This is a genomic window from Mycobacterium sp. NGS64 (genome assembly GCF_059812245.1).
On the sequence record NZ_JCALCI010000007.1, the window covers coordinates 1 to 57,671 of the forward strand.

General features: G+C 67.5%; 46 protein-coding genes and 2 tRNA genes (1 of these 48 running past the window's edge). 31 read left to right on the plus strand and 17 right to left on the minus strand.

What is annotated here, in order from left to right:
- Window positions 1-8: 8 nt before the first annotated feature.
- The 9 genes from AC5Y4S_RS24465 to dnaA all read right to left on the minus strand — a co-directional run bounded on the left by AC5Y4S_RS24465 (window position 9) and on the right by dnaA (window position 12,427).
- A tRNA-Ala gene (locus AC5Y4S_RS24465) sits at window positions 9-81 on the minus strand.
- 151 nt (window positions 82-232) lie between these two features.
- Window positions 233-306: transfer RNA gene (locus tag AC5Y4S_RS24470), tRNA-Ile, on the minus strand.
- Window positions 307-376: 70 nt separating this feature from the next.
- The gene (locus AC5Y4S_RS24475) at window positions 377-1,267 is read right to left on the minus strand and encodes a DUF3566 domain-containing protein (RefSeq protein ID WP_500035191.1); all 891 of its coding nucleotides are present in this window, start codon (window positions 1,265-1,267) and stop codon (window positions 377-379) included.
- A 121-nt stretch (window positions 1,268-1,388) separates the two neighbouring features.
- Complete coding sequence (gyrA, locus tag AC5Y4S_RS24480) at window positions 1,389-5,165, minus strand: intein-containing DNA gyrase subunit A (RefSeq protein WP_500035192.1); 3,777 nt, start codon at window positions 5,163-5,165, stop codon at window positions 1,389-1,391.
- A gap of 39 nt (window positions 5,166-5,204) precedes the next feature.
- Window positions 5,205-7,238 (minus strand): DNA topoisomerase (ATP-hydrolyzing) subunit B, encoded by a 2,034-nt coding sequence (gyrB, locus tag AC5Y4S_RS24485; RefSeq protein ID WP_068111523.1) that lies wholly within the window; start codon window positions 7,236-7,238, stop codon window positions 5,205-5,207.
- A gap of 254 nt (window positions 7,239-7,492) precedes the next feature.
- On the minus strand, window positions 7,493-8,050 hold the full coding sequence (locus AC5Y4S_RS24490; protein ID WP_500035193.1) for a DUF721 family protein: 558 nt from the start codon (window positions 8,048-8,050) through the stop codon (window positions 7,493-7,495).
- Complete coding sequence (gene recF / locus AC5Y4S_RS24495; RefSeq protein WP_500035194.1) at window positions 8,047-9,189, minus strand: DNA replication/repair protein RecF; 1,143 nt, start codon at window positions 9,187-9,189, stop codon at window positions 8,047-8,049. Before recF ends, AC5Y4S_RS24490 begins: the two co-directional genes overlap by 4 nt.
- Window positions 9,190-10,389 carry a DNA polymerase III subunit beta gene (gene dnaN, locus AC5Y4S_RS24500; protein WP_068111533.1) on the minus strand — a complete coding sequence of 400 codons (1,200 nt, stop codon included), beginning with the start codon at window positions 10,387-10,389 and terminating at the stop codon, window positions 9,190-9,192. It lies immediately after the preceding gene.
- A 481-nt stretch (window positions 10,390-10,870) separates the two neighbouring features.
- Entirely contained in the window at window positions 10,871-12,427 is a 1,557-nt protein-coding gene (dnaA, locus tag AC5Y4S_RS24505) for a chromosomal replication initiator protein DnaA (RefSeq protein ID WP_500035195.1), read from the minus strand.
- A gap of 590 nt (window positions 12,428-13,017) precedes the next feature.
- On the opposite strand from dnaA, the gene rpmH reads away from it, so the two are divergent.
- The 9 genes from rpmH (at window position 13,018) to AC5Y4S_RS24550 (ending at window position 19,484) form a co-directional block, all read left to right on the plus strand.
- Entirely contained in the window at window positions 13,018-13,161 is a 144-nt protein-coding gene (rpmH, locus tag AC5Y4S_RS24510) for a 50S ribosomal protein L34 (RefSeq protein WP_068111553.1), read from the plus strand.
- Window positions 13,162-13,183: 22 nt separating this feature from the next.
- Window positions 13,184-13,540 (plus strand): ribonuclease P protein component, encoded by a 357-nt coding sequence (rnpA, locus tag AC5Y4S_RS24515; RefSeq protein ID WP_500035196.1) that lies wholly within the window; start codon window positions 13,184-13,186, stop codon window positions 13,538-13,540.
- 14 nt (window positions 13,541-13,554) lie between these two features.
- Window positions 13,555-13,893, plus strand: a complete 339-nt coding sequence (yidD, locus tag AC5Y4S_RS24520; RefSeq protein WP_500035197.1) for a membrane protein insertion efficiency factor YidD — start codon at window positions 13,555-13,557, stop codon at window positions 13,891-13,893.
- The gene (yidC, locus tag AC5Y4S_RS24525; RefSeq protein ID WP_500035198.1) at window positions 13,874-15,007 is read left to right on the plus strand and encodes a membrane protein insertase YidC; all 1,134 of its coding nucleotides are present in this window, start codon (window positions 13,874-13,876) and stop codon (window positions 15,005-15,007) included. The genes yidD and yidC overlap by 20 nt, the downstream gene beginning before the upstream one ends.
- A gap of 81 nt (window positions 15,008-15,088) precedes the next feature.
- Window positions 15,089-15,664, plus strand: coding sequence for a Jag family protein (locus tag AC5Y4S_RS24530; protein WP_068111558.1), 576 nt, complete (start codon window positions 15,089-15,091; stop codon window positions 15,662-15,664).
- 181 nt (window positions 15,665-15,845) lie between these two features.
- Complete coding sequence (gene rsmG / locus AC5Y4S_RS24535; RefSeq protein ID WP_500035274.1) at window positions 15,846-16,469, plus strand: 16S rRNA (guanine(527)-N(7))-methyltransferase RsmG; 624 nt, start codon at window positions 15,846-15,848, stop codon at window positions 16,467-16,469.
- On the plus strand, window positions 16,466-17,446 hold the full coding sequence (locus AC5Y4S_RS24540; protein ID WP_500035199.1) for a ParA family protein: 981 nt from the start codon (window positions 16,466-16,468) through the stop codon (window positions 17,444-17,446). The genes rsmG and AC5Y4S_RS24540 overlap by 4 nt, the downstream gene beginning before the upstream one ends.
- A 23-nt stretch (window positions 17,447-17,469) precedes the next feature.
- Window positions 17,470-18,453 (plus strand): ParB/RepB/Spo0J family partition protein, encoded by a 984-nt coding sequence (locus tag AC5Y4S_RS24545; RefSeq protein WP_068111564.1) that lies wholly within the window; start codon window positions 17,470-17,472, stop codon window positions 18,451-18,453.
- Between the two features lie 272 nt (window positions 18,454-18,725).
- Window positions 18,726-19,484, plus strand: coding sequence for an acetyltransferase (locus AC5Y4S_RS24550; RefSeq protein ID WP_500035200.1), 759 nt, complete (start codon window positions 18,726-18,728; stop codon window positions 19,482-19,484).
- Here AC5Y4S_RS24550 and AC5Y4S_RS24555 read toward each other — a convergent pair.
- The 6 genes from AC5Y4S_RS24555 to AC5Y4S_RS24580 all read right to left on the minus strand — a co-directional run bounded on the left by AC5Y4S_RS24555 (window position 19,481) and on the right by AC5Y4S_RS24580 (window position 27,374).
- Window positions 19,481-20,701 (minus strand): N-acetylmuramoyl-L-alanine amidase, encoded by a 1,221-nt coding sequence (locus AC5Y4S_RS24555; protein ID WP_500035201.1) that lies wholly within the window; start codon window positions 20,699-20,701, stop codon window positions 19,481-19,483. The two genes, AC5Y4S_RS24550 and AC5Y4S_RS24555, sit on opposite strands and share 4 nt — an antisense overlap.
- 132 nt (window positions 20,702-20,833) lie before the next feature.
- Window positions 20,834-21,187, minus strand: coding sequence for a thioredoxin (gene trxA / locus AC5Y4S_RS24560; RefSeq protein ID WP_068111571.1), 354 nt, complete (start codon window positions 21,185-21,187; stop codon window positions 20,834-20,836).
- Window positions 21,184-22,191 carry a thioredoxin-disulfide reductase gene (gene trxB, locus AC5Y4S_RS24565; protein ID WP_500035202.1) on the minus strand — a complete coding sequence of 336 codons (1,008 nt, stop codon included), beginning with the start codon at window positions 22,189-22,191 and terminating at the stop codon, window positions 21,184-21,186. The genes trxA and trxB overlap by 4 nt, the downstream gene beginning before the upstream one ends.
- Before the next feature lie 164 nt (window positions 22,192-22,355).
- Window positions 22,356-23,087 (minus strand): RsmA family anti-sigma factor, encoded by a 732-nt coding sequence (locus AC5Y4S_RS24570; RefSeq protein ID WP_500035203.1) that lies wholly within the window; start codon window positions 23,085-23,087, stop codon window positions 22,356-22,358.
- The gene (sigM, locus tag AC5Y4S_RS24575) at window positions 23,048-23,692 is read right to left on the minus strand and encodes an RNA polymerase sigma factor SigM (RefSeq protein WP_500035204.1); all 645 of its coding nucleotides are present in this window, start codon (window positions 23,690-23,692) and stop codon (window positions 23,048-23,050) included. The genes AC5Y4S_RS24570 and sigM overlap by 40 nt, the downstream gene beginning before the upstream one ends.
- 73 nt (window positions 23,693-23,765) lie before the next feature.
- Window positions 23,766-27,374, minus strand: a complete 3,609-nt coding sequence (locus AC5Y4S_RS24580; protein WP_500035205.1) for a lipid II flippase MurJ — start codon at window positions 27,372-27,374, stop codon at window positions 23,766-23,768.
- 98 nt (window positions 27,375-27,472) lie between these two features.
- On the opposite strand from AC5Y4S_RS24580, the gene AC5Y4S_RS24585 reads away from it, so the two are divergent.
- Window positions 27,473-28,657, plus strand: a complete 1,185-nt coding sequence (locus AC5Y4S_RS24585; RefSeq protein WP_500035206.1) for an RNA-guided endonuclease InsQ/TnpB family protein — start codon at window positions 27,473-27,475, stop codon at window positions 28,655-28,657.
- A gap of 50 nt (window positions 28,658-28,707) precedes the next feature.
- Here AC5Y4S_RS24585 and AC5Y4S_RS24590 read toward each other — a convergent pair whose 3' ends face one another.
- Window positions 28,708-31,095, minus strand: coding sequence for a hypothetical protein (locus AC5Y4S_RS24590; RefSeq protein WP_500035207.1), 2,388 nt, complete (start codon window positions 31,093-31,095; stop codon window positions 28,708-28,710).
- On the minus strand, window positions 31,092-31,826 hold the full coding sequence (locus AC5Y4S_RS24595; RefSeq protein WP_500035208.1) for an NUDIX hydrolase: 735 nt from the start codon (window positions 31,824-31,826) through the stop codon (window positions 31,092-31,094). Before AC5Y4S_RS24595 ends, AC5Y4S_RS24590 begins: the two co-directional genes overlap by 4 nt.
- A 111-nt stretch (window positions 31,827-31,937) precedes the next feature.
- On the opposite strand from AC5Y4S_RS24595, the gene AC5Y4S_RS24600 reads away from it, so the two are divergent.
- The 21 genes from AC5Y4S_RS24600 to mycP all read left to right on the plus strand — a co-directional run.
- Window positions 31,938-33,380 (plus strand): CCA tRNA nucleotidyltransferase, encoded by a 1,443-nt coding sequence (locus AC5Y4S_RS24600; protein ID WP_500035209.1) that lies wholly within the window; start codon window positions 31,938-31,940, stop codon window positions 33,378-33,380.
- 71 nt (window positions 33,381-33,451) lie between these two features.
- Window positions 33,452-34,900, plus strand: a complete 1,449-nt coding sequence (locus AC5Y4S_RS24605; protein ID WP_500035210.1) for a MinD/ParA family ATP-binding protein — start codon at window positions 33,452-33,454, stop codon at window positions 34,898-34,900.
- Between the two features lie 121 nt (window positions 34,901-35,021).
- Entirely contained in the window at window positions 35,022-35,669 is a 648-nt protein-coding gene (locus AC5Y4S_RS24610; RefSeq protein WP_500035211.1) for a hypothetical protein, read from the plus strand.
- A 137-nt stretch (window positions 35,670-35,806) separates the two neighbouring features.
- Window positions 35,807-37,372: a coiled-coil domain-containing protein gene (locus AC5Y4S_RS24615; RefSeq protein WP_500035212.1), complete on the plus strand. Its 1,566-nt coding sequence runs from the start codon at window positions 35,807-35,809 to the stop codon at window positions 37,370-37,372.
- A 62-nt stretch (window positions 37,373-37,434) separates the two neighbouring features.
- Window positions 37,435-37,944 carry a pullulanase gene (locus tag AC5Y4S_RS24620; protein ID WP_500035275.1) on the plus strand — a complete coding sequence of 170 codons (510 nt, stop codon included), beginning with the start codon at window positions 37,435-37,437 and terminating at the stop codon, window positions 37,942-37,944.
- Window positions 37,945-38,020: 76 nt separating this feature from the next.
- Window positions 38,021-38,350: a DUF2563 family protein gene (locus AC5Y4S_RS24625; RefSeq protein ID WP_500035213.1), complete on the plus strand. Its 330-nt coding sequence runs from the start codon at window positions 38,021-38,023 to the stop codon at window positions 38,348-38,350.
- Window positions 38,317-40,170 (plus strand): putative alpha/beta hydrolase, encoded by a 1,854-nt coding sequence (locus AC5Y4S_RS24630; protein ID WP_500035214.1) that lies wholly within the window; start codon window positions 38,317-38,319, stop codon window positions 40,168-40,170. The genes AC5Y4S_RS24625 and AC5Y4S_RS24630 overlap by 34 nt, the downstream gene beginning before the upstream one ends.
- Before the next feature lie 713 nt (window positions 40,171-40,883).
- Window positions 40,884-42,977, plus strand: coding sequence for a DUF5631 domain-containing protein (locus AC5Y4S_RS24635; RefSeq protein WP_500035215.1), 2,094 nt, complete (start codon window positions 40,884-40,886; stop codon window positions 42,975-42,977).
- 86 nt (window positions 42,978-43,063) lie between these two features.
- Window positions 43,064-43,981, plus strand: coding sequence for a hypothetical protein (locus AC5Y4S_RS24640; protein WP_500035216.1), 918 nt, complete (start codon window positions 43,064-43,066; stop codon window positions 43,979-43,981).
- 248 nt (window positions 43,982-44,229) lie between these two features.
- The gene (locus AC5Y4S_RS24645) at window positions 44,230-44,565 is read left to right on the plus strand and encodes a DUF2710 family protein (RefSeq protein ID WP_500035217.1); all 336 of its coding nucleotides are present in this window, start codon (window positions 44,230-44,232) and stop codon (window positions 44,563-44,565) included.
- Between the two features lie 7 nt (window positions 44,566-44,572).
- A complete protein-coding gene (locus AC5Y4S_RS24650; RefSeq protein WP_500035218.1) occupies window positions 44,573-45,382 on the plus strand; it encodes a transglycosylase SLT domain-containing protein in 810 nt (269 codons plus the stop codon).
- Window positions 45,383-45,385: 3 nt separating this feature from the next.
- Window positions 45,386-46,870 (plus strand): type VII secretion protein EccB, encoded by a 1,485-nt coding sequence (eccB, locus tag AC5Y4S_RS24655; RefSeq protein WP_500035219.1) that lies wholly within the window; start codon window positions 45,386-45,388, stop codon window positions 46,868-46,870.
- A 3-nt stretch (window positions 46,871-46,873) separates the two neighbouring features.
- Window positions 46,874-51,079, plus strand: a complete 4,206-nt coding sequence (gene eccCa, locus AC5Y4S_RS24660) for a type VII secretion protein EccCa (protein WP_500035220.1) — start codon at window positions 46,874-46,876, stop codon at window positions 51,077-51,079.
- A 309-nt stretch (window positions 51,080-51,388) separates the two neighbouring features.
- The gene (locus tag AC5Y4S_RS24665) at window positions 51,389-51,688 is read left to right on the plus strand and encodes a PE domain-containing protein (RefSeq protein WP_068109327.1); all 300 of its coding nucleotides are present in this window, start codon (window positions 51,389-51,391) and stop codon (window positions 51,686-51,688) included.
- 9 nt (window positions 51,689-51,697) lie between these two features.
- A complete protein-coding gene (locus tag AC5Y4S_RS24670) occupies window positions 51,698-52,894 on the plus strand; it encodes a PPE domain-containing protein (RefSeq protein ID WP_500035221.1) in 1,197 nt (398 codons plus the stop codon).
- A 117-nt stretch (window positions 52,895-53,011) separates the two neighbouring features.
- Entirely contained in the window at window positions 53,012-53,338 is a 327-nt protein-coding gene (locus AC5Y4S_RS24675) for a WXG100 family type VII secretion target (RefSeq protein WP_142282202.1), read from the plus strand.
- Between the two features lie 39 nt (window positions 53,339-53,377).
- Window positions 53,378-53,665 (plus strand): WXG100 family type VII secretion target, encoded by a 288-nt coding sequence (locus AC5Y4S_RS24680; RefSeq protein WP_066941074.1) that lies wholly within the window; start codon window positions 53,378-53,380, stop codon window positions 53,663-53,665.
- A gap of 105 nt (window positions 53,666-53,770) precedes the next feature.
- A complete protein-coding gene (locus tag AC5Y4S_RS24685; RefSeq protein ID WP_500035222.1) occupies window positions 53,771-54,601 on the plus strand; it encodes an ESX secretion-associated protein EspG in 831 nt (276 codons plus the stop codon).
- A 122-nt stretch (window positions 54,602-54,723) separates the two neighbouring features.
- Window positions 54,724-55,752 (plus strand): MinD/ParA family ATP-binding protein, encoded by a 1,029-nt coding sequence (locus AC5Y4S_RS24690; RefSeq protein ID WP_142282201.1) that lies wholly within the window; start codon window positions 54,724-54,726, stop codon window positions 55,750-55,752.
- Entirely contained in the window at window positions 55,749-57,278 is a 1,530-nt protein-coding gene (gene eccD, locus AC5Y4S_RS24695) for a type VII secretion integral membrane protein EccD (RefSeq protein ID WP_500035223.1), read from the plus strand. Before AC5Y4S_RS24690 ends, eccD begins: the two co-directional genes overlap by 4 nt.
- On the plus strand, window positions 57,263-57,671 hold the 5' end (the start) of the coding sequence (gene mycP / locus AC5Y4S_RS24700; RefSeq protein WP_500035224.1) for a type VII secretion-associated serine protease mycosin. 1,268 nt of this gene lie beyond the right edge of the window; the window shows 409 of its 1,677 coding nt (coding positions 1-409); the start codon lies at window positions 57,263-57,265; its stop codon lies off the right edge, out of view. Before eccD ends, mycP begins: the two co-directional genes overlap by 16 nt.

Here is a 57,671-nt window from a genome sequence, read left to right on the forward strand (position 1 = left end):
CACCGCGGTGGAGCCTAGGGGAATCGAACCCCTGACACCCGCCTTGCAAAGGCGGTGCTCTACCAACTGAGCTAAGGCCCCTCATCGTGGCTCGGTGGATGATCGGGTGGATCGGCCACCGCCACGTGCCAGACCTCGACTCCGCGTCGTGACCGCACCACCGCCGCCGCTACCGCGGCCAGTGCCAGTGGCAATGCAAGCCTCACGCAACGTCTGGACGGGCACATGGTTGTGGGCCTGGGAGGACTCGAACCTCCGACCTCTTCGTTATCAGCGAAGCGCTCTAACCGCCTGAGCTACAGGCCCGCACTCGCGTACGGCCGAGCGACGAGATTACCGCAATCGTCGCCGGACCCCCAAAACCGCGTGATCGACGCTAGTCGCGGTCCGCCAATGTGACTTCGATGCCGCCGATCAGATCGGTGGCCAGGTTGTAGACGAACGCGGCGATGGTGGCCATCGCGGTCAGCAGGACGATGTTGACCAAGCCGATGAGCACGGCCCCGCCGAAGATCGTGCCGCTGGATACCAATTCGCCGCTGCTGCCGCTGGTGTTGTTCAACAGGTCGCCGACGTTGCTGTTCAGCTTGGCCCACACGCCCATGCCGCCGAGTACGAGGTACAGGAAGGCCACCGCGATCATCCACACGAAGAACAGCGCCACCGACAGCAGCAGCGACACCTTCAGCGTGCTCCAGGGATCGATCCGCCGGATCTGCATGCTGGCCCGAACGGGACCGCGGGTCCGCCGCGACACCTGGACGCGGTTTTCGCGGCCTTCGTTGGTATCGGCATTCGTGGACCTGGCCGAAACCGATGGGCTGGGCGCCTCCGCGCTGCGCTCCGGCGGGGGCTTGCGTTGCGGGGACCGGGGAAGGGGCCCGGACAGGTCGGGCAGCTCGCTGGCGTAGGCCTCGGCGGGCGGACCGTCGCCGCGGGGCGGCGCGGGGTCGTACTCATACGGGTTCTTGGCGCGAGCGGACGCGCCGGCCCCGGGCGCGGTCGTGCCCGAGACGAAGCGGTTGAGCCGGGCATCGGCACTGGTGGGAGCGGTGACCGGTCGCGGCTCGCCGTGCGGTTCGGGCTCGCGATGCGTCGGGACGGCCGCCCGGGCGGCGCCGCGCTGCCGGGACGGGGGATCGCCAGCTTCGGGTGCCCGGCCGGTCTGCGCGGGCGCCGCGCGGTGCGCGCCGGCGCGCTCGGCCGCGCCGTCCCCATTAAGGCCGTCGCCCTGTTTGGGGGCGCCCGGCTCGTTCGGTGAGGTCACCCCGACTCCTTAGATCCTCTGCGCTGGCCGCCTGCGGCGGCAGTCGCAATGTGTCCGATCGGGCCGAGTCTAGTTGCCCCGGCATTTGTGCGGACCCCCGCTTGCCCGCATCGTTACCTGCCTAGCTCTGCGCGTCGTCGGCCTCGTCGGCGTCTCCGACGACCTCGTCGGCGGCTTCCTCGGCGTTGCGCGCGATGGCCAACAGCGTGTTGTCCTCGCCCAGGTTCATCAACCGGACGCCCTTGGTCTGCCGTCCCGCCTTGCGGACCTGGCGCGCGGCCGTCCGGATCACGCCGCCCCCGGAGGTGATGGCGTAGATCTCGCTGTCCTCGTCGACGATCAGCGCGCCGACCAGCCGGCCGCGCCGACGGTCGTACATCACGGTGAGGACGCCCTTGCCGCCGCGGCCCTGCACCGGGTACTCCTCGATCGCGGTGCGCTTGGCGTAACCGCCGGACGTGGCGACCAGGAGGTACGTGCCTTCGCGGACCACGTTGAGCGACAACAGGTAATCGTCGGCGTTGAACCGCATGCCCTGCACGCCCGACGTGGCCCGGCCCATCGGGCGCAACGCCTCGTCGGTCGCCGAGAAGCGGATGGACTGCCCGTTGGCCGACACCAGCAGCAGATCGTCGTCGGACGAACACAGCACCGCGCCGACCAGCTCGTCACTGTCGCGCAGGTTGATCGCCACGATCCCGCCCGAACGGTTGGAGTCGAAGTCGGTCAGCTTGGTCTTCTTCACCAGGCCGTTGCGGGTGGCCAGCACCAGGTACGGCGCGTCCTCATAGCTGCGGATCTGGATGACCTGGGCGATGCGCTCCTCCGGCTGGAAGGCCAGCAGGTTGGCCACGTGCTGACCACGCGCCGTGCGGGAGGCCTCGGGTAGTTCGTAGGCCTTGGCCCGATACACCCGGCCCTGCGTGGTGAAGAACAGGATCCAGTCGTGCGTCGAGGACACGAAGAAGTGCGCGACGATGTCGTCCTGCTTGAGCCCGGCGCCCTGCACACCCTTGCCGCCACGTTTCTGGCTGCGGTAGAGGTCGGTCTTGGTGCGCTTGGCATAACCGGTTTCGGTGATGGTGACGACGACGTCCTCGCGGGCGATCAGGTCCTCGTCGCTGACCTCGCCGTCGGCCGCCACGATCCGGGTGCGACGGTCGTCGCCGTGCTTGTCGACGATCTCCTTGAGCTCGTCGCGCACGATCGCGCGCTGCCGCTCGGGCTTGGCCAGGATGTCTTCGAGGTCGGCGATCTCGGCCTCGATCTTGGCCAGGTCGTCGATGATGCGCTGGCGCTCCAGGGCGGCCAGGCGCCGCAGCTGCATGTCGAGGATCGCTTGGGCCTGGATCTCGTCGATGTCGAGGAGCTCGATCAGGCCGGCCCGGGCGATGTCGACGGTTTCCGATGCCCGGATCAACGCGATCACCTCGTCGAGCGCGTCGAGCGCCTTGACCAGACCGCGCAGGATGTGGGCCCGTTCGTTGGCCTTGCGCAACCGGTAGGTGGTGCGCCGGACGATGACGTCGAGTTGGTGCGCGACGTAATGGCGGATCATCTGGTCGAGCCGCAGGGTGCGCGGCACGCCGTCGACGATGGCCAGCATGTTGGCGCCGAAGCTGGTCTGCAGCTGGGTGTGCTTGTAGAGGTTGTTGAGCACCACCTTGGCCACCGCGTCGCGCTTGATCTCCACGACGATGCGCACCCCGACCCGGTCGCTGCCCTGGTCCTCGACGTTGGAGATGCCGGCCAGCCTGCCGTCGCGGACCTGCTCGGCGATCGAGGTGATGAAGTTGTCATGGTTGACCTGATACGGCAACTCGGTGATCACCAAAGACGTTCGGCCCCTGGCCTCTTCGACCTCGACCACGCCGCGCATCCGGATCGAGCCGCGGCCGGTTTTGTAGGCGTCGGCGATGCCCTGGCTGCCGACGATCAAGCCGGCGGTGGGGAAGTCCGGGCCTTTGACCCGTTCCATGCACGCGGCCAGCGTGGCTTCCTCGTCGGCCTCGTGGTTTTCCAGGCACCAGAACACGGCCTCGGCGAGCTCGCGCAGGTTGTGCGGCGGGATGTTGGTCGCCATGCCGACCGCGATGCCGCCCGAACCGTTGGCGAGCAGGTTGGGGAACCGGCTCGGCAGGACCGTCGGTTCCTGCACGCGGCCGTCATAGTTGGGGATGAAATCGACTGTCTCCTCGTCGATTTCACGCAGCATCTCCATCGCCAGCGGCGTCAGCCGCGCTTCTGTGTTGTGGCTAACGAAACCGTTTGTGAGGAAGGCGTGGTCGTCGGTGTCGACGCGCAGGTTGTACACCGGTCGTACGCCGGCCTCACTCACTGAGGCCACGCGCGCGTAGTAGAACCGGCCGTCTGTCAGGTCGGTTGCGATGGCCCGAACGTCGGGATCGGCGATACGCGAGAGGATTTCATTTGCGCCAGTCCGCCAGCGCTGGATGCGGTCCACGTTGTGGCGATTCAGCCAATCCTTGTCGACCCACCGGCTACCGCAGTGCTTGCGAATGAATGCCGCGAGTCCTGGGACGTGGTCATCGTCCCTGCCGGCGCATACCGGCATCGCGGCAAGAATTCCCGTCAGCTTGGCTTGCTTGGCCCCACCGAAACCGATCTGCGATGCAAACATTTCGGCTTGGGCGCGGTTGGTGATGACGACCTTGTGCTCTCCGACAGCATACCGATGGCGCTTCGAGACGACTCCGAACTCCAGCAGCATCTGCTGCACATCGACCGCCAGTCTCTCGCTGCGTGTCGAGTAGGAGATTTGAATCGTGTTGCGCGGCAATGCGGAACATGATCCATCGCCCTCGAAAAGGGCTTGCAGAAACGCCCGCTTGACCGCCGCCGGGGACTGCCACAGCCAGTCCGGGATCACCTTGGCGGCCGACCGTTGTCCGCACAGGTCCGCAAGCCGCGTCTTCTTCAGCTCCGTCAGGTTTTGAATGTCGAGCTCGTGCAGCATCGAGCCGGAAGCGATCGTCCGCGACGATATGTAGCGCCGTCCTCCGACAACCGCGTCGTAGGCGGCGGCGACGATGTTGAAGTAGTCCCGGTCGCAGTTGTTGAATCCGGCCCGCGCCTCGGAGACGAAGCCCTCACTGATGAACGCACCCAGCAGGAGAGCTTCCATCACGTCGTGCCAGTCGGCGGGGCCGAATTCGACCGGGGGAGTCCGCTGCAACACGACATGGTCGTCGGCGCGGATTTCTTCGATCAGCTTCCACAACAGCGTGGGCACGCCGCCGACGTCGACGAGGCACAGTAACGGGTGGTTCGACGTGCCGGTGACCTCATAGCCCTCGGCCGTGCGGACCGTGTACGTCTGATGCTCGCCCGAATGGAACAGCCGATCGGCCAGCACGGGGTTGCCATGCCGATCGAGGACCTTCAGCTCGACCCTGTTGTCCGAGTTGGGCCGGGCGGCCGAAACGACATCACCGATCCGTACGGATTGCCCAAACGGCAATCGCACCAGTGCGTCACCCGTTAGGCAGTACCTCATGGCCGCTGGCGGGTCGTTGCCAGGCGAACCGAAGTTGCCCTGACCGTCGACGAGCGGGTACCGCAGCGACCACGGCTGGGCCATGCGCACCAACGTGTCGTAGATCGACGCGTCGCCGTGCGGGTGGTAGTTACCCATCGTCTCGGCGACCGAGCGCGCCGACTTCGCGTGGCTGCGGTCCGGGCGGAAGCCGGAGTCGTACATCGCGTAGAGCACCCGGCGGTGCACGGGCTTGAGGCCGTCGCGCACCTCCGGCAGCGCGCGGCCCACGATCACGCTCATCGCGTAGTCGATGTAGCTGCGCTGCATCTCCTGCTGGATGTCAACCGGTTCGATGCGGTCGCCGGCCTCGTCGCCCGGGGGCAGCGTGGTGTCAGTCATCTATTCCTCGTTTGCGTTGGGATACGCGTGCCTGATCGATCAGACGTCCAGGAAGCGAACGTCCTTGGCGTTGCGGGTGATAAAGCTTCGGCGCGCATCGACGTCCTCACCCATCAGGATGGAGAACAACTCGTCGGCGGCCGCCGCGTCGTCCAGGGTTACTTGGCGCAGTACCCGCACGGACGGGTCCATCGTGGTTTCCCACAACTCCTTGGCGTCCATCTCGCCCAGACCCTTGTAGCGCTGGATGCCGTCTTCTTTGTTGATCTTCTTGCCGGCCTTCAGCCCGGCCTCGAGCAGGCCGTCGCGCTCGCGGTCGGAGTAGGCGAATTCGGGATCGCTGCGCTGCCACTTCAACTTGTACAGCGGCGGCTGTGCCAAAAACACATGGCCGTTCTCGATGAGCGGGCGCATGAAGCGGAACAACAACGTCAACAGGAGTGTCGAGATGTGCTGGCCATCAACGTCGGCATCGGCCATCAACACGATCTTGTGATAGCGCAACTTGCTGAGATCGAACTCGTCGTGGATGCCGGTGCCCAGCGCGGTGATGATCGCCTGAACTTCGGTGTTCTTCAGCACCCGGTCGATGCGCGCCTTCTCGACATTGATGATCTTGCCGCGCAGCGGAAGGATGGCCTGGAACATCGAGTCGCGGCCGCTCTTGGCCGAGCCACCGGCCGAATCGCCCTCCACCACATACAGTTCGGACTTCCGCGGGTCGGTGGAGCGGCAGTCGGCGAGCTTACCCGGCAGTCCACCCAGATCGGTGGCACTCTTGCGGCGCACCAACTCCCGCGCCTTGCGGGCGGCGATCCTGGCCTGCGCCGACGAAACCGCCTTGTTCACAACTACTTTGGCGTCGGCGGGGTTGGCTTCGAACCAGTGCGTGAGCTGCTCGTTGCACACCTTCTGGACGAACGACTTGACCTCGGTGTTGCCCAGCTTGGTCTTGGTCTGGCCCTCGAATTGGGGCTCGCCAACCTTGACCGAAATGACCGCCGCCAGGCCTTCCCGGATGTCGTCACCGGTGAGGTTCGGGTCCTTGTCCTTCAGCAGTTTTTTGTCTTTGGCGTATTTGTTCACCACCGACGTCAACGCGCTGCGGAAGCCCTCCTCGTGGGTGCCGCCCTCGTGGGTGTTGATCGTGTTGGCGAACGTGTGAACCGACTCCGAATAGCCGCCGTTCCACTGCATCGCAATTTCGACCTCGTGGCCGGGGCCCTTGCCGTCGAAATCGATGATGCTCTGCTGGATTGGGCTTTTCGTGCGGTTGATGTGCTTGACGAAGTCGACCAGACCGCCGGGGTAGTGGAAGGTGCGATGCTTCACCTTGTGCGGCGCGGTCGATTCGGCAGCCTTCTCTTCGGCGGACTTTGGTGCGTCGGCCGTATCGCTGACCACCTCGTCGACGACCTCATCCTGCTCCACCCGCTCGTCGGTGAGGTTGATCGTCAGGCCCTTGTTCAGGAACGCCATCTCTTGAAGCCGCCGCGCCACCGTCTCAAAGTCGTACTGGGTGGTCTCAAAGATGTCCGGGTCTGCCCAGAACCGGATGGTGGTTCCGGTCTTCTTGGTGGCCTCGCCCTGTTTCAGGGTTCCGGGCACGGCGTGGTCGTAGAACTGCGACCACTCGTAGCCATCGCGGGAGATGTCGACCTCGAGGCGGGTTGATAGCGCGTTGACGACGGACACGCCGACGCCGTGCAAGCCGCCGCTGACGTTGTAGCCGCTGTTCTCACCGCCGAACTTGCCGCCGGCGTGGAGTTGGGTCATCACCACGTCGACGGTCGGCGCGCCGGTCGCGTGCATCGCCACCGGGATGCCGCGGCCGTTGTCGGCCACCTCGACGCCGCCATCCTCCAGCAACCGGACGTCGACCTGGTTCGCGTAACCGGCCATCGCCTCGTCCACCGAGTTGTCGACCACCTCCCAGATGAGGTGATGCAAACCACGCTCGCCGGTGGAGCCGATATACATGCCCGGGCGTTTGCGGACAGCCTCCAGCCCTTCGAGGACGGTGATCTGTTCAGCGCCGTATCCGGCTTGAGGCTTCTTCTTCTGGGCAGCCACGGTCGGAATGCTCTCCTTGGGGTTTCATGCGGGCGGATCGGTCACCGCAACAGTCGCACTCCGCCAGTCTACCGTGACCGGGGCTTAGCACCGATTTTCTGGGCGCGTTTCTACCCAGCTAACTGCGCCGTGCACACGATTTCTCTATTCTCACCGCGTCCCGACGTGCCTGATAGGGGTCTCTTTCGTCCTGGCGGCTCTGAGGCGCCTGTTGATACCGGCTCAACTGGGGACCGTTTTGCTCCCCGAACGCCTCAGCCGTACGTGTCCCGCGGCCCCCGACCGGCGATGTGGCGGGGCCCCTTGCGCCACGACGGCGCGGTGGGCCCGGTGATCTTCAGCGACGTCACCACACCGTTGCCAACCGCCGCCGCAATCTTGGCCAACAGTTGGGCCTGGATCATCCGCAGCTGGGTGGCCCACGCCGTCGATTCGGCGGTGACACTGAGAACGCCCTCGTTGAGCGCGGTCGGGGTGGCGTGATCGGCGATCTGGTGTCCCACCACCGACGACCAATGGCCCAGCACCGTGCCTTCGGCGACGTGCGCCGTCCAGCCGCGCTTCTTCGCGAGGTCGCGCGCCAGCCGTCCCAGCGGTTGTGGGTCGCGAACGTCGGGCCCCGGCCCCGACCAGCTCCGGCGCTGACCCGCGACGCGGCGGGGAGCCGACGGGACCGCGCGCCCCCGGCCGGCGTCCTTTCCCTGCGCGCGGGCCGCCGCCCGGGCCTCCTCGAGCGTCCGGCGCACCAGGTCGATCCCGGTCAAGCCGCCCAGTCGCTCGACGTCGTCCTTTGTGTCGTCGGCGTCGGTCATGACCGCACCGCCGATACCCGGCCCGTGTCGTCGTCGCGCAGATCGATGTGCACCCGCCTAGCATCCCAGTCCGCCGGAATGTCTTCCAGCACCGCCGCGGTCACCAAAACCTGCTCGGCTGACTCGGCCACCGTCGCCAATGCGCGACGACGGGTGGCGTCGAGTTCGGCGAACACGTCATCGAGCAACAACACCGGTTCGCCGCCGTCCGCTCTCAGCAACTCATACGCCGCCAACCGCAGCGCGACCGCGAATGACCACGATTCGCCATGGCTGGCAAAGCCTTTGGCGGGTTGGTCGCCGAGTCGCAACTCCAGGTCGTCGCGGTGCGGGCCAACCAGACACATCCCTCGCTCCAACTCCGCGTCGCGCCGGGCCGACAGGGCGGCCAACAAGGCGGCCTCCAAAAACTCGCGGTCGCTGATGTCGGAAGCATCGAGGCTCGCGCGGTAGGCGATCGAGGCGGGGCGTGATCCAGGCGCCAGCAGCTGGTAGGCCTTCTCCACCTCCGGCGCCAGTTCGTTGACCAAATCGATGCGGGCGGCCATCAATTGGGCGCCGTGCTCGGCCAGCCGGCTGTCCCACACATCCAGCGTGTCCAGGGCGCCGCGGTCGCCCCGAAACCGCGCGCCAGAAAGGGACTTCAACAGCGCGGTCCGTTGCCGCAAGACCTTGTCGTAATCGGCGCGCACACCGGCCACCCCTGGGCGGCGGACCGTGGCCAAATCATCGAGGTAGCGCCGCCGGTCCGACGGATCCCCGCGCACCAAGGCCAGGTCTTCGGGCGCGAAGAGCACCGCCCGCAATACACCGACCACCTCACGCGTGCTGCGAACCGGCGAGCGATTCAGCCGCGCCTTGTTGGCGCGACCCGCGGCGATCTCCAGATCGATCGCGCATTCCCGGCCGTCGTTGACGACGATCGTCGAAATTACCGCGCGGTCTGCGTCCGCCCGAATCAACGGCGCGTCGGTTCCGACCCGGTGCGATCCCAATGTGGTCGAATACCACAGGGCCTCAACAAGATTCGTCTTTCCAAAGCCGTTGGGACCCACGAACACCGTGCGGCCCGGCTGCAATTCGAGGTCGGCGTGGGCCCAGGACCTGAAATCACGCAGACCTAAATGCCGGACGTACACCTATCCAGGCAACCGGACTGGCATCAGCAGGTACACATAATCCGTCGGCAACGCGGGGAAGGGCCCGGTGCCGGTGGGGGAGGTGTCGCCGTCCGACGCGGGGCGCAGCAGCGCGGGCTTGCCCGGCGTTGTGAAGCCGAACGACACCCGTTCCGAATGCACCGATGCGAGGCCGTCGGTCAAATACGTCGGGTTGAATGCGATCGTCAGCGGCTCGCCGACGAAATCAACCTGGAGATCTTCTTCCGCACGGCCCACGTCGTCGGCGCCGGCAGACAGCCGCAACGTCCCGTCGGAGAATTCCATCCGCACCTGTGCACCGCGGTCGGCCACCAACGCGACCAGCTTGATGGCCTCGGTCAACTCCGCCACGTCGATGGTGGCGACCGCGGTGTGCTCGGCGGGCAGCAGCTGACGAAACTTCGGGAACTCCGCATCCAGAAGCCGGGTGGTGCTTTGCTTGCCGTTGCCGCTGATGCCGAGCAACCCGTCCTTTCCGACTCCGGCGCCCGCGCCGAGCGACAGCTGAACCTCAGACCCGTCCGCGCCGGCCTTGGCCGCCTCCGACAACGTCTTGGCCGGTACCAGCACCGCCGCCTCGATGTCAGGCGAAAGCGCCGTCCAGGTCAGCTCGCGAACCGCCAGACGGAACCTGTCGGTCGCGGCCAAAACCACCGTGTCGCCGGAAATCTCGACCCGAATCCCGGTCAGCATCGGCAAAGTGTCATCCCGGCCGGCCGCGATGGCGACCTGGCCGATCGCCTCCGCGAACAAGTCCGCCGGCAAGGTGCCGGTGCCTTCGGGCAGCGCGGGCAGCGTTGGATAATCCTCAACCGGCATCGTCGGCAGGGAGAATCGTGCGCTTCCGCAGGTCAACGCGACCCGATTGCCGTCCACATAGAAGTCGACCGGTTTGTTCGGCAACGCCCGGGTGATGTCTGACAACAGCCTTCCCGATACCAAAACGCTTCCCGGAGAAGCGATTTCGGCGGCGACCTGGGCTTCGGCGGACACCTCGTAGTCGAACCCGGAGATCGTCAGGCCGTCGTCCGAGCCGGACAACAGGACCCCGGACAACACCGGCACCGCGGGCCGGGTCGGCAGGTTCTTCGCAACCCACGACACCGCATCGGCGAATGACTCTCGCACCAGACGGAACTTCAAGTCGGTGAGGCCAGCTGTTGTCGTCGCCGCGTCCATAGCGTCCCTTTACCTGCCGAGTGTCCAAAAACCTTCAAAAACCACGGTGGCTAGCCGCCCGTCGCTAGCAGTCGAACCACAACCGTAGATCTTCTGCCGCCATCTTGAAAGCTAATGCCAGCGGCCGACAAGCGGGGTGAACGTGGGTCCCGGCGCGGCGCGGTCGACGGGTGTCCCCAACGCCGTTCTTCAAAGAAGAAATAACGGATAGATCTCAGTAACAGTATTAAGGCCTGTGCATTCTGGGGACAGGTTGGCTTTAGTGCAGCTAGGGGAGCGGCGGGGTTGTGGATGGTGCGGTTGACAACGGGGCCGCGGTTGTTGGGCCGATGGGGATGGAAGACGGATGTGCACGGAAACCCCAATCCCGCACCGATCTTTGACCGACTTGTGCACAGGGCTGCGCACATCGCCCTGGAGTGACAGCTGTGACAGGGGAGTGAGAAGTTTTTTGAAAAAAAGTTCGGCGGAAGCGCCTCGGTCAGCGCTTGGACCGCTGCCGGATGCGGGTGGTGAGCTCCTTGACGTGATCGAAGACCTCACGGCGCTCGGCCATCTCAGACAAAATCTTTCGCTGCGCGTACATGACCGTGGTGTGATCGCGGCCGAATGCCTGACCGATCTTGGGCAGGGACAGGTCGGTCAGCTCGCGGCACAGGTACATCGCGATCTGTCGTGATTGCGCCAGCGCCCGTGTCTTGCCCGGGCCGCGCAGTTCCTCGACGGTGGTGTCGAAGTACTCGGCGGTGGCGGCCATGATGGTGGCCGCGCTGATCTGCATGGTGCTCGCGTCGGCGATGAGATCGCGAAGCACGATCTCGGCCAGCGCCTTGTCGATGGGAGTCTTGTTCAGCGAGGCGAACGCCGTCACCCGGATGAGGGCCCCTTCGAGTTCGCGGATGTTGCGTTCGATGCTGCTGGCGATCAGCTCGAGCACGTCGTCGGGCACCGCGAGCCGTTCCATCTGTGCCTTCTTGCGCAGAATGGCGATGCGGGTTTCGAGCTCGGGGGGCTGCACGTCGGTGATCAGTCCCCACTCGAACCGGGTCCGGAGCCGGTCCTCGAGCGTGGCGAGTTGTTTTGGTGGCCGATCGGACGAGATGACGATCTGCTTGTTCGCGTTGTGCAGCGTGTTGAAGGTGTGGAAGAACTCTTCCTGGATACCTTCCTTGCCCTCGATGAATTGGATGTCATCGACCAGCAGGACGTCGACGTCGCGGTAGCTGCGCTTGAACGCGACCTTGCGGTCGTCGCGCAGGGAGTTGATGAAGTCGTTGGTGAATTCCTCGGTCGAAACGTACTTCACCCGCATGCCGGGAAACAGCCGTTGGGCGTAGTTGCCGGCGGCGTGCAACAGGTGCGTCTTGCCCAGGCCGGACTCACCCCAGATGAAGAGGGGGTTATACGCGCGAGCCGGGGCTTCGGCGATGGCCAGGGCAGCGGCGTGGGCGAAGCGGTTGGACGCGCCGATGACGAACGTGTCGAAGGTGTAGCGCCGGTTGAGGCTGGTTCCGCCGGCGACGGCCGGGTCGGCCGCATGCGGGCGTTCGGTGAAGTAGTTCGGCCAGCTGTGTTCGGCGCCGCCCGGGACCTCACCGTTCTCGTCGGTCTCGTCGGTGTCGATCGACGTGTCCAGGTCGGCGTCGTCGGCCTGGTCGAGGGTTTGGGTTTCCGAGACCTGGCTGAAGGTCTCGGCGTTGCTGAACGCGCCAGCGTCGGAATCCTCGGGCGGTGGGGCGATGCGCACGCCCAGTTGGATCTGCTGCCCGAGCCGGCGGCTGAGCGCGTCGGTGATCGGGGCGCGGAGGTGACGCTCGATCTCGTTTTGCACGAAACTGCTCGGCACCGACAACAGGGCAAAGCCCTCGACGATCGTCAGCGGCCGGACGAGATTCAGCCACGCCCTTTGCTGCGGGGTCAGGGGGGTGACAAGCGTCGTGCGGTTGGGGCCCAGGGCATCCGAGGCGGACTCGCCGTTGAGCTCGGAGACGACCGCGTTCCAAACTGTTGTGAATCCTGAACCGGGGTCATCGGTCAACGACGTAATCTCCCTGGCTCTCGCAGATCCCGGGTCGAGGGGCAACAACGCTTAACGACGAGACAACTGTCCACATAGTTATCCACAGGTGTGGACAGGATAATCGTAGACGAGCCGCAGCCTACCGGCGACGGCCCGCGATCTCCGTGCTGATGGCAACCCCGGCCGGTCGCCTAGACAGCTACTCGATCCGCCATCCTCGCTTCGTCGTCGAGCGCCGTTCCACTCTGAAACGGCATTGGGAGAAGTTAACAGTTTTCCGTTCGGCTGCCAACAGTTCTGCTGCATTCCAATCGGCTTCTCTAGGGTGTCCTGGGGCCTGCTTGTCGCTCGTTCTCCTATGGTGCCGCAGGGACGGCTTCGAGAACTTCGGTTTTCGCGGATGTGTGAGTTTGGTGCGTTGCGGCAGACCAAGTTTGACCCAGCGAAGACACGTCAGTACCCTCGAACAGTCGCCCGAAAGTCGGCGATACGGCTGCGACCCAGATCAAGACCGGGGACCGCGCCGGCCAGTAGCAAGACCCACCTCCGATCGACCCGCGGACGAATGGCGCGAGCGGCCGGAAGGTTCGAATTACGAGGAGAACGCCGTGGCCAAGGGCAAGCGGACCTTCCAGCCGAATAACCGGCGCCGAGCCCGCGTGCACGGCTTCCGGTTGCGGATGCGCACCCGGGCCGGGCGGGCGATCGTCTCCGGCCGGCGGCGCAAAGGCCGCCGCGCGCTGACTGCCTGATCGCAACGCCAGGTTTTTGGCGGTGCTTTCCGCACGCAACCGCATGAGGCGGTCAACGGAGTTTGACGCCGCGGTGAAGTACGGGATGCGCTCGGCGCAGCCCGACGTCGTCGTGCACGTGCGCCGGGCTCCCGAGGACGGCACCGGTCCGCGTGTGGGGTTGATCGTCGGCAAACGGGTGGGCTCGGCCGTCGAGCGCCATCGCGTCGCGCGTCGGCTGCGGCACGTCGCCCGGACGATGCTGGGCGACCTTCACCAATCCGATCACGTGGTGATCCGCGCGCTGCCGAGCAGTCGGTTGGCGTCGTCGGCGCGCCTCGAGCAACAGCTGCGGCGCTGCCTGCGACGCGCGTTCGAGTCGGCGGGAACCGGCCGGTGACGCGGGCGGCGGGGATGCGTGCCGTGATCGGCGGGGCTGGCCGGGCCACCGCGCGCGGGCTGATTTTCGTGATCCAGCTCTATCGGCACATGGTGTCACCGCTGCGCCCGGCGACGTGCCGCTTCGTACCGACCTGTAGCCAATACGCCGTCGACGCCCTGACCGAGTACGGCTTGATTCGGGGGAGTTGGCTGTCGGTGGCCAGGCTGGCCAGATGTGGACCGTGGCATCCGGGAGGATGGGATCCGATACCGGATCGACACGGATGCCGGGCGAGCTTCGAAGGCGCCGGCCCCAGACAAGCGGGGCGCCCCGCGCCGCAGCAACGGGAGAGTGAGTCTTTTGTCGTTTGATTTTTTCAGCCTTGACATCTTCTACTACCCGGTGTCGTGGATCATGTGGGCTTGGTACAAGTTGTTCGCGGCCGCGCTGGGACCGTCGAACTTCTTCGCCTGGGCCCTGTCGGTGATGTTCCTGGTCTTCACGCTGCGGGCGATCCTGTACAAGCCGTTCGTGCGCCAGATCCGGACCACCCGGCAGATGCAGGAGCTGCAGCCGCAGATCAAGGCGCTGCAAAAGAAGTACGGCAAGGACCGCCAGCGCATGGCGCTCGAGATGCAGAAGCTTCAACGCGAGCACGGATTCAATCCGATCCTGGGTTGTCTGCCGATGCTCGCTCAGATCCCGGTGTTTCTCGGGCTGTATCACGTGCTGCGGTCCTTCAACCGGACGACCGGCGGCTTCGGCCAGCCGCACATGTCGGTGGCCCAGAATAGGGCGACCGGCAACTACGTCTTCACCCCGGCCGACGTCGGGCACTTCCTCGACGCGAACCTGTTCGGCGCCCCGATCGGTGCGTTCATGACCCAGCATGCCGGGTTGGACGCCTTCACTCACTTCAGCCGGCCCGCGGTGATCGCCGTCGGTGCGCCGGTGATGATCCTGGCCGGCGTCGCGACCTACTTCAACAGCCGAGCGTCGGTGGCGCGGCAGAGCGCGGAGGCGGCGGCCAACCCGCAGACCGCGATGATGAACAAGCTTGCGCTGTACGTGTTCCCGCTCGGCGTCGTCGTCGGTGGCCCGTTTCTTCCGCTGGCGATCATCCTGTACTGGTTCTCCAACAACATCTGGACGTTCGGACAGCAGCACTACGTGTTCGGGATGATCGAGAAAGAGGAAGAGGCCAAGCGGCAGGAGGCCGTTCAGCGGCGAGCCGCGAACGCGCCGGCGCCGGGGGCCAAGCCCAAGCGCAATCCGAAAGCGACGTCGGCGAGCGGCAACGGTTCGTCGACGGGGGCCGACGGAAGCGACGGTTCGGACTCGGATTCGGATCGATCGGATAACGGTGCCGCCGGGGCGAAAACGGCAATGGCGCAACCGGACAAGCCGAACGCGGCGGGCCGGACCGACGGCCCGACCAACCGCACCCCGCGACCCGGGGCGCGGCCGAAGAAACGGAAGCGCTGACGAGGCGCCACGACTTTTGGGGGGTCCCCCGGGCGAGCGACCCGACTGGAGAGGGACCCGTGATGAGGGAGAGGGAACAACATGACAGACGCCGACACCACCGAACGCGACGTGGACACGGAACTCGAGGCGCAGGAGCCGTCCGACGATGAGACGGCGGCGCCCGAGCGTGGCGATGACCAAGTTGACGACCAGGAGGAGCGATTGGTCGCCGAGGGGGAGATCGCCGGCGACTATCTCGAAGAGCTGTTGGACCTGTTGGACTTCGACGGCGACATCGACCTGGACGTCGAGGGCGACCGCGCGGTCGTCAGCATCGACGGCAGTGACGACTTGAACAAGTTGGTCGGCCGCGGCGGTGAAGTGCTGGACGCCCTCCAAGAACTCACCCGGCTGGCCGTGCACCAGAAGACGGGGGTGCGCAGCCGGCTGATGCTCGACATCGCAAGCTGGCGGCGTCGGCGCCGCGAGGAGTTGGCCGCGCTGGGCGACAAGGTGGCGCGGCGCGTGCTGAACACGGGCGAACGCGAGGAGCTTTCCCCGATGACGCCGTTCGAGCGCAAGATCGTCCACGACGCCGTGGCGGCGGTGCCCGGGGTGCACAGCGAGAGCGAAGGCCAGGAGCCGTCGCGCCGCGTCGTCGTCCTGCTCGACTGACCCACCGAGTCACAGCCGTGTAATTCGCGGGTCCTAACCGGGCGACAGAGGATCGAGGATGTTTCACGTGAAACAAGACCACGAAACGTTTCACGTGAAACATGCCCGCAGCGGCTCGGGCGCCGAAGCTCCCGGGCCCCTCAGCGATGCCGCGACCGCAGTGTTCGGCGACCGGCTGGATATGGCGCAGCGCTACGCCGATCTGCTCGCCGGCGCCGGTGTGGAGCGTGGGCTCCTCGGCCCCCGGGAGGTCGGCCGGCTCTGGGATCGCCATCTATTAAATAGTGCGGCCGTGGGGGAGCTTCTCGATCCGGGTGGGCGGGTGATCGACATCGGCAGCGGGGCCGGGTTGCCGGGGATCCCGCTCGCGATCGCGCGGCCCGACCTCGAGATCGCGCTCCTCGAGCCGATGCTCCGCCGCAGCGAGTTTCTCACCGAGGCGGTCGCCGAACTAGGGTTGGCGGTCGAGGTGGTGCGCGGCCGCGCGGAGGACCCTTGGGTGCGCGACCAGTTCGGCTCCCGGGATGTTGCCGTGTCGCGCGCCGTGGCGGCGCTGGACAAGCTGACGAAGTGGAGCATGCCGTTGCTACGGCAGGACGGGCGGATGGTCGCGATCAAGGGGGAGCGTGCTCCCGACGAAGTGGAAGCGCACCGGCGTGTGATGGCCGGTTCGGGAGCCGTTGATGTCAGGGTGGTGGCATGTGGCGTGAACTACTTGTGTCCGCCCGTAACCGTGGTTTTAGCGCGACGCGGAAAGCCGGCGCGGCGGAAGCCGGCCCGGTCGGCAGACAGGGGGGCACGGTGAGTTCTCCACACGATTGGTCGGGCGAGCCCGCGCCGTCACCGCCCGTCGCGCAGGCGCACCCATCGGCGCCCGTCGCTCCGGCCGACGCCGCCCCGTCCGATGTTTCACGTGAAACATCGGCCGACTACGACACCCCGATCGGCGCCGCGGCCGAGCGCGCCATGCGGGTCCTCCACACGACCTACGCACCGCTGCGACGCCCGACCCACCGACGGGTGTTCACCGTCGCCAACCAGAAGGGCGGGGTCGGCAAGACGACCACCGCCGTCAACCTCGCCGCCGCGCTGGCCGTACAAGGACTCAAGACCCTCGTGATCGATCTCGATCCCCAGGGCAACGCGAGCACCGCGCTGGGCATCCACGACCGGCAAGCCGGCACCCCCTCGTCGTACGAGGTCCTCCTCGGCGAGGTGTCGTTGCACGACGCGCTGCGGCCCAGCCCCCACAGCCCGCGGCTGTTCTGCGTGCCGGCGACGATCGATCTGGCCGGTGCCGAGATCGAGTTGGTGAGCATGGTGGCGCGCGAGAACCGGCTCCGCACGGCGCTGGCCGAGCTCGACCAGTTCGACTTCGACTACGTCTTCATCGACTGCCCACCCTCGCTCGGACTGCTGACGATCAACGCGCTCGTGGCCGCGCCCGAGGTGATGATTCCGATCCAGTGCGAGTACTACGCGCTGGAGGGCGTGTCCCAGCTGATGCGCAACATCGAAATGGTGAAGGCGCACCTCAACCCCGGGCTCGAGGTGACCACCGTGGTCCTCACGATGTACGACGGGCGGACCAAGCTGGCCGACCAGGTAGCGGACGAGGTCCGCCGGTTCTTCGGAAACAAGGTGTTGCGCACCGTGATTCCGCGCAGCGTCAAGGTTTCCGAGGCGCCCGGCTACAGCATGACCATCATCGACTACGACCCCGGTTCGCGCGGGGCGATGAGCTACCTCGACGCGAGCCGCGAACTCGCCGAGCGCGACTGACCACCATCCGTGAAGGGACGACCATGACGCAGCCGTTACGCAAGAAGGGTGGCCTCGGCCGGGGCCTGGCTTCGCTGATCCCCACCGGCCCGGCGGAGGGCGACTCGGGTCCGGCGACGCTGGGTCCCCGGATGGGCGACGCGGCGGCCGATGTGTTGATCGGCGGGCCGGCGCAGGACGCCGCCTCGGTAGGCGCGGTCTACCGCGAGATCGCGCCCGGCGACATCGAGCGCAACCCGCGGCAGCCTCGGCAGGTGTTCGACGAAGAGGCGCTCTCGGAGCTGGTGCATTCCATTCGCGAGTTCGGGCTCCTGCAGCCGATCGTGGTCCGCGCGGTAACCGGGGCGCCGAGCGGCGCGCGGTACCAGATCGTGATGGGGGAGCGGCGTTGGCGCGCCGCGCAGGAAGCGGGCCTGGCCACCATCCCGGCGATCGTGCGCGAGACCGGCGACGACAACCTGTTGCGCGACGCCCTGCTCGAGAACATCCACCGGGTGCAGCTGAACCCCTTGGAGGAGGCGGCGGCCTACCAGCAGTTGCTCGACGAGTTCGACGTCACGCACGACGAACTGGCGTCGCGCATCGGCCGGTCGCGGCCGCTGATCACGAACATGATCCGGTTGCTGAAGCTGCCGATCGCGGTGCAGCGCCGGGTCGCCGCGGGGGTCCTGTCCGCCGGCCACGCCCGTGCGCTGCTGGCCCTGGAGGCTGGCCCGGAGGCGCAGGAGGAGCTCGCGAGCCGGATCGTCGCCGAGGGTCTGTCGGTGCGCGCCACCGAGGAAGCGGTCACCCTGGCCAACCGCGGCGATGGGGCCGCACCGGCGGCGCCGCGTCGCAAGCCGATCCAGATGCCCGGCCTTCAAGACGTTGCCGACCGGCTGTCCAACACGTTCGACACCCGGGTCACGGTCAGCTTGGGCAAACGCAAGGGACGGATCGTCGTCGAGTTCGGTTCGGTGGAGGACCTCCAGCGGATAGTCGACGTGATGACCCCGCCCAAGGCCTGACCGTCCACACCGTGTAATTACGTCACTGTGACACTGGGCCCCTCCCGGGCCCGAAATCGCCGGCCTCGTGTGCCCTAGCTCAGCGGAGTTTCGATGTGCCCCAAGATGTTTCGCGGTTTGCCCGGCCGCCGACCGGCTGTCCGGACCGTTCTGCGGGGCCGCCCGAAGTGGCAGGGCAAACACTGGTCCGATGAGGTCGAACTCTCCTATCCTGGAGGGGTTGCTGAGGGCCGGATGGTCGGCTGCAATACCGCACGGAAGCCAGGAGGCTAGTGTCCGCTCGAATCACGCCGCTTCGGCTCGAGGGTTTCGAGCAGCTTCCCAAGCATGCGCGCCGCTGCGTGTTCTGGGAGGTCGACCCGGCGACCCTCGGTAACCAGGACCACCTCGCCGACCCCGAATTCGAAAAAGAGGCATGGCTGTCGATGGTGATGCTGGAGTGGGGTTCGTGCGGGCTGGTCGCGACCGCGATTCCCGACGACGAACGCAGCCACGCCGAGCCGCCGTGCCTGGGGTATGTCCTCTACGCTCCGCCGCGCGCGGTGCCGCGGGCGCAACGGTTTCCCACCGCGCCGGTGTCCGCCGATGCGGTGTTGCTGACGTCGATGAACGTCGAGCCGGGGCAAGCCGCCGACGATCTGCCGCATGGGCTCATCGCCCGGGTCGTCGACGAGCTCGTCCGACGCGGCGTCCGGGCTCTGGAAGCCTTCGGTCGCACGTCGGAGGCGTCCGAGCTACAGGATCCGCGGTTGGTGGACCCCGATGTCCGGCCGGTGCTGGAGGCGCTCGGCGACTGCTCGGTCGACCACTGCATGATCGACGCCGAATTCTTGAAGGACGTGGGATTTGTTGTGGTGGCGCCGCACAGGTACTTCCCGCGGTTGCGGCTGGAGTTGGACAAGGGACTCGGCTGGAAGGCCGAGGTCGAGGCGGCGCTGGAGCGCCTGCTGGCCAACGCCGAACTGGAAGAACCGGTGGGTGCGGGTTCTGCTGCCGCCGGAAATACGTTGCGGGCCAACGAGAGCGGTTAGGAACCGCCCAGTCGCGATGCGCGTTCCACGGACAATTCGTGAGCCAGCAGCTCGGCGAAGGTGAAGGTGCCGGTGGGGCGGTCGTTCTTGCCGAGCAGGTAGAGCCGCTTGACCGCGGCCAGGATGCCCTCGGCGATGGCGTCGCGGGTCTGCGTGGAGATCAGCATCGCGCGGTCGCGCGGGTTGGTGATGTAGCCGACGTCGACCTGGACGGTGGGCATCCGGGTGAGCCGCAGCAGATCCCACGTCCGGCCATGCGTGCGGCAATCCCGTAAACCGGTGCGGGCCACTACTTCTCGCTGAATGAAGTCGGCAAGGTTGCGTCCGATCGTGGAGACCGAACCGTGCGAGTTGCCGAAGTGGAAGGAGGCCACGCCGTTGGCCGACGGGCTGCTCTGGGATTCGCAGCGCAGGCTGATCATGAGGTCGGCGCCGACGTTGTTGGCGGTAGCGGCGCGTTCGGCGTCCGACGGGCTGCGATTGGTCGGCCGCGACAGGAACGTCTCCATGCCGATGGCGGTCATCCGACCCTCGAGCCGACTTGCCAAGTCCCACAGCACATCTGCTTCGCTGACCGGGCCGTCGGGGCCCTGCATGAGGGCACCGTGGTCCGTGCCGCCGCGGCCCGGATCGATGATGATGCGCTTGCCCGACAGTTTCGGTCCGGAGCGGCGGACCAGCTCTTCCTCGCGAATGGCATGCGGGGACCCGCCGCTGACGCGGGAACTGAGAAAGTACAACGAGCGCAAGGTTTCCGGGCCGCAGATGCCGTCGGCGGCGAGCCCGTATTCGCGCTGGTACGACATCAACGCGTTGTGGGTCTGCAGGCCGAAGTGCCCGTCGACCAGGCCGGTGTAGAAACCGAGGTCCTGTAGCCGCGCCTGCAGGGTCGCGACGTCGTCGCCGTAAAGCGGTGCGCCGAATTGGTGATACAGCGTGCGCGCGCCCAGCCGGTACGAGGCCTCCTTCAGCGCACGGTAGGTCGCTTCGCCGACGATGCCGTCCACCAGCAATCCGCGGTTCTGCTGGAAGGCGCGCACCGCCTGATCAAGGTGGGCATCGAAGACCTCGAGGGCCACGTGTCGCCCGGTGGTCATGTCTTCGTCGGGATTGTCCAGCAGCCCTAGCGCGGCCAGCGTTGCCCGGATTTCGGTCACGGCAGCGCTGCGATCACCACAGCGCAGCGCGTCGCCGTATTCACGGCGCTGACTCGACATACCAAAGGCCCTCCGGGACAAATTGACAGGCTGAATACGGGCAACGGCTAAGCGCTATTGTCGCAGATGCTTCTCAATTTTCGGAAAACCCCAGGCTAAGCGCCGGGGCGTGGTGCGACGAACTGGTTGGCGTCAGGCGAGGTTGGGAACCGCGTCGGAAAGCTCGCGCAGCAACGCCGCCTTGCCCTTGGCCCCGACGATCCGCTTCACCGGTTGGCCGTCCTTGAACAGGATCATGGTGGGAATCGAAACCACCTGAAAATCCCGGGCGGTTTCCGGGTTGGCGTCCACGTCGAGCTTGGCGATGGTGATCTGTTCGGCGCGCTCGCTCGCGATCTCCTCCAGAACCGGGGCGACCATCTTGCACGGCCCGCACCACGTGGCCCAAAAGTCAACCAGCACAGGCTTATTGCTCGACAGCACCTCCGAGGAGAAAGACGCGTCAGAGACTTCTATTGTGGCGCCAGCCTTTTCGGCGTCGGTCATCGCGGTGCTCCAATCAATGTGTCGGTACCCTCAGCGTTTCCGGTTGCAGACTCGTCTTCCTGTTCGGCCAGCCAACGCTCGGCGTCGATGGCGGCGGCGCAGCCGCTGCCCGCGGCGGTGATCGCCTGCCGGTAGGTGCGGTCCACCAGGTCGCCGGCCGCGAACACGCCCTCCACCGAGGTACTCGTGGTGCGGCCCTGCACGAGTACGTAGCCGTCGGAATCGAGGTCGACCTGATCGCGCACCAGGCCCGAGCGCGGCTCGTGGCCGATTGCCACGAAAACGCCGGTCACCGCGAGGGTGGATTCTTCGCCAGTTATGTTGTCGCGCAACCGTAATCCGGTCACCGTGGTGTCGCCCTCGACGGCGAGCACGGCGGCGTTGGTGATGAACTTGATCTTGTCGTTGTTGCGGGCTCGGTTGAGCATGATCTTGGATGCCCGGAACTCGTCGCGCCGGTGTACCAGCGTCACGCTGCTGGCGAAGCGGGTCAGGAAGAGTGCCTCCTCCATCGCCGAGTCGCCGCCGCCGATGACGGCGATGTGCTGGTCGCGGAAGAAGAACCCGTCGCAGGTAGCACATGAACTCACGCCACGCCCCAGCAACTCCTGTTCGCCGGGCACCTGCAAATAGCGAGCGGCCGCGCCCATGGCCAAGATGACGGCTCGTGCGCGGTGGGTCTCCCCGTCGGCGGTGACGACGGACTTGACCGGCCCGTCCAGGGATACCGATTCGACGTCTTCCATCCGCAGGTCCGCGCCGAACCGCAGCGCCTGCTCGCGCATCTGGTCCATCAACTCCGGGCCGGTGATCCCGTCGCGAAAGCCCGGGTAGTTCTCCACCTCGGTCGTCGTCATCAACGCGCCGCCGAAAGAGGTCCCCTCGAATACCAGGGGGGCGAGCTGCGCGCGGGCGGTGTAAAGGGCCGCGGTGTACCCGGCGGGGCCGGAGCCGATGACGATGACGTCGTGAATGGTGTCGTGAGCGGGGGTATCGGCAGTCATTCGGGCCTTTCAGGTGCGGAAGCTACGCATACGAACGCCAGCGTAGGCGTAGGTGTTCCCGGGTGTCGGGCACCACACTAGGCGTGATGGCGGCGACCCGCCCCGCCCGGCTGCGCCGCGCTTGCGATCGCCGCTGGGTGTCATGGCGGCGACCCGCCGCGCCGCTAGCCCCGCGGGACCTGCGTGTTGGCCAGCAACCCGGTATCGGCGGCGCTGCAATTCGGCGCCACCGCGAAGACCGCCAGATTTTCGGGCGTGTCGCCGGGCAACACCAGCAGCACCCCGGGGCGGGCGTTGATGTCGACCGGTCGCGCGCCCAGCACCTGCGTGGACGCCGGGTAGCCCAGGCCGCTGAGGCAGGACGCGCGCAGCGCGGGGTCGCCGAGCGGGCCGTAGTCCGGGCTGCGGTGGAGCAGTCCGAGGATCTCGGGCTGTGACAGCGGAATCGTCGGCGGCGGCGTCGACACCGTGATGTGCTCGGCGGTGGCCGGGGTGCTCGGGGCGGGCTCCGGGGCGCTGATCAGTGCCACCGTGCCCACGCCGACCGCCGCCAGCACGGCGCCCACGCCGAGAATGCCGGCGACCACCCTGGCGGGCCCCAGATGCGGCCGGGCTGCGTGCGCGACACCGGTTTGATCGGCCGACCGCAACGCCGCCGAGATCCGCGCGGTGACTTCGGCGGGCACCTCGGGCGCGGACGCCGGAGCGGCGCCCAACGTCGCGACGTCGCAGCGCACCTGGTTCAGCGCGCGCAGCATGTCCTGCGCCTCCGGGTCTTCGCGGACGCGTTTACGCACGCGGGCCGCGGCATCGTCGTCGAGCAGACCGGCCTGAAGGTCGGCCAGCAGCTCGACGGTCAGGGGCGGCTCGGCGGCTTCGTCGTCGGGTTCACCCATCCGCCCCAGTGTCCGTCATGCGCTGCTTGACGGCCATCGGTGGGCCCCGCGTCGGGACCGGTATCGAGGTAACCGAGCAGCTGGGCGAGGCGTACCCGGGCGCGGGAACACCGGCTCTTGACGGTGCCCTCGGCGACGCCCAGCAGCGCGGCGGTGTCGGCGACGGAATAGCCCTGCATGTCCACCGCAACCACCGCCGCCCGCTGCTCGACGGGAAGGCGCATCAGGGCCCGTTGCACCACGATCGCCGTCTCGACCTGCGCGGTGCGATCGGCGACGGGGTGCACGTCCTCGAGCGGGGCCGTCGGGTGGGCCTTGGTGCGGCGCAGCCGGTCCAGGCACGCGTTGACCACGATGCGGTGTAGCCAGCTGCCGACGGCCGCGTCGTGCCGGAACGATCCCGCCCCGCGATGTGCCGAGAGCATCGCGTCCTGCAGCGCGTCCTCGGCGTCCTCGCGGGTGCGGGTGGTCAGCCGGGCCAGCCGGTGCAGCTGGCGTTGATGACGATGGAACAACTCGGCGAACGCGTAGCGGTCGCCGGCTACGTGGGCCGCGAGCAGTTCGGCGTCGCTGCGTTCGCCCTTGCTGTTCCCCCCGAGACCCACGGCCGGACACTAACTAATCGGTGGTCGCGCGGCACTTCACCAACGCGGGGGCTGTGGGCGCCCGCGATCTCGGTCAGGAGGCCGCCTGGACCGTGACTTCCGAGAAGCTGGCCTGGCTCTTGCCGTTGGTGGTTCCCAGCGTGGAGATCCACACCAACACGTTCGACGTTGCCGAACCGCCCCGAACGGGGATGACGTTGTGACCGGGCTTGAGCGCGAACGCCGGAGCCAGCACGGTGGTGTCTTCAAGCTTGGACGGCGCCGCGGTCGAGGCCGAGCGAATCTCAACCTTGGTGCCGCTGCTCGGGGTGTCGATGGTGACCTGACCGACCACGGTGGGGTTGGGCAGCTGCAACATCAACCCTTCGCCCTGTTTGAAGGAGGGGAACGGGACGGCGTCGGTGTAGACCTCGCTGGACCAGGCGGTCGAGGGGTCGCCGTCGATCGCCTGCCCGGCCTGGCCGGGGTTGTCGGCGTCTCCGTCGGGGGAGTAGACCGTCGCCTTTGTGGGTTTGACGACGCTGCCGGCGGCCGCGGAACTGGGAGCAGACGACGACGCCGACGACGACGGGCCGTTGAGCCCGAGCTCGTCTTTGTTCAGGCCGCCGCCGACGTTGCCGAAGATCTTGCTCACCACCGAGGCCAGCACCAGCAAGGCCACCACGATGACGGCGACGGCGGCTCCGACTCCGATCAGCACGTTGCGGCGCCGGCGCGCGAAGGTCGCGTACTCGCGGCCGGGGGACAACCTGGTGGTGGGAGGCACCGCGGGCGAATCGTCGATCGGGCCGAGCACCTCGGTGCGATCGGCCACCGCGGTCGCCTGCTGCAGCAAGTTCAAAAGGGTTGAGGCGCTTCGGATTCCGCCATCTTCTTGAACCGCCCGCACCGCGACCGCGGACACCTGGAACGGGATCTCGCGGTCGACCACCATGGGTTCGACGGGATTCCCCGACGAATCGCGCTCGGCCGGCGCCAGCCCGCTGCGCACCCCGGATTCCGGCAGCGGCCACCGATTGACCAACAGCGCATACAGGGCGGCGCCGATTCCGCGGATGTCCTGTTGCGGGTTGCCGTCGGGCATGGTCGCGGGGTAGGCCAGCACCACGTCGCCCTCGATGCTGACGCGCACCCGGCTGGGGTGGTCGATCGACAGGGCGACCCCGGCGCGGTGGGCAGCGTCGGCGGCGGCGGCCAGCGATTGCATCGCGCGGACGGCGCCGATGGGCGACGGTGCGGTGTCGGCTACCTCCTGCAGCGAACCGCCGCGGATCCACTCCGAGACGACCAGCCCGCCGGAGCCGGTGTGGACCACGTCGAGCACGCGGGCGATACCGGGCTTGTCGATCCGGCTCAGCCGCAGGGTTCGGGACAAGATGTCCTGCAGCACCTCGCGGGGCAGGGCTCCGTCGGGATCGACGAAGGTCAGCGCCACCTGCCGGTCCAGCTTGGTGTCCAGCGCCTGCCAAAACTGCAGCGGGGGTGCGCCGCCGTGGAAGACCAGCAGCCGATACCGGCCCCCGGCGATGCGGGCGCCCGGGACGAGGTGCACGTCGTCCCCGGCCCCGCCGGCGGTGTCGATCGACAGGTCGCCGTTCAAACGGTCGGTCGGGCGCGGCGCCGGCCGTTCATGGGCCGGGCCGGGCGGAATGTCGGGCTGGAAGTCGTCGGCGACGGGGCGCGGAGTCTCGGCGCCTGACCCCAAATCGGATCCAGCGCTGGATGCGCTCTCCAATGGGCGGTCGGTCACCTCCGGTCCTTTCGCTACTCGGGCGCTGGCTACCCGCTCCGGAGGCCTGCGCCGGATCGGCTCCTGGACCGCACTTCCCCCCGGCGGGGACGAATTCCTCTGCTCAGGGTACGTGACGTGGCCCGGCCGAGACGATCCCTGTTGTCCGGCCGATTTGCGCGAAGCTACCGCGACGCGCGGGCCGCGGCGAGAAAAGCGGCGCCTGAGCGCGTCAATCGCCGCCTGCGCTTCGGGCACCCGCGCACGGACCATGACAGCGGCCATGATCGGCAACATGATGATCGCCAGGACCAACAGCCGCAGCAGCGAGCCCACGCCGCCGTGGGCCGTCAGCCGGGCGAGCCCGAGCAGCCGATCGGCCACATGCGCGACGAGGCCGGCCAGCATCGACGCGACGATCGTCACCAGGATTGTCCGCACCGCCCCGACGTCGATCAGGTGGCCGCCCTTGGGCAGCAGCGCCCGTCGCAGCAGGTAGTAGCCGACGATCGCGCCGGCCAGGAAGCCGATGCCGTTGGCCAGGCCGAGGAAGCCGGCCACCAGCTTGGGGTCGTGGGTCAGGTGGGGGGCCAGCACCGAGCCGACGATCTTGACCGCGGTAATGACCAGGATGAGCACGATCGGCGTCCAGGGTTGTTCGCGCGCGTAGAAGACGCGCAGCTGCAACAGGACCAGGCCGTAGGGGATCAACGTGAACGCCGACAACGCGATCGCGGCGCCCAGGTAGCCGGCGTCGACTTCCCCGAAATGCCCGTAGGCGAACAGCGCGCTGCCGATCGCCGGGCCGCCGACGGTCATGAACGCCACGATCGGGATGAGCGTGACGAGCGTCAGGCGGGTCGCCAGCGACAGGTCGGCCAGCACTGCCTGGGTGTCATCGGCGGCGGCGTTGCGGCTCAACCGCGGCATCACCACCGTCAGCACCGTCACGCCGATCATGCCGTACGGCAGCATGAGGACCAGCCAGGTGTAGTTGTAGATCACCGGGCCGGAGGCGGCCGCGGTGCTGGCGATCTGGTTGGCGACCACCAGCCCCAGCTGACTGATCAGCACGTAGAGCCCCATCGCGGCGGCCATCGTGCCAAAGGTCTTGAGGCGCTTGTCGATTCCCCACAGCGGGCGCAGGCTCACGTGTTGGCGGCGCAGGGCGATCAGCAGGACGGCCGTCTGCGCGAACACGCCCAGCGTGGTGCCGATGCCGAGCACCAGCAGCTTGGCGTTGCCCATCCGAACGGGGTCGACGGACAGCTCGCCGGGCACGGCCACGTACACGCCGAGGGTGGCGAGCGCCACGAGGTTGTTGACGACTGGCGCCCACGCCGTCGGCCCAAACACGTTGCGCGTGTTCAGGATCGCCATAAACACCGAGGTGAGCCCGTAGGCGAGCACCTGCGGCAGCAGCAGGTAGGCAAAGGCGGTGGTCAGTGGCTCGTTGACTTGCGGGGCGCGGCCCAGCATCAGGCGCGCCAGCAGGGGCGCGGCCAGCACCGACAGCGCGGTGACGACCAGCAGCATCGCCGTCGTCAGTGTGACCAGGCGCCGCACGAACGCCGCGCCGCCGTCGGCGTCGCCTTGCTCGGCGCGGGCCAGCACCGGCACGAAGATCGCGGTGAACGTGGCCTCGAGTACAAGCGCGGCTATCTGGTTAGGCAGCTGGTTTGCCACGGAGAAGGCACTGGACAGCGCCGCACCGAGGATCGCGGCCAGCAGGACTATCCGGGCGAAGCCGGTGAGGCGGCTGATCAGCGTCGCGAACGCCATCGCCCACGACCGCGACACCAGCGCGGCGTCGGACAGCTCGGGTCGGCGCCGAGCGAGCTCGGGCACCGGCGGCAGGGGACCGGTCGGTGGGCCCGGGCGGGCGTGGCGCGGCCCCGCCGGCGGGCGCTGTGGTGGCGGCTGTGGGTGGGTCCGCCGATGGGCGTGATCCATCAGTTTTGCGGTGTGGAAACCCGCGGCTCTAGCCGGGGAAGAAGAGGCCGCATTCCTCCTTTCGGCAGGTTGTCGGTCGTCGTTCGTAGGTTGTTGGCGTGTCCAGATTTCGGTTGCTTCCCAGCCCTGAGCAGGCGACGGCCTTGGCTGAACACTGTCGTCACGCCCGGTTTGTCTGGAACATGGCCGTCGAGCAGCAGCAGCACTGGCAACCAGGCCGTCGGGCGCCGGGCTATAACGAGCAGTGTGCCCAGTTGACCGCAGCCCGCGCCGAATACAACTGGCTGGCAGCCGGATCGCAAACCGTGCAGCAGCAAGCGCTCCGCGACTTCGCCCAAGCAATGCGGAATTATTTCAATGGCAGCCACCGCCGCCCAACCTGGCGCAAGGCCGGCATTCACGAAGGATTTCGGCAGGTCGGAGTCAAACCGCGCCACCTCAAACGGCTCAACCGCCGCCACGGGCAGATATGGATACCGAAGATCGGTTGGATGCGGTTCCGGTGGACCCGTGCCATTCCCGCCTCGGTGAAGTCGTACCGCGTCACCCTGGATCGATCGGGACGCTGGCACATCGCTTTTGCTGTGATCCCCGAACCGATCTCGGGACCCAGCGATGGCACTGTTGTCGGTGTCGATCGCGGCGTGGCGGTCTCGGTTGCGCTGTCCAGCGGAGAGCTGCTGCGCGCTCCCGGCCTTGGCGTGGGCGAGGCCAAGCGGCTCCGCAGACTGCAGCGGCGGCTGTCCCGGGCGCAACGCGGATCGAATCGGAGGGCGCGAACGAAGCGGGCGATCGCGCGGTTGCGGGCCCGCGACGCCGATCGCCGTCGTGATTGGGTGGAAAAGACCACCACCGATCTGGCTAGCCGCTTCGACACCATCCGCGTCGAGGACTTGAATGTGCGGACGATGACCCGCTCCGCACGCGGGACCCGCGACCGCCCGGGCACCAACGTCGCGCAGAAACGGGGCGTTAACCGTGAGATCAGCCGGCAGGGGTGGGGGCTGCTGGTGGCCCGGCTCAAGCACAAGGCGTCGGGGCGGCTCGACTTCGTCCCGGCAGCGTATACGTCGCAACGATGCTCGCACTGCGGGCACGTCGCGCCGGAAAACCGCAAGAGCCAAGCGGTTTTTCAGTGCGTCGCCTGCGATGCGGGCCCGTGCAACGCCGACGTGAACGCCGCACGCAACATCGCCGCCGGACGGGCGGTGACAGCACGGGGAGACCTCGGCACCTGCCGGTCTGCGAACCGTGAACCTCAACTCTGCTCTCCTGCTGCCTAAGTGCGACGGGGAAGGGTTGGAATCCAACGGCCTGAAGCCGACGGAGGACGTCAAACGCGGGGCTTGTGCTCGACCCGATCGTCGATCTCGTCGTGCAGGTCGGCGGATCTGGGATGGGGCGGATCGGGGCGGTCCAGGTCGGCGCGGTCGGGCTGGCCGCGGAACCGGTGCCACAGCCGGCGACCGGCCAGCAGCACCAGCACCGCCGCCGCGCTGAGCGTGATCGCGAACAGCACCTTGCCGTACGCGTTGGAATGCACCGACAACCGCACCGGCTCGCCGAGCCGCATGCCGTCGGGGGTCCGCAGCGTCACATCGACCGCGACGCGCTGGGTGAAGTTCACCTCGATCGGCACCCGCAGCGGCAGGTAGCCCGGCGGCAATTCGATCTGGCCGACGTCGGTTACCGTCATGCCCGGCGGGGCATCGACCTGCAGCCGCACCCGGATGGGCACCGCGAGGCCGTTGTGCAGCGCCAGCGGCAGCGGGCTGTGCTCGGTGGCCAAGGTGTAGGAGCCGCCCGGGTTGACGATCGTGACCGCACCGAACAAGTCGCTGATCGTCTTGCCGACCACCGCCAGGCGCTGCTGGGCGAGCCCGTTGCGGGTGTCGGGCGGTTCGGATTGGCTCAACGCGCGCAGCATGTCCTCGCGCAGGGGCGCGGTGTACTGGATGCCGGTCAGGCCGGTGCGCTCGTCGGTGCTCAGCGCGGAGGTCAGGCCCCACAGCCGGCCGACCTGGGCGGCGATGTTGGCGGTGACGTCGTCGGTGAACCGGCCACGCGCGGAGCCGTCGTTGGCGGCCTGCTCGGGCGGTTCGGTGCGGGCCGCGGCCTCGGCGATGACGGCGGGCAGCGGCCGCGGCACCGCCAGCCCGGACCGGATGCTGGTGGCCAGCGCGGTCAGGATCACCTGCGCGTCGTCGGCCTGCAGGTTCCACGTCGCCGGCGGCACCAGCAGCTGGGTGCGCGGGGCGGCGTCGGGTTGCAGCGCGTGCCAGAAGATCGAGCCCAACGCGTCCTGGCGCCGGGCCGTGTTGGAGTCGTGCGAAAGACGGACGGTCAGCGAGGAGTCCAGGTAAGTGGGGGCGATCGGGTTGTTGCCCGCGCCGGCGAGCGCGGCGCCGACAGCCGGGTCGAACGGCGCGACCACCACCTGAGGGGACAACCGCCGGGGCGCGGTGTCCAGGCCGGCCGGATTGTCGGTCGTCGAGTCCTGGGCGGACAACTCGCCCGCGGCGATCGCGACCGTGCTGTCATCGGCGCTGAGCAGGCTGACGGTTCGGCCGGTCAGCGGGCCGTCGGGCAGCAGCGTGGCCCCGCGGGTGGACTGGACGTCGAGGATGCGGTCGACGATGCCGCCGACGCTGTTGGTGGCGGCGGCGCTCAGCCCGGGGTCGTTGACGCGTTGCAGGGCGTCGAGGTCGGCCTGGGCGTAGGGCAGCGGCGCCACGCAGGTGCGATGGGACAGGGCGCGCAGCCGGTTCAGCCACTCGGTCGCGGCGGCCTGGCCGGTGCCCGGGTGGGTCGGGGTGCCCGGCAGCTGGGCGGGCCCGTCGGGCGAATTGGACACCACGTAGCCGCCGGTCATGGCGTTGACGGTGACCAGCAGGTCCGGGTCGACGGCCAGGCACAGCGCATGGCTGACGGCGCCGTCCGGGTCGACGTCGTGGCTGGTGGCGACCTCCGCGGCGGCGAGCAGGATGTCCAACCGCCCGCCGGTCGCCAAAGACGTGGCCAGGTCGTCGTCGACCAACCGGACCGGAATGGTGCCGCCGGGCACGCCGGGGGACAGCCGCGGCCGATCGGCCAGCGGCCACAGCATCGTGATCCACACGGGTTTGGAGGTGTCGGGCGCGACGGCGGAATTGACGTCGTCGGCGTGATCGGGCGGCACGCCGAGCACGGGCAGCAGGAACCGCGCGTTGTCGAGGCGGGCCGGGGCGCCGTAGTCGGGTGTCCCGTTGACGTTGACCAGGACGGGGTAGATCCCGGGCTTCTCCATCCCCAAAGACGGCTTGGTCAATGCGCGCAGTGGGGCCGACAGGGTGAAGCTCACTTCCTGGCCGCGCTGCAGTTCGGGGGCCACCGTGAGGAAGTCGGCGGCCGGCTGGTACTGGTCGGTGCTGCCGTCCAGCGAGGTGCGCAACGCCGCGGAGTCGTTGACCGCCGGCGCGTGCTCCAGCCGGACCATGACGTCGCGGACCGGGCGGTCACCGATGTTCGTCACCATTCCACTGACGGTGACGACGGGTGGGCTTGTCGTGGTGACCACGTCCGGGGTCACCTGATCGATGCGGACCCGGACGAAGGGCGTCTCCCCGGGTTCGCCCGCGGCCGCGCGCGGGGTGGGCCCGGCGAGCACCGCAAAACCGGCCACGATGCCAACCACTGCGGCGAGGCGCACGAGGCCGGCCCAGCAGAGTCGGGGAGCCGTCACGGCCCTGGCCCGTGACCGTTCTTCCGGCCCGCCACGGGCTTGTCGGAATGCCGGGTCCGTGAATGCGTTTGCGGGCGTCGCCGCGGCGAGCTCGGCGGCAGCGGCGGAAGCGCGGACGGGCCGTCGCTCTGCAGCTTGTCGATCAGCTCGTCGGCGACCTGGGCCAGGCGGCGCTCGTCGGCGTAGGCCAACCGGGACGGCAGCTCGCCGATCGGCACCCACGCCACCTCGGCGACTTCAAGGTCCTCGTCGGAGAGCTCGCCGCCGGAGAAGCGCATCAAATAGTGGTGCACGGTCTTGTGCACCCGGCGGCCATCGGTGACGAACCAGTAGTCGATGCGCCCCAGCGCGGCGAGCACGCTGCCGCGAATACCCGTTTCCTCGGCGACCTCACGGATGGCGGTCTGCTCCGCGGTCTCGCCCATCTCTATATGTCCCTTGGGCAGCGACCACAGCATCCGCCCGCGCCGATCGACGCGGCCGATGAGCGCGGCGACCTGCTCGTCGCGCGGCCCGTCGATTCCGTCGATGACGAGCCCGCCGGCAGAGGTTTCGTGGACGGTCTTGAGTCGATCGGGGACGCCGCGGGATGGCCGGGACCGCCGGGATTTGGAGGGCGACGAGTCGCCGTTCGTCTGGGGATCCTTGGGGGTTTCGGCCGCGGCAGCCGCGCCACGACGCCGACGCCGACCCCGGCGTCGACGTGGTTTGGCTTGTTCGGCGTCCGACACCCAAGCGATAGTAGCTGGCACGGGCTGGTCTTCCCGAGATACTCGCCGCTAGTCGCCGTCCGGCGGCGCAGGGTCGGTGTCGGCCGCGTCACCCGACTACGCTGATCGAACGTGCCTGACGCCGCCCAGGATGCCAACCTGCTGACCGCTGCCGCGGTCGCCCTGAACAAGCACGCCTTAGTGCTGGGTGAGCTGGGCGCGCTCTTCGATGCCGGCGGTCACGAGCTGTACCTTGTCGGCGGTTCGGTGCGAGACGCGTTGCTGGGCAGGCTCAGTCCCGACTTGGACTTCACCACCGACGCCCGCCCGGAGCAGGTCCAGGAATTGCTGCGGCGCTGGGCCGACGCGGTGTGGGAGACGGGCATTCAGTTCGGCACCGTCGGCGTCGGCAAGGGCGACTATCGGCTGGAGATCACCACGTTCCGCGCCGACGCCTACGACCAGGTGTCACGCAAACCCGAGGTGCGCTACGGCGATCGCCTCGAGGACGATCTGGTGCGCCGCGATTTCACGGTGAACGCGATGGCCGTGCGGGTGCTGCCGACCGGCCCGGGCGAATTCCTTGATCCCCTAGGCGGTTTGGCGGCGCTGCGCCAGCGCGTCCTGGACACCCCGGCCGCGCCCTCGGTGTCCTTCGGCGACGACCCCTTGCGGATGCTGCGCGCCGCGCGGTTCGTCTCGCAACTCGGTTTCACCGTCGCGCCGCGGGTGCGGGAGGCGATCGACGAGATGGCGCCGCAGCTGGCGCGGATCAGCGCCGAGCGGGTGGCCGCCGAGCTGGACAAGATGCTGCTCGGCGACGACCCGGTGGCCGGCATCGACCTGCTGGTGGAGACCGGGATGGGTGAGGTGGTGCTGCCCGAGGTGGGCGGCATGCGGATGGCCATCGACGAGCACCACCAGCACAAGGACGTCTACCAGCATTCGCTGACGGTGCTGCGGCAGGCCATCGCGCTGGAGGACGAGGGACCGGACCTGGTACTGCGCTGGGCCGCACTGCTGCACGACATCGGCAAGCCGGCGACGCGGCGGCACGAGCCCAACGGCGGGGTGAGTTTTCACCACCACGAGGTGGTGGGCGCCAAGATGGCCCGAAAGCGGTTGCGCGCGTTGAAGTATTCCAAGCAGATGGTCGACGACATCTCGCAGCTGGTGTTTCTGCACCTGCGGTTCCACGGCTACGGCGAAGGCAAATGGACCGACTCGGCGGTGCGCCGCTACGTCACCGACGCGGGGCCCCTGCTGCCGCGGCTGCACAAGCTGGTTCGCGCCGATTGCACGACCCGCAACAAGCGCCGCGCCGCCCGCCTGCAGGCCAGCTACGACCGGCTGGAGGAGCGGATCGCCGAGCTGGCGGCCCAGGAGGACTTGGCGCGGGTGCGCCCCGACCTGGACGGCAACGCGATCATGGAGCTGCTAGGGATCCCGGCCGGCCCGCAAGTCGGCGAGGCGTGGCGGTATCTCAAGGAGCTGCGCCTGGAACGCGGACCGCTGTCAACCGAGGAGGCGACCGCCGAGTTGCTGTCCTGGTGGCGGTCGCGCGGGAACGCCTGAAAGGCCCGACTGCGGCCGCCGGGCATAAAATGCAACGCGGATGCCGGTCTTTGTCCTGATTAGGAGGCCATATGACCGAACGTACAGGCGCAAATTCCGACGATCATGCGAGTTCGCCTGCGGTTCCCGCCGGCCCGCCCGAGGCCGTAGCAAACGGGTCCGGGCCGGTGCCTTCGCGCCCACAGGACGACAAGCCCGACAACGGGGCTCCCGCGGCGGAGACGCCAAACGACGCCCCCTATCAGTGGCCGGACCAGCCCGCGTTCCGCCACGGCGGGCCGCTCGACGAGACCGCCGCGCTGTTCGACCGCTCCAGGGCGCCGGGCCCGACACGTGGACGGGGCCGCGAATCCGTGCCTGCCCCGGGCAGACCGGAGGCCGGCCAGTACGGGGGCCCGCGACCCGACGGATGGGCCTCAGCCCAGCAACCGCCGGCGTCGGGCGCCGCCTCGCCGCCGCGGCCGGATGTCCCCGCTGACCCCCCCGGCCCGGCATGGCCCCAACCGCAGCAGCAGCCGGCCGCGCCGCCGACGGGCAGCACTGGCTGGGGTCAAGTCCAGCGTCCGCCGCCGCCCTTGAATTATGTCGACAGCATCCGCCGCAGCGACCTCGTGCCGACCCGGCGCATCCCGCCCGGCCGCGGCTGGCGCAAAGCCGTTTACGTCGCCAGTTTCAAGCTGATCAATCTGGGCTGGTCCCCCGACGAGCGTTATCAGGCCGAACTGGAAGCCAAGATCCGGACCCTGTTGCGCGGCACCTACAAGATCGGCGTTCTGGGCAAGGGCGGGGTCGGCAAAAGCACCATCGCCGCCAGCGTCGGGTCGGTGTTCGCCGAGTTGCGCAACGACGACCGCGTGGTGGCGATCGACGCGGACACCTCGTACGGCAAGCTGGCCAGCCGGATCGACCCGTCGACGGCGAGCTCGTACTGGGAGTTGGCCTCCGACCGGCATCTGTTCTCGTTCGCCGACATCCGCGCCCGGGTGGGCAGCAACAGGGCCGGCTTGTTCGTGCTGGCCGGGGATGCGGCCACTGCGAGTCGCCGTGTGTTGGACCCGGCGATCTACCGGGAGGCGACGACGCAGCTCGACAAGCACTTCACCTTGTCGATCGTCGATTGCGGATCCAGCCTGGATTCGCCGGTGACCCAGGAGGTGCTCGCCGGTGTTGATGCGCTGATCGTGGTGTCTTCGCCGTGGTATGACGGCGCCTCCGCGGCGGCACAGGCCCTGGATTGGCTGGCAAACCATGGGTTCAACGGTTTGCTGCAGCGCACGGTGGTGGTGGTCAACGATTCCGACGGGCACGCCGCCAAGCGCGACATCGCACTGTTGGTCCAGCGGTTCGGCGGGCGGGGCCAGAAAGTGATCGAGATGCCCTTCGACGGGCATCTACGCCCCGGTGGGGTGATCGACGTCAAGGACGAGGTCAACCGGACAACCCGGCGGCGCCTGTTGGAACTGGCCGCCGCGTGCGCCGAGCATTTCAGCACGACCGCCGGCCGGCCGCGAGGACTGTGATAGCTGACACCACCGAAAAGCGCCTTTCGGGCGTTTGTGCCTGTGGCGCCGGCGCCGCGCGACGGCCTATCATCGAAAGATTCCAATGGTCTGAAGTCCGCCCAGGAGGCATACTGCACGTATGTTGAGTTCCGATGGGCGCCTTCAGATCGCGGCTGAGGGATTTGCGCTGCCCGGGCGGATGATGGCGCTACCGCCGGAGAACGAGTTCTTGATGTCAGCGGGGTTCGGCGGCGTTGCAGCGCTCGGCGCAGCCATCATCGTGGCCCTTCTTGTGCTGCTCGCCATGCAGCGGGCGTCGCGGCGACACCGGATGGAGCTCGAGCAGCAGGAACGCCAGAATCGGGAACGTCGCGACGACGAACAGCACGCGGCCGCGGTGACGCGATGCTGGCAGCGGTTGGTGTGGGTGGTCGAGACCGCGGGCATCGAGCCGGCGGCTGGTAACGGTGCCACCCTTGGCCTCGGGCTTGGGCCGGAGCTGGCTTTGGAAATCTTGCGGGGGCTGCTGCGCGACGCAGAGCACCTCGGGGACGACACGCTCGCCAGGGCCGTGTCGGTCTACCTCGGCCAGTTCACCCTCGTGTTGGCCCAGCAAGGCAGCCTGCTCGATGAACCTCCTGGCGATCTGCCTGCTACCGCTGCCGGCGCAAAGCCGGACCTGCTCGCAATGCCGGAGGCGCTCCGAGCGGCACCCCGACCGTTGGGCGACGAAATGCCCGAAGCGGGCCGCCGAATCGCCGCGGGTGGGAGGCGTCGGCGCCAGTGACAACCACACGGCAACACATCGAAGACCTCGACCGCGACGCGTGGGCGGCTTTGACAAAGCGCGCCGCTGTAGAAGCGGTCGCTGCTGCAGCGCGGCTGGGCACAAAGCCACCCGCGGTGTTGGCCGTGATGGCCGCGATGACCGAACAAGACCTAGTCGAACACCGCAACCGGTTCGGCCCGGCGCGAACGCGCCTCTCGCCGATGATGCAGGTCGTCGAGGCAGACCAGTTGCGGCTGGCGGCCGAGCGCCGGGCACGCGAGGCCCATCAGGACAAGCAGGACGCCAACGCAGCCGCGTCGATGGCGCAGGCGGAGGCTGAACAATCGGCGCGTGCCGCCGAAGAAGCGCGCGAGCGCGCCCGCGCCGTCGAGGCGCAGGCCGCCAGTAAAGACACCGAGTGGGCGGGCGAACGAGCGGCGGCACGCCAGGCCTTGGAGAGGGTGCGCGCCGAGCTCGGGCGGGCCCGTGCTGACGCGGCGGCCGACGCCGCCGTAGCCCGGGAAATGGTCAGCGCCGCCGAGGCCCGCGCCGAACAGGGGATCGCCGAGCTGGCAGCCCAACGAGTGGCGGCCGAACAAACGTTGCACACGCTGCGCGCCGAGCTGGAGCGGGTCCGCGCCGACGCGATAACCGCGGCCGCCACGGCGCAGGAAAAGATCAGGGCGGCGGAGGCGCGCGCGGAGCAACGGGTCGCCGAGCGTTCGGCCGAACGAGCCGCCGCCGAACAAGCGCTGCAGGAGGTGCGCGCGGAGCTGGAGCGGGTCCGCGCCGATACGGCGGCCGAGGTTGCCGCGGCTCACCAACAGGTCAGGGCCGCCGAGGCGCGCGCCGTGCAAAGGTTCGGCGAGCGGGCCGCCGATCGGGCGATAGCACAGGAAGCCCTGCAGCAGGTGCGCGCCGAACTGGAGCGGGTCCGCGCCGACGCAGCGGCCGAAGTCGCGGCCGCGCGCGGGCAGATCAGCGGTGATGTGGAGGCCGGACAGCGAGCCGCGAAAGCCGAGGTCGAACGGGCGCGAGCGGAAGCGGACAAGGCCATCGCACGCGCGCAGGCCGAGACCGAACAGGTCCGCGCCGATGCCGCCGCCAAGGTCGCGGCCGTGCGCGAGCGGGCCGATGGTGAGATGGCCGCTGCGCGCGAGCACGCCGAGCGTGAGATTGCGGCCGCGCGTGAGCACGCCGAGGGTGAGATCGCGGCTGCGCGCGAGGCCGCGCAGGCCGAGCTGGCACGTGCGCGCGCGGAAGCCGACGCTCGCCTCGCCGCCGCAACGCCAGCCGCGTCGCCCGAGTTGTTGACGATCCCCATCCCGCCGCCGGGAGTGCGGGAACATACGGGCCGTATTGAAGATGCGCTTGCTGCGGTGCACCAGATTGATTGCGTCCTCGAAGCCGGCGTGGCTGACGATGTCGAATCGGCGGGTTCGGTCGACGTTGAAGAGGTGCGCCGCCTGGTGAAGACGGTGCAGGAGCAGGCCGCCGATTTGTCGCAGGAGCTCCGCGACCTGCCCGCCCAGTACAGCGCGGTGTGGCAGGTGGACGCCGCGGCCGGATACGCCAGGGCCGCGGCCAATGCCTATGGTGCTCTGCTGCAACGGATTACGGTCGCGACCGAACAGCTGGCGCGTCCCGACGAAGACACCGATGCCGAAGTCATCGAGTTGGTCACCACGATGTTGGCCGAGCACCCGTGGCGAAGGCGTTAACGCTCAGCGTCGGCTCATGGAGTTGCGGGAACGCCGAGCGGTGGCCCAGCGTCCGAGAAGGCATGGACTACTGCCTGGGTAATGACGATGGCTCCGCGGCCATTTGGAACGGCCAGCCCAACCTCGATTTGGACGGCGACGGCCGGCTCGATGCAATCGGGTTGGATCTCGACGGCGACGGCATGCAGGACGACGCGCTGGCGGATTTCGACGGTGACGGGATGGCCGACCACGCCGTGCTCGACCTTGACAATAACGGCGCCCCGGAGGCGTATTTCACCGACGACGGATCGGGGACGTGGGCGGTCGCCTTCGATCGGGGCGGGCAGCTGCGGTGGTTCGGGCTCGACGGCGTCGAGCACACCGGAGGTCCGCTGGTCGACTTCGACGGGCACGGTCAGGCCGACGACCGATTGTTCGACAGCGACGGCAACGGGGTGGCCGACCGGGTGCTGTGCGCCGACGAGGGGGTTATCACCGGGTACGTCGACTCTGACGGCGACGGGCACTGGAACGTCAAGCTGACCGATGCCGACGGCGACGGTCTGGCCGACGGGGCGAGCGCCTTATGACTGAATTGACCGGAAACGGGGCGGTTATTAGCTTGGCCACCAGTTCAGCCTGCGCGCGGGCCGGGAGGGGGTAGCGATGTTCGTCGACACCGACATGCTGCACTCGGGGGCCAACGATTCGCACCGCGCCGGCGGGCATGCACAGGAGGGGGCCGATCAGCTGTCACGGGGCCCGCTGTCAGCCGGGATGTTCGGCAGCTTTGCTGCTGCCGAAACGTTTCACGAGGCGGTGACCGCGGCGCACGGGCGGCACGTCGAGGCCTTGCAGGACCACCAGCAGACGCTGACCGGACTCGGCCACAAGGCGCATTACGCCGCCAACCAGTTCACCAATATGGATGACCGCAACGCCGCCGAAGAGCGGGCGGTGCGATGGACTTCCGATACATCAGCCGTTCGCACCTGATTGGCGAAGCCGGGGGCGATCCCTGGGCGATTGACGACAGCCTGCAGTCTGGGCGCCCGGCGCAGGTTTCCGGACTGGCGCAGGCGTTTCACGACGCCGGCCGCTGCACCGCCGAATCCGCCGCCGCTTTCGATGCGGCGCGCCGCCGGTTCGATGCGTCCTGGAATCGGGTCGCCGGCGAGCGCCCGATCAACGACTCGGTCGAAGTGCGGCGCACGGCGCAGTCGCTCGGTGCCCAGTCTTTGCAGCTGGGAAAGATTGGGGCGGACCTGGAAGGTATCGCTTCCGCATTGGCCGAGGCGCAATCCGCTGGTGCAGTGGCGATCTCGACGTTGGAGATACGACTGCGAGGGGTCGATGACCTGCTCGGCCAAGCCCTCTCGCTCGAAAGCAATAGCTGGCTCGCGTCGGACGATCGACTCGCGCTCGACGCGCTCATCGGTGCGCTGGAGCAGCAGGCCGTCGACGACACCTCGGCCGCGTTGGGCGAGCTTCGGTCTCGGCGCGAAGGCTACTCGCAGTTTTTGCGGAGGTCGCTGACCGCATTGCGCACCGACGGTTACGACCCGGCGGTTCTTGGCACGGTGGATGCCCCGGCGAATCTCGAAGAACCGCAAGAGATTCCGCCATCAGGGACGAGTGCCGACGCGGTCAACCGGTGGTGGAAAACGCTGAACGGTGAACAGCAGGGCCGATTGATCGCCGAGCATCCTCCGGAGCTGGGAAACCTCAACGGTGTCCCCGTCGCCGTGCGAAGTCGCGTGAATGAGGCGGTGATGAACGACGACCTCCGCCGTGTGGAAGAGCTTGCGAGGTTGCGCGGTGTGGACGTCAACGATGTGTTGTCCGACCCCGTCGAGTACGGGCTGACCGGTGCCGCAATCAGGCGCTACGTCAACGCCTTTCGCACCCAAAGCGGCCTCAAGGCACCGGATGGCGTCGCGGACGTCTTTCTGTTGAAGTACCAGCCCGAGGCTTTCGGCGGTGAGGGGGCCGCGGCCATCGCGGTTGGCAATCCCGACACCGCGGTTAACACCGCGGTCTTGGTGAAAGGGGCGGCCACGTCAGTGCGTGAGGGGACGCTCGCCGAGGCCGAAGGTGTGCGCCTGTATCGGGAATCCGCCCGCGCCAATTCGGGCAACCCGACCGCGGTGGTGACGTGGATTGGCTACGACGCGCCGAACAACTGGTTCGATCCCGGTCTTTGGGAAGTGGAGATGGCCCGGCATGGTGCGCAAGTGCTGGCCGCTGACGTCAACGCCCTGGCGGTCACCCACGAAGGTGCACCGACGCATATGACGGTGGTCGGCCACTCCTATGGATCAACCCTCGTCGCGGACGCGGCGGCGGCCTTTGGGATGCACGCAAACGACGTGGTGTTGATCGGGTCCCCAGGCACCGACCTCGCGCATGCGGCGGCCGACTTCCATTTGCCACAGGGCGGGCACCTCTACGTCGGCGCGGCGTCGGGCGATGCGATCACCTGGTTGCCGGCCCACGTGACCGGCCCCGGACTCATCGGTGTGAGCTTCGGCGGACTCGGCAGCGATCCTGCCGTCGACGGCTACGGCTCCACCCGATTCAAGGCCGAGGTGGCGGGCAACCGGATCGACCCGGTCGCTGACCATCTCCACTACTTCGATGACGGGTCGGAGTCGTTGTTCAGCATGTCCGACGTGGTCTCCGGTCACGGCGATGCGTTGCAACGCGACGGCATGACGGCCCGCCATCGCGGTGAATACGGCCTGGGCCGTTTGGTCGACCCCGAACTCTTGCGTCCCGCGACGGGTGCGCACCGCCATCGCGGACCGGCGGGGTAATCGGAAGCGTGGCGTCGCGCGAGCTGAATGAGCCGGCGTACTCCGGTATCCGACCAGGCTGCCGACGACGCCGGATTGAAGTGACATTGGAGCGCATCCGACTAGCCTTGAGGAGGTGATGAATCCTCAGCCACCCCCGATGGCGGAGTGGACACCACCCCCGGCGCCCGGCAGGCCACGTCCTAATGGCGGCATTGCTGTAGGTCTGGTCCTGGTGGGCCTCATCGCAGTGGCGGCGCTCGTTGTGGGCATCATTGCGCTAACCCGGCCGACGACCGCTAGCGCTGGAAAGGCTCCGACCGCCGCGGCTCCTTCGCCGACCTTTTCGCCTGATCAGGTCGCGAGCGCCAAAAAGGAGTTGTGCGCGGCGTATCAGCTTGCATCCCATTCGGTTGACTTTGATACCCACTTTTCGGATAGGGCTCTTGCACGTATTTCGTTAGTTAACGGTGCGGGGCTGCTAGATGCTGCGGCAGCAAATCCTGCGCTTAGCGCTAATGATCGCGATGCGGCACACGCACTGGCTTCGGCGTATCGCACGTCAAACGCCGTTAGTAGCGATACGGATGCGTCGTCACCGGTGTACCAGACGACGCTTGACGAGATAAGTCGAAACAATGCCGCCATGGCTGCAACTTGTCGATAGGTATGGTCAGCGTAGAGCGAGAATTCGACGATCGTCTGTGAAGAACCGGCATTTGTAAGGAGGGGGCGTGGGGCCCGACTTGCCCGCTGGGAAGTACACGCCGGCCCTGATCGGCGCATGGTGGCCGCAGCCATCAACGACTCTGCGAGCCGGCGCTGCAAATTGGAGAGCGCAGCAGCAACAGCAACAGCACTACGCGCAGGATCTGCATGGTCAGTGGACACAGCTGGCGGCCACCAACCAGGGCCACACACTGGACGATCTCGTATCGCGTTTTCAACAGGGCGAGAAGCACCACCTCGATTTATCCGAGAAGTACATGGCCAAAGCCGATGCATTTGAAAAAGGTGCGGATGCGATTGATAGTTTGCGCGACGGGCTTAGTGGCATTGCCGACGACTATAACCAGCGGATCGTTAATATTGAAAATTCGAAGGAGCCTGCACCGCTAAAAGTCGCTGAAATTGAGAAGCTAATCGCCGAAGCTAATGGATTCGCTGCTTATAAGTCCGCTGCTGCGGTCACGGCGATCACAGATGCGATGCAGAGGATACTTACCGCCGAGGGATTAACGATGTCTCCCCAGGATTTCCTGAAGAGCCAAGGGTTAAGCACGGATGGTCCACCCAGGGGTGTGATGGCGGATGGCGGCTCGGCAGGTGCGCACGGTGCGGGTACTGGACCGCACGGTTCGGGGAACCGCACCTGGTCTGGTGGTCACCCGGCGGGCGCGCAAGGTGCTGGCAGTGGACCGCACGGAGATGAGAGCTGCACGGGCGTGGGCGGACCCCCGGCGGGCATTCAGGGTGCGGGCGTCGGTCCGCGAGTCGGAGCTAGCGCCCCGGTCGCGGCATCTGGCGGTACTCATATCCCTGGCGCGCCTGCAGTTGCTCCGCCGCTATTGCCCAACAGCGGCGGGCTCTCTCCGGCCGCCAGCTTGGGCGGGCTCTCACCGAACCAGCTTGGGCAATCATTCGCCCAAGGAATGATGACGGGTCAGCCGGCGGCGGCAGGTGCCCATGACTTGTCGCAGGGTTTGATGAATGCAACGGGGGCGTCGGCGCCACCACCAACCCAGGCGCCGGTCGTGCCGCCGGTAGCTCCAACAATTGCGGCGGGCGGCATCGAATCGGCTGCGGTGGACCATGGTTCGGGCACATCGGCCGCCGCTGCCGCCAGCGCCCCGCAGTCCTCGACCGGCGGCGCGGTACCGGTCACCACACCGATGCCGATGTCGGCACCGGCGGCTCCTGTAATGGGAGCCCCGGCCGTCCCCGCTGGACCGTTGCCCGCCTACGGCTCCGATCTTCGTCCTCCTGTTGTGACCCCACCGGCGATGTCGGCGCCCACCACGCCGGTTTCCGGTGCACCCGTCGCGCCGTCGCCATCGACGTCGCCTTCAGCGGGCAGCCCGTTGATGTCGACGGTCCAGCGGGGCGCCGCCGCGCAGGCAGCGGGCAGTGCGTCGACACCGGCGGGCGCGTCGGCGTTGTCGGCGGCAACTGGCGCCCTAGCTGGCGACGTATCGAGCCGGGCCGCGGAACAGCAAAGGCTGCAGCGCCTCGTGGACTCGGTGGCTCGACAAGCCCCGGGTCTGTCTTGGGCCGCCGGCTTGCGAGACGACGGCACAACGCTCTTGGTCGGCAGCATCGGGTGTGGGTGGATCCCGCCGAACGTCAAAATCCCGGTCGGCGTGAATCGACTACTCGAGCCTGCGCTTCGCCGGTCCGACGCCGACGTGGTTGACCTACTCGGAACCGTTACGGCTGCGGCAGTGCACAAGGCCCACGGATTCATCGCCAAGCCGGGACCGGATGACCCGCCCATTTCCGGTGATCGAGTGGCGCGCACCGGCCCGGAGGTGGAAGAGCTTGGCCCAACGCTGGTTGAGGCCGTTCGACGCCGCGACGGATTGCCGCGAATCGCCCAGACCTTGGCACAAGCCGCGACACGGGAAACCGGTGTCACCGAGAACGAGGTTGACGCGTTGCAGCGTGAGCTGCAAGCCGCGTACAACAAGGCGCTGGAAGATCCTCACAACCTGTCGCGGGCAGCCGACTGGATGCTGCTCGCAGCGGTACAGGCTCTTATTGAAGGCCACGAGTGGCTCGCGCACTACCACGTAGCGTGGTATGAAGCGGTTTCGCCAAAGCTGGGGTGACTACCCTTCAAGGGGCCGCGGCTCTACCATGCGACTAATTAGTGCGCGGCACGCATGGCCGCGGTTAAGGGGTTTGGGGTGCGACCATGAGCGGGGGCTTCAAGGTAAGTCCGGCGGACTTCGCCGGGGTAGCCGCGGCGCCACAGTCACCACCGCCAATAATGCCGAATGGTCTTCCTCCGGCAGCCGCTGCACCGGCTGATGGCGCCCAAGCCGGACTCGCGGCCGCCGGCAACCTCGGCGTAAGTGCGGACCAAGCGTCTAGCGTGCAAGGCGATCTGGATCGTCGCGCGCACGCACTCGACGCCGCGAAGAAGTTTCCGGAGAACGAAGCCCAATCGTCCCAGCAGTTCCAGCAACTGACGCAAATGATTCCGCAGATGGCCTCCGGGATCGCGGGTTCGCTCACCGGCGCGCTCGGCGGCGTCATGGGGCCGCTTACGCAGCTTCCGCAACAGGCGATGCAGGCCGCCCAAAGTGCGATTCAGCCGCTGATGGGAGCAGCAAAGGGCGGCGAGGCTGCGGCGGCGCTGACTGATCTGTCCGCGGAAGATCCCGGTTTCGGCGGCGCTGGCGGCGGTGACGCCGGGCTCGGCGGCGGCGGTGGGGGAATCGGCGCAGGCGGTGGCACCACCCCGACCGGATTCATGGGCCCGCCACCGGTGCCGTCGTCGTCGCCGCCGACGACGCCCGCGGCAGCGTCGGCGAAACCGGTGACGGTGACGCAGACCGGTGGCATGACGCCGCAGGCCGGTCCGATGGGCATGACCGGCATGCCGATGATGCCCGGCGCTATGGGAGCGGGCGGGGACGGAACCAAGGACAAGCCCGCAGAAAAGCGCGTGACCGTCCCGGGGATTCCCAACGGGCAGCCGGTCAAGGGTCGCTTGACGGTCCCGCCGAGTGTTCCCGTCACAAAGTCCACCGAGGGCAAGCCACCCGTCGTCGCCAAGCCGAACCGGCGGATCGTGATTGTGCCGACCGACGAAGAGCCGCAGGAATAGCGCTCGGCCCGCACCGAATATTGAAAACCGTAATTCTCGCCGCTGAATTGCATATTAAAACCAAATGCCTCGACGCGATGACTCCTAATAACACCCAAAAGATGAGTGGTCGCGTCTCGCTAGCGGCAGTAATGTCGTGATCGTGCGGCCATTACCATTCGCCGTGGCAGCGACACACGGGACGCGGACGCGTGTGCATCGAGGCGGGGAATCCAAGGCCAACTTGCGGGCCTCAAGTTATTGGAGTTGTGGCTGAGGTGTCCGATACGGATGCGGTGCGCCCGGACGCGGCGGCGGATAAAGCATTGGTAGACCAGGTCTTGGCGGACCTGAAGACGAATTTCGAGAAGTGGGAAGCGGTTCTGGCCGCCCAGGAGTCGGTGACGTTTACAGCCGACGTTGGTGACGTCTATGCGGTATGCAATTCAGACGGGCGGCTGACCGGGCTGTCGTTGGCCCCTCACGTGGTGACGTCATACTCGTGTCGGGAGTTGATGGACCGACTGAATATGGTCTTTGAGGCATTGCGCGAAGAGGCGCAGGCCGATTTCGATCGGAATTACGGTGGGGGAATCGTTGAATGATCCAGCGATGACGCGCGCGGTGGCCGCCTTGTCCCGGGGCCACAGCCTCTTCGCCGGCAACGGTACCGGTCGCGGCGTCGGTGATACGCCCGCCCGGGTGCACGCCCACGCCACTGGGACGACGGCCCGATCGGCCACCTTGGCGGCAAGGCTGCGCCAGCTGGCCGAGACGGACCGGTCGCTGGACGCGATCCTGGCGACGGCGCGTGCCGACCGCTTCCAAGCGAAGACCGCGACGGGACTCAACCTGCACGCGGCGATCGCCGACGCCGTTCCGGCGGGCGACACGCCGCTTGGCCGGCGCGAGGCGATGGCGCGAATGTCCGCTCGGTTGCGCACGCAGCACCGGCACATCGTGCGGGCGCGGGCGCGGGCGCGGACGTTGGCACGGCGACTGCGGCGCCTGCGATACAGCCGCGGCCACGCCGGCGCTGGCGGCGGCCGCGCCGCGGTGCGGACGGCCATCCGTAACGCCCTGGACATCAAGGGCATTCATGACCCGGTGGCCCGTGCCCGCTGGGAGCGGGGCATGGATCTGGTGGCTCGCCGCGAGTCGAACTACGACGCCTACGCCGAAAACGACTGGGACTCCAACGCCGCGAGAGGCACGCCGAGCAAGGGTGCGTGGCAGTTCATCGCCCCGACCTTCGCCGCCTATCACCAGCCCGGCACGTCGGCGAACATCCACGACCTGGTAGCGCAGGCCTGTGCCTTCATCAACTACGCACAACGTCGTTACGGCGTCGCCATAGATGGGTCGGATTTGGCCGAGCGGATCCAGCAGGCCGATCCCCGCCGCGGACCGAGGGGCTACTGAGCGATGCCGCTGAGTTTGTCCAACCGCGACCAGAATTCGGGTCACCTGTTCTACAACCGGCGGCTGCGCGCGGCGACCACCCGCTTCTCAGTGCGGATGAAGCACGATGACCGCAAGCAGACTGCGGCCCTTGTGTTGTCGGTCGTGCTGGTGGCCATCGCCTCGGGCTGGATGGTCCTGCTCAACGTGATCAAACCCAGTGGGGTGGTGGGGGATTCGGCGATTATCGGCGACCGCGAATCCGGGGCGATATACGCGCGCATCGAAGGCCGGCTGTATCCGGCGCTCAATTTAACTTCAGCGCGGCTGGCGACGGGCACCGCCGGGCAGCCGACATGGGTGAAGCCGGCCGAGATCGCCAAGTATCCAACCGGGCCGCTGGTCGGCATACCGGGCGCGCCGGCGGCCATGCACGTGAACCGGGGCGCAGTGTCGGCGTGGGCGGTGTGCGATACGGCCGGCCGGCCGCGCACCGCGGACAAGCCGGTCGTGACCTCCATCGCGGGACAGCTCATCGGCGGTCGCGCCGCCCCGATGGCCAAAGACGCGGGGCTGCTTGCGACGTTTCAGGGCGCCACATATGTGATCTGGGGCGGCAAGCGCTCGCAGATCGACCCCGCCGACAGGGCAGTCACATTAAGCCTGGGGCTGGATCCGGGAGCCACTGTGCCGGTGGAGATCTCGCGTGCGCTCTTCGACGGGATGCCGGCGACGGAGCCGCTTCGCGTGCCCAAGATCTCCGAGGCCGGAACTCCGTCGAAATGGCTGCCCGGTTCGCAGGTGGGGGCGGTCCTACAGGCCCAAACCGCCGGAGGCGGCAGCCAGTTCTACGTGTTGCTCCCCGACGGGGTGCAAAAGATCGGCGGCTTCGTGGCCGATCTGCTGCGCAGCGCGAACTCCTACGGGTCGGCGTCGCCGCGGATGGTGACCCCGGACGTGCTGGTCAACATTCCCGAAGTGAATTCACTGACGGTGGATTACTACCCTGCGGGGCACCTGAATTTCATTGACTCCGCGGCGAATCCGACCACCTGCGTCGGGTGGGAGAAGGCGTCGACCGATCCGCAGGCCCGGGTCGCCATCTACAACGGGCGCGGGCTTCCGGTGCCGTCGTCGATGGACGACCGGATCGTGCGCCTGGTCCGTGACGACCGCGACCCGACATCCGTCGTGGCCAATCAGGTGCTGGTGTTGCCGGGAGCGGCCAATTTCGTGACGTCGACGAGCGGCGTGATCACCAGCGACTCAAGGGAATCGCTGTTCTGGGTGGCCGACAACGGTGTGCGGTTCGGCATCGCCCCCGACGATTCGACCCTGCGCGCACTGGGCCTGGATCCCAGGATGGCAGTGCAGGCGCCGTGGCCGTTGCTGCGGACCTTTGCCGCGGGCCCCGCGTTGTCGCAACAGGCGGCGTTGGTGGCGCGCGACACGGTGCCGGCGACGGGTCAGGCGACCGTGGTGACGACATCGGCGAGGGCGGGAGGCTAGAAGGTGTCGAAGAGAGCGTTTCCCATCAACCGCGTCAAGATCCAGCCGCCGAAACCCGTTCGGGTGGCGCCGAATGCGCCGATAGCTCTGCCGGAACGCGAACCGCGCAACATCTGGGTGATGATCGGCGTGCCGGCGCTGATCGTCGCGCTGATCGGCACGATCGTCATGCTCTACGTCTCGGGGGTGCGTAGCTTGTCGACCGGGTTCTTTCCGTTGATGGGCATCGGCGCGTTCAGCATGCTGGCGTTTTCGGGCCGGTTCGGACGTGCGCGCAAAATCACCTGGGGGGAACTGGAAAAGGGCCGCCGCCGCTACCTGCGCGACCTCGACAGCAACCGCGATGAGATCCAAACCGCGGTATGCGCGCAGCGCCACTGGCAGCAATCGGTGCATTCGGACCCCCGCGGGTTGGGAGCCATCATCGGCGGTCCGCGGATGTGGGAGCGCGGTCGCGGCGACGTCGACTTCCTGGAGGTGCGACTGGGCACCGGTGTGCAGCACGCCCCAGATTCGGTGTTGTCGGTGACGTGGCCCGACATTGCCTCCGACGAGGAACTCGAGCCGGTCACCGGGCAGGCTCTTCGCGATTTCATCTTGGAACAACGCAAGATCCGCGACATCGCCAAGGTGGTGAACCTGCGATCGGCCCCGGGCTTCAGCTTCGTCGGTGAGGATTTGAACCGCGTCCGGTCGCTGATGCGCTCGGTGCTGTGCTCGCTGGCGGTTTTCCACAACCCGCGCGACGTCAAGCTGATGGTGGTCACGCGCAACCCCGAGTTGTGGTCGTGGATGGTGTGGTTACCGCACAACCTGCACGACGAGTTGTTCGACGCCTGCGGGTGGCGCCGCCTGATCTTCGCGACACCCGAGGAGCTGGAGGCGGCACTGGGCGCCGAGCTGCACATGAAGGGCAGGCGCGGCCAATGGACGCCGCTGGCGGCGGCCAGTCCAACCACCCTCGGCTCCACCTTGGAGACGGGTCAACCCGATGCCGGGGCCGACCTCGGGCCGCATTGGGTGATCGTGGACGACAACACCGGCAGCCCGGAGGCATGGGAGAGCGTCGTCGGCCAAGTCGGCAAGGCCGGAATCACGGTGCTGCGCATTGCTTCTCGGCCCGGCATCGGGGTTGGGTTCGACCGCGATCAGCTCTACGAGATGGGTGAGCGGCACACTGCGGCCGTCGGCACCGCTGCCAAGGCCCGCCGCAACGGCGACGGCGGCGAGGACGACGACGACGGCCGCCCGGCGCCGCTCCTGCGCACCGGCGGCAAGTTCTTCGCTCACGCGGACCAGCTGTCGATCCCGCGGGCTTACCGGTATGCGCGTTCGATGGCCCGGTGGTCACCGACCAGCAGCGCCGAGATCGCCGATTCGACCAGCGGCGCTGCCGAGCTACTGCGAGCGCTGGGAATCAGCGACCCGCGCGAGTTGGATGTCGACCGGCTGTGGGCCGAGCGGCGTGGCCGCGGCGACGAGCGGTGGTGCGAGATCCCGGTTGGCGCCAAGCCAAATGGCGAGCTGCAGAACGTGATCATCCGCGCAAAGGACTTCGGCGGCTTCGGTTTTCACTCGGTGGTCATCGGCACCAGCGGCTCGGGCAAATCGGAATTCTTCCTGTCATTGGTGTACGGCATCGCGCTCACGCACTCACCCGAGACGTTCAATGTCATCTTCGTCGACATGAAGTTCGAATCGGCGGCTCAGGACATCCTGGGCATCCCCCATGTGGTCGCCGCGCTGTCGAACCTCGGCAAGGACGAACGGCACCTGGCCGAGCGGATGCGCCGGGTCATCGACGGTGAAATCAAGCAGCGGTACGAGCTCTTCACCTCGGTGGGCGCGCGAGACGCCAACGATTACGAGGAAATCCGGTTGGCTGGACGCGACCTGCCGCCGGTGCCGGTGTTGCTGGTCATCGTCGACGAATACCTCGAGCTGTTCGCCAACCACGATAAATGGATCAACCTGATCATCCACATCGGTCAGGAAGGCCGGGGAGCCAACGTCTTCTTCATGCTGGGCGGCCAGCGGCTGGACCTGTCGTCACTGCAAAAGGTCAAGTCCAACATCGCATTTCGCATCGCGCTGCGCGCGGAATCCGGCGATGACAGTCGCGAGGTGATCGGCACCGACGCCGCCTACCACCTGCCCTCGAAGGAAAACGGCTTCGCGCTGCTCAAGGTCGGTCCCCGCGACCTGGAGCCGTTCCGCTGCTTCTACCTGTCCGCGCCGTTCATCGTGCCGAAGAAGAGCCAGGTGGTCCGGACCGTCGACATGACTCTGACGCAGCCCCGGCTCTACAACTGGCAGTATCAGCCGTTGGATGAGGCAGACGCCGCGGCGCTGGAGGCCGCTTCGGCCGCCGACGAGGAACCCGACGAATTCCTTTTGCACGAGGACGGTTTCAAGAAGAAGAAGATCGTGGACGTGCTGCGGGAGTCGCTGCAGACGGTGCCGCACCGGGCGCCGCGCCGGCCGTGGCTGGAGCCACTGGAGCACCCCGAACCCGTCGACGCCCTGGTGTCCGGCTGGCGCGGCAAGCCTTGGCATGTCGACTACGGTCACAACCCCGGGCTGGTCTTCCCGGTAGGCATCATGGACATCCCCGAAGAGTCCAAGCAGGTGGTGTACTCCGTTGATGCGTTGCGCAGCAACATCATCGTGGTAGGGGCCAAGCAGCGCGGCAAGACGACCACGATGATGACGCTGATGTGCTCGGCGGCAATGATGTACACGCCGTCGCGGGTGACATTCTTCTGCGTCGGCGGGGCGACCATGGCCCAGATCGGGTCGCTGCCGCATATCGCCGACATCGTGTCGCCCAGGGACACTGAGGGCATCGAGCGCATCCTGAGCAGCATGGACGCGCTCATCGACGCCCGCGAGGACGCATTCCGGCGCGCCAACATCGACCTCGACGGGTTCCGCGAGCGACGGTTCGGTCCGGGCAGCGACGGGCTGGGCGGGACCGACCCGAATGACCCGTTCGGCGATGTCTTCGTGGTGGTCGACGACTACGACGACCTCTACACCAAAGACATGGTCTTGGGCGATCGGATCATCTCGTTGAGCAGCCGCGGTCCCGAATACGGGGTGCATGTGATGTGCAGCGCGGGAGGCTGGATTCACGGACAGCGGCAGAAGCTGCTGCAAAACGCCACTGCGCGAATCCAGTTGCGGCTGGCCGAGCCGGGAGAAAGTCAAATGGGCCACTCGGCGATCGAGTCGCGCGAAGCGGCCCGTCGGACGTTGAACCGCCCCGGCTTTGGCCTGACGGACTCGTTGCACGAATTGTTGGTCGGTCTTCCCATGGCGGTCGATCCGGCAACCCGCACGGTGGTGGACACTCCGGACGTCGGCGCGCGCATCGCCGAGGTCGCCGGAGTCACGAAGCACGCGGTCCTGCAGCGGCTGCCAGAACGCGTGGAGCTGAGCGCGATTCTGGCGGCTCATGCCGGCGCCGAGGATCTGTCGATCGCGTTCGCAATCGGCGAGCGCCACCAGTTGGGTCCCGTTCCCCTCCGGTTGTCGGAGAGCCCGGGCTTGATGATTCTGGGCAGGCAAGGCTGCGGCAAGAGCACCTCGCTGGTCGCCATCGGCGAGGCGGTGATGAGCCGGTTCAGCCCCGAAGAGGCCCAACTGACGCTGATCGATCCCAAAGCCGCCCCGCACGGTTTGCGGGATCTGCACGCCCCCGGTTACGTGCGCGCCTACGCCTATGACCAGGACGAGATCGACCGAGTCCTAACCGAATTGGCGCAAGAGGTGCTGCTCCCGCGGCTCCCTCCCAAGGGCCTGAGCCAGGAGGAGCTGCGTGCGCTCAAGCCGTGGGAGGGGACCCGGCATTTCGTGCTCATCGACGACGTCCAAGACCTTCGGCCGGCACAGACGCAGAGCTACCCCGCGACGCCGCCGGTGGGCGCGGCGCTGTGGATGCTGATGGAACGTGCCCGGCAGATCGGCCTGCACGTGTTCACAACGCGCAACAGCACCAACTGGGCGACGCTGCAGATGGACCCGTGGTCGAGGTATCAGACGTCGGCGAAGGTCGCGCAGCTGTATATGGACAACGATCCGCAGAACAAGATCAATCGGCTTGTCCGTGCCCAGATGTTGCCGCCGGGGCGCGGATTATTGGTCAGCGACGAAGCCGACGTCGAGGGGATTTTGGTCGGGTTGCCGTCAATTGCCTCCAGGCAATAGCGTTTGCTGGCGGCAATGCATTAATTGCAAATGCCGGCTGCCGGCGAAAACGGCGAAAACGGCGATTTCAGTTGCGCCGCACCATGACTGCACCCGAGTGACTGGCGGTACAGGAGTGGTAATCGCGCCGATTGGGCCGCAAGTGGCGGCAATTCGACGCGAGTTCAATTGCACGAACATGCTGGTGAGGCGCAATTTGTTTCGGGCGCGATAGGAAGATAAACGTTGTGAATACGCGATTGTCCGGCAGCTACTAGACTGCCGATCATTCGCAGATCATGCGACGGCGGGAACGCTCGGAGGGAAATTATGTCGTGGACCGTGCAGCCCGAGGCTGTCTTGGCATCAGCCGGGGCGGAATCGGCGATCAGCGCAGAAGTCGAATCAGCGGCGGCGGCTGCCGCGCCCGCGCTGCTGGGCACCTTGCCGATGGGCAATGACCCCGACTCGGCTCTGTTCGCCACGGCGCTGAACGCGTGCGGGGGCGCCTACTTGGGCGTGGTCCAGGAGCACTCGCTGCAGCGCGGATTGTTCGCCGGAACGCAGAGCATCTCGGCATGCGTCTACACCGCCACCGAGGCGGCGCGCGCCTTGACGCTCGGGCTGTAAGCGGCGCATATGCCTGATCCGGGGTGGGCGGCGCGTCCACCTGAAGTGAATGATCTCCTGCTCAAGCTGGGGACCGGGGTGGCCACGATGTTGGCCAACGGGTCGGCTTGGACCGCAGTGGGCGCCAGTCACCATGCCTCTGGTGTTGCGTCGGCGATCAACACCGCCGTGACGTCAGCAAGCTGGGTGGGAGCCGGGTCGGTGGGCTCGGCCGCGAGCGTCACGGCGCTGAACGCGTCGCTGCACGGATTGGCCGGCTGGGTCGATGTGAAGCCGGGAATCGTCTCGGCGGCCGTCTCGGCTTACGAGACCGCCAACGCCGCGATGCGCCCGGAGCCCGAGTGCACCGCGAACCGTGTCGAATGTGCTACCGACTACCACATCAACCCGCTCGTGTTCGGGGCGCTGACGCCGCGCATCGGCTCCCTGGAGTTCGAGTACTACGGGGTGATGTGGCCGAACAACTCCGCCACCGGCGCCAGCTATGGCGCCATCCTCGCGGGGTTGGCCGAAAGCCTGGCCATCCCACCGCCGTTGGCGACCATGGGCGCCTCGCCGGCCGCCCCGGCCGAGGCGGCCTCGGCGATCGGTCAGGCGGCCGCCGACACCGCCGCCGGCGATGGAATGCGTTCCGCCTTGCAGGGCGCCCAGTCCGGCACCACCGGCGCCGGTCAGGCGGCATCGAGTGGCCAGGACATGGGCAGCCAGGTCGGCACCTTCATGCAACCGCTGCAGTCGATGATGGGCGCAGTCCCGCAGGCGCTGCAGGCGCCGTCGCAGCTGATGCAGGCGCCGATGAGTGCGATGCAGCCGCTGCAGTCGATGATGGGCATGTTCGCCAACCCGGGCGCACTGGGCGCGGGTGCTGCGACACCCGCGTCCGCGGTCAGCGCGGTGTCCGCCGCGCCAAGCGCCGCCGCGGGCGCCGGTGGCGGAGGGGCATCACTCGGCGGCTCGGGCGTGCCCGCGACGACCTTCACCCGGCCGGTCAGCGCGTTTGAACCCGGCAGCGGCGGTCGACCGGTGGGGCTGCGCCCAAGCGGGGCGTTGGGCGCCGAATCGCTGCGGCCCCCGACGACGACAACGACGACCGGTGGCACGGGTGTCGGTGGCATGCCGGTGGGCCACGCGGCGGGCGGCCACGGCGGGTCGCAGAAGAAGTCCGAGCAGCCGTCCACTGTGCGCGTCGTCGACCAAGCGGTCTGAAAACGGCCTGCTCAGCGGGTGAATCGACACATCTGAATAGCGCCCATACACTTCGACCCATGCCCCCGGGGTCAATAAGGGGATTCAAAAGGGGACACGCCAAACCGGATAAGGAGTATCGCAGTGACAATCAAGGTGACACCGCAATTGCTGCGCAGCACCAGCCACGACATCCAAGCGAATATGGAGCAGGCGATCGCTATCGCCCAGGGCTACCTGGCTAATCAAGAAAACGTCATGAACCCGGCAACCTGGTCGGGCGCGGGTGTCGTCGCCTCCCACATGACCGCGGCCGAGGTCTCGAACGACCTGAACAAGGTGCTAATGGGTGGCACCCGACTGGCCGAAGGCCTTACTCAGGCCGCGGCATTGATGGAAGGCCACGAGGCGGACTCCCAGGCGGCGTTCCAATCCTTGTTCGGCGGCGCTGCCCACAACGCGTAGTAATTCCCGGCTTATTCAGATTTCGAAAGGAACCTCATCATGGACGACATGATTACGTATAACCCCGGCGCCGTCGCAGACTTCGCGACGGACGTTGGTTCTCGCGCCGGCCAACTCCACGCAATCCACGAAGACGTTGCGAACAAGACCAATGCGCTGCAGGAATTTTTCGCCGGCCACGGCGCGACGGGCTTTTTCGACGCCCAGTACCAAATGCTGTCCGGGCTGCAGGGGCTGATCGACACGGTGCGCCAGCACGGTCAGACGACCAACCACGTGCTCGACGCGGCGCTCAGCACCGACCAGCAGATCCACGGTCTGTTCTGAAATCCCTTGCCCAGCGGGACCGTTCGTGCCGCTGAGCGGCGACCGAGGCGGGGCACCGACAGTCCATGTGCCCTGCCTTCGGCGACCGGGTGAGGTGAATGTGGCTTGCTGACAACAACACTCGATGGCCTGTGGGTGTTGCAGGCGGTGACCGGCGTCGAGCAGCTGTGTCCCGAGCTGGGCCTCCGGCCGCTACTGCCTCGGCTGGAGACCCCGGAGATGGCGCTGCGCCACCCGGTCGTCGCCGAGCTCAAAGCGTGCGGAGCCCTCGACGAGGCTGGCAACGCCGACCCGATGATCCGGGAATGGATGACCGTGCTGTTGCGCCGCGACCTCGGTTTGCTGTTGTTGATCAACGTGCCGGGTCGCGAGCCGACGCGCGCGGCCATCTGCCGGTTCGCCAGTTGGTGGGTGGTGCTGGAACGCCATGGTGAGCTGGTGCGGCTGTATCCGGCCGGAACCGCCAGCGAGGCGGCCACGGCCACCGAGCTGGTGGTGGGCCAGGTCGAACGGCTTTGCGGGGTCGCCGAAGCGGCGCCGCTGCGGCCGGTGACCCTGGATACCGCGGAGCTGCTGGAGTCGGTGCACGACGCCGCCAGCCTGAAATCGTTTCTGCTCAAGCAGCATTTGGATGTCGACCAGCTGCACATCCTCACCATGGCCGCCGACCCCGAACGTTCGGCGCACGCGGCGATCGTCGCGGTGCAGGCCGGCGTCGGACCGGAACAAACGGCCCGCTTTGCGATCGCGGACTCATCGGTCGCGATCATGGACACCATGGCCGGCCGGGTGTGCGTGGAAGGCGTGCTGTCGGGCGGCCGCCGCTACCAGGTTCTGTCACCCGGGTCGCGGAGCGACATCGGTGCTGCCGTGCAGCGGCTCATCCAAAGCCTGCCCGCCGGCGAGGAGTGGTACTCCTACCGGCGTGTGGTCTGACAACGCCGCAAAAGACGCGTTACAACCAATCATCGGAATGGCAAACCCGGCGCGCTTGTAATGCACTTCGCGGGCTTGATCGCGGAAACGGGCTATCCCGAATCGTGTTAGAGTTGGCGGTCGTGACGACCTCTTGGAATGACCCCAATATGTACGACGAAGAGAGGCTTGGGCGGGGGGAACCGCCAGCGGCGCGCCACCGGGATTCGGTATCGGACACAATGCGTATTACCGATTTAGCCGCACCCCGAAAAATACCGCCAGGCTCCGGTTGGCGAAAATTCATTTACAACATTTCTTTCCGCAATATAAACCTCGGGGAATCACCGAGGGAGCGGCATTATCGCGAATTAAAGGAACGCATCCGGCGGCATATCCGGCGGCAGTTCGTCATCACGCTCGTCTCGGGCAAGGGCGGTGTCGGCGTGTCGACCTTGGCCGCGTGCATCGGTGGCGTCTTCCGCGAGTGCCGTCCGACGAACGTGATCGCGATCGATGCGGTTCCCGGTTTCGGAACGCTGGCGGACCGCATCGACGAGTCGCCGCCCGGCGACTACACCGCCATCATCAACGACACCGACGTCCAGGGCTACGCGGACATCCGCGAACACCTCGGGCAAAACGTGGTCGGGCTCGACGTGCTGGCCGGCAACCGGACGTCCGACCAGCCGCGGCCGCTGGTGCCGGCGATGTTCGCCGGGGTGCTGGCTCGGTTGCGGCGCACCCACAACGTAATGGTGGTCGACACCGCCCCGGACCTGGAACACCCGGTCATGAAGACCGTTCTGGACAACACCGACACCCTGGTGTTCGTATCCGGAATCACCGCGGACCGCTCCCGGCCGGTGTTGCGCGCCATCGACTTCCTCAGCGCGCAGGGCTATCACGAGCTGGTCTCGCACAGCACCGTGATCATCAACCACACCGACAGCGCCGTCGACAAGGACGCCTTGGCCTACTTGACTGAGCGGTTCACCAAGGTCGGCGCGACCGTGGAAGTGATGCCGTTCGATCCCCATCTGGCAAAGGGGGGCATCATCGACACGGTCCACGAGTTGAAGAAGAAGTCGCGGTTGCGGCTCTTCGAGATCACCGCGGCCCTGGCCGACAAGTATGTGCCCGATGCCGGCGCCGAGAGGGCCCAGCAGTGACCTCGCCCCACAAGGTCGCCTTCCCGGCGCGGTGTGCGGTCAACATCTCCTACGACAGGCACCTGTGCTCTCAGGTCTTCCCCGCGGGGACGCCGGTGGAGGGCTTCTTCGAGGGCATGGTCGAACTGCTCAGCGACGACCTGAAACGCAAGGGCTTCGACGGGGTCGCGTTGCCGCCGGGCAGCTACGAGCTACACAAGGTCAACGGCGTGCGCCTGGACATCAACAAGAGCCTCGACGAGCTCGGCGTCCAGGACGGCGACACGCTGGTGCTGGTGCCCCGGGTCGACGGGGAATCCTTTGAGCCGCAGTACGAGTCGTTGTCGACGGCGCTCGCGGCCATGGGCAAGTGGCTGGGCCGGGACGGCGGGGACCGGATGTTCGCACCCGTGACCGCGTTGACGGCCGCCCATACGGCGATCGCGATCGCTGCCATGGCGGCCGGCGTCGTAGTCGGATTGACCTTGCGGGAGCGCACCTTCACCGACGGCCTGGTCCCCGCGGCCGTCGCCGGCGTGGTCGGGGCGCTCCTCGCGGTCGCATCGATCGTCGTATTTCGGGGATGGCCGCAGCGGCGTGATATGTTCAGCGGATTCGCTTGGCTCACGGCGCTTTTGGTCGCCGTGGCGGGCGCGTGCGCCCCGCCCGGCAGGCTCGGTGCGCCGCACGCGCTGATCGGGCTCGTAGTGGTGATCCTGGGCGCCATCGCGATCAGCGCCGCGACGCGCAAGCGCTGGCAGACTGCGGCGGCGACCGCGGTGGTGACGGTGTGCGGGATCGCGGCCACCGTGGCCGCCGCCCGGATGTTTCGGCCGGTGTCGGCGCAGGTGCTGGCGATCTGCGTGCTGTTCGGGCTGCTGGTGCTGGTACGGATGGCACCGACGATCGCGCTGTGGGTGGCAAGGGTGCGGCCGCCGCACTTCGGATCCATCACGGGCCGAGACCTATTCGCTCGCCGCGAGGGCATGCCCGTGGACACGGTGTCGCCGGTCAGCGGGAAGGAAACCGAGGACGAGGACGACGAACTCACCGACATCACCGCCCGCGGCGCCGCGATCGCCGCCTCGGCGCGGTTGGTCAACGCGATTCAGGTCGGCCTGTGCGTCGGGGTGTCGGTCGTGCTGCCCGTCGCGGTGTGGGGGGTGCTGACGCCGGGTCGCCGCTGGGCGTGGTTGGCCCTCCTGGTCGCCGGTCTCGTGGTGGGCATCTTCATCACCCAGGGCCGCGGATTCGCCGCCAAGTACCAGGCCGTCGCGCTGGTGTGTGGCGCATGCGCGGCGGTGTGCGCCGGTGTCGTCAAGTACGCACTTGCCGGACCCAGGAGCCTCGAAGCCGCCCTGGTGTGGCCGGCCGCGCTGGTGGTGGCATTCGCCGCATTGGGTTTGGCCGCAGCGCTTTTGGTGCCCGCGACACGGTTCAGGCCGTTGATCCGGTTGACCGTGGAGTGGCTCGAGGTACTGGCCATGATCGTGTTGCTGCCGGCGGCCGCGGCGCTGGGAGGGCTGTTCACTTGGCTTCGGCACTGAAACCGGTGTGCACCCGGGCCGCCGCGATTTTCGCAGCCCTGACCCTGGTCGCCCTTACGGGCAATATTCCTGCGGCCCAGGCTATTTCACCACCCAAGGTGGATCCGGCCGCGGTTCCGCCGGACGGGCCGCCGCGACCGGACCAACCGATGCGGCGCGGCAACAGCTGCTCGGTGCCGATCACGGTGAAGACGCCCGACGTCTCGCAGCTGGCGCCCGGTTTCGACCTGCTCAACATCAGCCACGCGTGGCAATACAGTACGGGGAACGGGGTTCCCGTCGCGGTCATTGACACGGGGATAACGCCGAACCCGCGCCTGCCGGTTGTGCCCGGCGGGGACTACATCATGGGTGAGGACGGCCTGTCGGACTGCGACGCGCACGGCACCGTCG

Coding starts and splice junctions, on each gene's coding strand:
- AC5Y4S_RS24530 (WP_068111558.1), top strand. CDS start 15,089: ATGACAGACGCCGACACCACCGAACGCGACGTGGACACGGAACTCGAG.
- AC5Y4S_RS24640 (WP_500035216.1), top strand. CDS start 43,064: ATGAGCGGGGGCTTCAAGGTAAGTCCGGCGGACTTCGCCGGGGTAGCC.
- AC5Y4S_RS24630 (WP_500035214.1), top strand. CDS start 38,317: ATGGACTTCCGATACATCAGCCGTTCGCACCTGATTGGCGAAGCCGGG.
- trxA (WP_068111571.1), bottom strand. CDS start 21,187: ATGACCGACGCCGAAAAGGCTGGCGCCACAATAGAAGTCTCTGACGCG.
- dnaN (WP_068111533.1), bottom strand. CDS start 10,389: ATGGACGCGGCGACGACAACAGCTGGCCTCACCGACTTGAAGTTCCGT.
- AC5Y4S_RS24665 (WP_068109327.1), top strand. CDS start 51,389: ATGTCGTGGACCGTGCAGCCCGAGGCTGTCTTGGCATCAGCCGGGGCG.
- AC5Y4S_RS24580 (WP_500035205.1), bottom strand. CDS start 27,374: ATGGATCACGCCCATCGGCGGACCCACCCACAGCCGCCACCACAGCGC.
- gyrA (WP_500035192.1), bottom strand. CDS start 5,165: ATGACTGACACCACGCTGCCCCCGGGCGACGAGGCCGGCGACCGCATC.
- AC5Y4S_RS24570 (WP_500035203.1), bottom strand. CDS start 23,087: ATGGGTGAACCCGACGACGAAGCCGCCGAGCCGCCCCTGACCGTCGAG.
- AC5Y4S_RS24490 (WP_500035193.1), bottom strand. CDS start 8,050: ATGACCGACGCCGACGACACAAAGGACGACGTCGAGCGACTGGGCGGC.
- AC5Y4S_RS24620 (WP_500035275.1), top strand. CDS start 37,435: ATGGACTACTGCCTGGGTAATGACGATGGCTCCGCGGCCATTTGGAAC.
- AC5Y4S_RS24610 (WP_500035211.1), top strand. CDS start 35,022: ATGTTGAGTTCCGATGGGCGCCTTCAGATCGCGGCTGAGGGATTTGCG.
- AC5Y4S_RS24605 (WP_500035210.1), top strand. CDS start 33,452: ATGACCGAACGTACAGGCGCAAATTCCGACGATCATGCGAGTTCGCCT.
- trxB (WP_500035202.1), bottom strand. CDS start 22,191: ATGACTGCCGATACCCCCGCTCACGACACCATTCACGACGTCATCGTC.
- AC5Y4S_RS24545 (WP_068111564.1), top strand. CDS start 17,470: ATGACGCAGCCGTTACGCAAGAAGGGTGGCCTCGGCCGGGGCCTGGCT.
- eccB (WP_500035219.1), top strand. CDS start 45,386: ATGCCGCTGAGTTTGTCCAACCGCGACCAGAATTCGGGTCACCTGTTC.
- rsmG (WP_500035274.1), top strand. CDS start 15,846: ATGGCGCAGCGCTACGCCGATCTGCTCGCCGGCGCCGGTGTGGAGCGT.
- AC5Y4S_RS24670 (WP_500035221.1), top strand. CDS start 51,698: ATGCCTGATCCGGGGTGGGCGGCGCGTCCACCTGAAGTGAATGATCTC.
- AC5Y4S_RS24625 (WP_500035213.1), top strand. CDS start 38,021: ATGTTCGTCGACACCGACATGCTGCACTCGGGGGCCAACGATTCGCAC.
- yidD (WP_500035197.1), top strand. CDS start 13,555: ATGCGTGCCGTGATCGGCGGGGCTGGCCGGGCCACCGCGCGCGGGCTG.
- AC5Y4S_RS24555 (WP_500035201.1), bottom strand. CDS start 20,701: ATGTCGAGTCAGCGCCGTGAATACGGCGACGCGCTGCGCTGTGGTGAT.
- AC5Y4S_RS24680 (WP_066941074.1), top strand. CDS start 53,378: ATGGACGACATGATTACGTATAACCCCGGCGCCGTCGCAGACTTCGCG.
- AC5Y4S_RS24650 (WP_500035218.1), top strand. CDS start 44,573: ATGACGCGCGCGGTGGCCGCCTTGTCCCGGGGCCACAGCCTCTTCGCC.
- AC5Y4S_RS24615 (WP_500035212.1), top strand. CDS start 35,807: ATGACCGAACAAGACCTAGTCGAACACCGCAACCGGTTCGGCCCGGCG.